The organism is Kineosporia sp. NBRC 101731 (assembly GCF_030269305.1).
GTDB lineage: Bacteria > Actinomycetota > Actinomycetes > Actinomycetales > Kineosporiaceae > Kineosporia.
This window is the reverse complement of the sequence record NZ_BSTC01000014.1, coordinates 57,272-114,942: the sequence shown is the minus strand read 5'-3', so window position 1 is coordinate 114,942 and position 57,671 is coordinate 57,272. Positions and strand designations below refer to the sequence as shown.

The 57,671-nt window shown below is 70.6% G+C and carries 44 protein-coding genes and 3 pseudogenes (2 of these 47 running past the window's edge); 29 read left to right on the top strand and 18 right to left on the bottom strand.

The genetic code is table 11. From position 1 onward, the window contains the following. From QSK05_RS29525 to QSK05_RS29495, 7 genes are all read left to right on the top strand, one after another. On the top strand, positions 1–980 hold the 3' portion of the coding sequence (locus QSK05_RS29525) for an aldehyde dehydrogenase (NADP(+)) (protein ID WP_285600649.1). It extends 400 nt beyond the left edge of the window; 980 of the gene's 1,380 nt are visible here — the last part of the coding sequence; its start codon lies off the left edge, out of view; its stop codon occupies positions 978–980. 53 nt (positions 981–1,033) lie between these two features. Beyond that, entirely contained in the window at positions 1,034–1,702 is a 669-nt protein-coding gene (locus QSK05_RS29520; RefSeq protein ID WP_285600648.1) for a GntR family transcriptional regulator, read from the top strand. 386 nt (positions 1,703–2,088) lie between these two features. Beyond that, the gene (locus tag QSK05_RS29515) at positions 2,089–3,771 is read left to right on the top strand and encodes an ABC transporter substrate-binding protein (RefSeq protein WP_285600647.1); all 1,683 of its coding nucleotides are present in this window, start codon (positions 2,089–2,091) and stop codon (positions 3,769–3,771) included. A gap of 1 nt (position 3,772) precedes the next feature. Continuing rightward, positions 3,773–4,720 (top strand): ABC transporter permease, encoded by a 948-nt coding sequence (locus tag QSK05_RS29510; RefSeq protein ID WP_285600646.1) that lies wholly within the window; start codon positions 3,773–3,775, stop codon positions 4,718–4,720. After that, a complete protein-coding gene (locus tag QSK05_RS29505) occupies positions 4,717–5,706 on the top strand; it encodes an ABC transporter permease (RefSeq protein WP_285600645.1) in 990 nt (329 codons plus the stop codon). The genes QSK05_RS29510 and QSK05_RS29505 overlap by 4 nt, the downstream gene beginning before the upstream one ends. Next, positions 5,703–6,515, top strand: a complete 813-nt coding sequence (locus QSK05_RS29500; protein WP_285600644.1) for an ABC transporter ATP-binding protein — start codon at positions 5,703–5,705, stop codon at positions 6,513–6,515. The genes QSK05_RS29505 and QSK05_RS29500 overlap by 4 nt, the downstream gene beginning before the upstream one ends. Beyond that, on the top strand, positions 6,512–7,354 hold the full coding sequence (locus QSK05_RS29495) for an ATP-binding cassette domain-containing protein (RefSeq protein WP_285600643.1): 843 nt from the start codon (positions 6,512–6,514) through the stop codon (positions 7,352–7,354). Before QSK05_RS29500 ends, QSK05_RS29495 begins: the two co-directional genes overlap by 4 nt. 13 nt (positions 7,355–7,367) lie before the next feature. Here the strand turns inward: QSK05_RS29495 and QSK05_RS29490 are convergent, their stop codons facing one another. Further along, positions 7,368–7,640 carry a hypothetical protein gene (locus tag QSK05_RS29490; protein WP_285600642.1) on the bottom strand — a complete coding sequence of 91 codons (273 nt, stop codon included), beginning with the start codon at positions 7,638–7,640 and terminating at the stop codon, positions 7,368–7,370. 136 nt (positions 7,641–7,776) lie between these two features. On the opposite strand from QSK05_RS29490, the gene QSK05_RS29485 reads away from it, so the two are divergent. Further along, complete coding sequence (locus QSK05_RS29485) at positions 7,777–9,165, top strand: aminopeptidase P family protein (protein WP_285600641.1); 1,389 nt, start codon at positions 7,777–7,779, stop codon at positions 9,163–9,165. Further along, complete coding sequence (locus QSK05_RS29480; protein ID WP_285600640.1) at positions 9,162–11,855, top strand: beta-L-arabinofuranosidase domain-containing protein; 2,694 nt, start codon at positions 9,162–9,164, stop codon at positions 11,853–11,855. The genes QSK05_RS29485 and QSK05_RS29480 overlap by 4 nt, the downstream gene beginning before the upstream one ends. On the opposite strand, the gene QSK05_RS29475 is transcribed toward QSK05_RS29480, so the two are convergent. After that, complete coding sequence (locus QSK05_RS29475; RefSeq protein WP_285600639.1) at positions 11,812–12,279, bottom strand: GGDEF domain-containing protein; 468 nt, start codon at positions 12,277–12,279, stop codon at positions 11,812–11,814. The two genes, QSK05_RS29480 and QSK05_RS29475, sit on opposite strands and share 44 nt — an antisense overlap. Before the next feature lie 547 nt (positions 12,280–12,826). Between QSK05_RS29475 and QSK05_RS29470 the strand changes: the two genes are divergently transcribed. Beyond that, positions 12,827–13,681 carry a helix-turn-helix domain-containing protein gene (locus QSK05_RS29470; protein ID WP_285600638.1) on the top strand — a complete coding sequence of 285 codons (855 nt, stop codon included), beginning with the start codon at positions 12,827–12,829 and terminating at the stop codon, positions 13,679–13,681. Between the two features lie 14 nt (positions 13,682–13,695). On the opposite strand, the gene QSK05_RS29465 is transcribed toward QSK05_RS29470, so the two are convergent. The 4 genes from QSK05_RS29465 to QSK05_RS29450 form a co-directional block, all read right to left on the bottom strand. Then, positions 13,696–13,971: a hypothetical protein gene (locus tag QSK05_RS29465; RefSeq protein ID WP_285600637.1), complete on the bottom strand. Its 276-nt coding sequence runs from the start codon at positions 13,969–13,971 to the stop codon at positions 13,696–13,698. 198 nt (positions 13,972–14,169) lie between these two features. Continuing rightward, entirely contained in the window at positions 14,170–16,284 is a 2,115-nt protein-coding gene (locus QSK05_RS29460) for an iron ABC transporter permease (protein WP_285600636.1), read from the bottom strand. A gap of 3 nt (positions 16,285–16,287) precedes the next feature. Further along, the gene (locus tag QSK05_RS29455) at positions 16,288–17,307 is read right to left on the bottom strand and encodes an ABC transporter substrate-binding protein (protein ID WP_285600635.1); all 1,020 of its coding nucleotides are present in this window, start codon (positions 17,305–17,307) and stop codon (positions 16,288–16,290) included. 27 nt (positions 17,308–17,334) lie between these two features. Further along, positions 17,335–18,150 (bottom strand): ABC transporter ATP-binding protein, encoded by an 816-nt coding sequence (locus QSK05_RS29450; protein ID WP_352303094.1) that lies wholly within the window; start codon positions 18,148–18,150, stop codon positions 17,335–17,337. A gap of 206 nt (positions 18,151–18,356) precedes the next feature. Between QSK05_RS29450 and QSK05_RS29445 the strand changes: the two genes are divergently transcribed. Together QSK05_RS29445 and QSK05_RS29440 are read left to right on the top strand one after the other, a co-directional pair. After that, entirely contained in the window at positions 18,357–18,998 is a 642-nt protein-coding gene (locus QSK05_RS29445) for a DUF6518 family protein (RefSeq protein WP_285600633.1), read from the top strand. A 10-nt stretch (positions 18,999–19,008) separates the two neighbouring features. Next, positions 19,009–19,449 (top strand): MEKHLA domain-containing protein, encoded by a 441-nt coding sequence (locus tag QSK05_RS29440; protein ID WP_285600632.1) that lies wholly within the window; start codon positions 19,009–19,011, stop codon positions 19,447–19,449. 6 nt (positions 19,450–19,455) lie between these two features. Here QSK05_RS29440 and QSK05_RS29435 read toward each other — a convergent pair whose 3' ends face one another. Together QSK05_RS29435 and QSK05_RS29430 are read right to left on the bottom strand one after the other, a co-directional pair. Next, on the bottom strand, positions 19,456–19,620 hold the full coding sequence (locus QSK05_RS29435; protein ID WP_285600631.1) for a hypothetical protein: 165 nt from the start codon (positions 19,618–19,620) through the stop codon (positions 19,456–19,458). A gap of 96 nt (positions 19,621–19,716) precedes the next feature. After that, a pseudogene (locus tag QSK05_RS29430) lies at positions 19,717–19,905 on the bottom strand (amidohydrolase); the annotation flags it as partial. Positions 19,906–20,044: 139 nt separating this feature from the next. Here QSK05_RS29430 and QSK05_RS29425 point away from each other — a divergent pair. From QSK05_RS29425 to QSK05_RS29380, 10 genes are all read left to right on the top strand, one after another. Then, a complete protein-coding gene (locus tag QSK05_RS29425) occupies positions 20,045–23,335 on the top strand; it encodes a DUF4132 domain-containing protein (RefSeq protein WP_285600629.1) in 3,291 nt (1,096 codons plus the stop codon). Positions 23,336–23,429: 94 nt separating this feature from the next. Continuing rightward, a complete protein-coding gene (locus tag QSK05_RS29420) occupies positions 23,430–26,420 on the top strand; it encodes a DUF4132 domain-containing protein (protein WP_285600628.1) in 2,991 nt (996 codons plus the stop codon). A gap of 138 nt (positions 26,421–26,558) precedes the next feature. Further along, the gene (locus QSK05_RS29415; RefSeq protein WP_285600627.1) at positions 26,559–29,900 is read left to right on the top strand and encodes a DUF4132 domain-containing protein; all 3,342 of its coding nucleotides are present in this window, start codon (positions 26,559–26,561) and stop codon (positions 29,898–29,900) included. Beyond that, positions 29,897–33,247, top strand: a complete 3,351-nt coding sequence (locus QSK05_RS29410) for a DUF4132 domain-containing protein (RefSeq protein ID WP_285600626.1) — start codon at positions 29,897–29,899, stop codon at positions 33,245–33,247. The genes QSK05_RS29415 and QSK05_RS29410 overlap by 4 nt, the downstream gene beginning before the upstream one ends. Positions 33,248–33,277: 30 nt before the next feature. After that, positions 33,278–34,387 (top strand): ATP-binding protein, encoded by a 1,110-nt coding sequence (locus QSK05_RS29405; RefSeq protein ID WP_285600625.1) that lies wholly within the window; start codon positions 33,278–33,280, stop codon positions 34,385–34,387. Between the two features lie 4 nt (positions 34,388–34,391). Beyond that, on the top strand, positions 34,392–36,905 hold the full coding sequence (locus tag QSK05_RS29400; RefSeq protein WP_285600624.1) for a DUF5682 family protein: 2,514 nt from the start codon (positions 34,392–34,394) through the stop codon (positions 36,903–36,905). Beyond that, entirely contained in the window at positions 36,902–38,032 is a 1,131-nt protein-coding gene (locus tag QSK05_RS29395) for a VWA domain-containing protein (RefSeq protein ID WP_285600623.1), read from the top strand. The genes QSK05_RS29400 and QSK05_RS29395 overlap by 4 nt, the downstream gene beginning before the upstream one ends. Then, positions 38,029–40,365 carry a YehQ family protein gene (locus tag QSK05_RS29390; protein WP_285600622.1) on the top strand — a complete coding sequence of 779 codons (2,337 nt, stop codon included), beginning with the start codon at positions 38,029–38,031 and terminating at the stop codon, positions 40,363–40,365. Before QSK05_RS29395 ends, QSK05_RS29390 begins: the two co-directional genes overlap by 4 nt. Positions 40,366–40,533: 168 nt before the next feature. Beyond that, a complete protein-coding gene (locus QSK05_RS29385; protein WP_285600621.1) occupies positions 40,534–42,756 on the top strand; it encodes an NADP-dependent isocitrate dehydrogenase in 2,223 nt (740 codons plus the stop codon). 64 nt (positions 42,757–42,820) lie between these two features. Further along, on the top strand, positions 42,821–43,321 hold the full coding sequence (locus QSK05_RS29380; protein ID WP_285600620.1) for a RidA family protein: 501 nt from the start codon (positions 42,821–42,823) through the stop codon (positions 43,319–43,321). Between the two features lie 4 nt (positions 43,322–43,325). Here QSK05_RS29380 and QSK05_RS29375 read toward each other — a convergent pair whose 3' ends face one another. Further along, positions 43,326–43,907, bottom strand: a complete 582-nt coding sequence (locus tag QSK05_RS29375; RefSeq protein WP_285600619.1) for a nucleosidase — start codon at positions 43,905–43,907, stop codon at positions 43,326–43,328. A gap of 442 nt (positions 43,908–44,349) precedes the next feature. Between QSK05_RS29375 and QSK05_RS29370 the strand changes: the two genes are divergently transcribed. After that, positions 44,350–44,607, top strand: coding sequence for a hypothetical protein (locus QSK05_RS29370; RefSeq protein WP_285600618.1), 258 nt, complete (start codon positions 44,350–44,352; stop codon positions 44,605–44,607). Positions 44,608–44,633: 26 nt separating this feature from the next. Here QSK05_RS29370 and QSK05_RS29365 read toward each other — a convergent pair whose 3' ends face one another. Next, positions 44,634–45,404, bottom strand: coding sequence for an HpcH/HpaI aldolase family protein (locus QSK05_RS29365; RefSeq protein ID WP_285600617.1), 771 nt, complete (start codon positions 45,402–45,404; stop codon positions 44,634–44,636). Between the two features lie 126 nt (positions 45,405–45,530). Between QSK05_RS29365 and QSK05_RS29360 the strand changes: the two genes are divergently transcribed. The 3 genes and pseudogenes from QSK05_RS29360 to QSK05_RS36700 all read left to right on the top strand — a co-directional run. Next, positions 45,531–45,995, top strand: coding sequence for a DoxX family protein (locus QSK05_RS29360; RefSeq protein WP_352303036.1), 465 nt, complete (start codon positions 45,531–45,533; stop codon positions 45,993–45,995). Positions 45,996–46,025: 30 nt separating this feature from the next. Further along, positions 46,026–47,699 (top strand): annotated as a pseudogene (locus tag QSK05_RS29355) (sensor domain-containing diguanylate cyclase); the annotation flags it as partial. Between the two features lie 74 nt (positions 47,700–47,773). Next, a pseudogene (locus tag QSK05_RS36700) lies at positions 47,774–47,947 on the top strand (hypothetical protein); the annotation flags it as partial. A gap of 62 nt (positions 47,948–48,009) precedes the next feature. Here QSK05_RS36700 and ligA read toward each other — a convergent pair. From ligA to QSK05_RS29340, 3 genes are all read right to left on the bottom strand, one after another. Then, positions 48,010–50,145 carry an NAD-dependent DNA ligase LigA gene (ligA, locus tag QSK05_RS29350; RefSeq protein ID WP_285600614.1) on the bottom strand — a complete coding sequence of 712 codons (2,136 nt, stop codon included), beginning with the start codon at positions 50,143–50,145 and terminating at the stop codon, positions 48,010–48,012. Between the two features lie 281 nt (positions 50,146–50,426). Continuing rightward, entirely contained in the window at positions 50,427–50,609 is a 183-nt protein-coding gene (locus tag QSK05_RS29345; RefSeq protein ID WP_285600613.1) for a hypothetical protein, read from the bottom strand. A 193-nt stretch (positions 50,610–50,802) separates the two neighbouring features. Next, on the bottom strand, positions 50,803–51,738 hold the full coding sequence (locus tag QSK05_RS29340; RefSeq protein ID WP_285600612.1) for a DUF6282 family protein: 936 nt from the start codon (positions 51,736–51,738) through the stop codon (positions 50,803–50,805). Between the two features lie 120 nt (positions 51,739–51,858). Between QSK05_RS29340 and QSK05_RS29335 the strand changes: the two genes are divergently transcribed. The 3 genes from QSK05_RS29335 to QSK05_RS29325 all read left to right on the top strand — a co-directional run bounded on the left by QSK05_RS29335 (position 51,859) and on the right by QSK05_RS29325 (position 54,654). Then, complete coding sequence (locus tag QSK05_RS29335; RefSeq protein WP_285600611.1) at positions 51,859–52,455, top strand: TetR/AcrR family transcriptional regulator; 597 nt, start codon at positions 51,859–51,861, stop codon at positions 52,453–52,455. 94 nt (positions 52,456–52,549) lie between these two features. Then, positions 52,550–53,998 (top strand): DHA2 family efflux MFS transporter permease subunit, encoded by a 1,449-nt coding sequence (locus QSK05_RS29330; protein WP_285600610.1) that lies wholly within the window; start codon positions 52,550–52,552, stop codon positions 53,996–53,998. Continuing rightward, positions 53,995–54,654: an SGNH/GDSL hydrolase family protein gene (locus tag QSK05_RS29325; RefSeq protein WP_285600609.1), complete on the top strand. Its 660-nt coding sequence runs from the start codon at positions 53,995–53,997 to the stop codon at positions 54,652–54,654. The genes QSK05_RS29330 and QSK05_RS29325 overlap by 4 nt, the downstream gene beginning before the upstream one ends. A gap of 71 nt (positions 54,655–54,725) precedes the next feature. On the opposite strand, the gene QSK05_RS29320 is transcribed toward QSK05_RS29325, so the two are convergent. The 5 genes in view from QSK05_RS29320 to QSK05_RS29300 are tightly spaced (at most 2 nt apart) and all read right to left on the bottom strand, a layout consistent with a single transcriptional unit that may run on beyond the window. Beyond that, entirely contained in the window at positions 54,726–55,550 is an 825-nt protein-coding gene (locus QSK05_RS29320; protein WP_285600608.1) for an SAM-dependent methyltransferase, read from the bottom strand. Between the two features lie 2 nt (positions 55,551–55,552). Then, positions 55,553–56,416 carry a class-II aminoacyl-tRNA synthetase family protein gene (locus QSK05_RS29315; protein WP_285600607.1) on the bottom strand — a complete coding sequence of 288 codons (864 nt, stop codon included), beginning with the start codon at positions 56,414–56,416 and terminating at the stop codon, positions 55,553–55,555. Next, entirely contained in the window at positions 56,406–56,654 is a 249-nt protein-coding gene (locus tag QSK05_RS29310) for an acyl carrier protein (protein WP_285600606.1), read from the bottom strand. The genes QSK05_RS29315 and QSK05_RS29310 overlap by 11 nt, the downstream gene beginning before the upstream one ends. Beyond that, positions 56,651–57,580 carry a diiron oxygenase gene (locus QSK05_RS29305; protein WP_285600605.1) on the bottom strand — a complete coding sequence of 310 codons (930 nt, stop codon included), beginning with the start codon at positions 57,578–57,580 and terminating at the stop codon, positions 56,651–56,653. The genes QSK05_RS29310 and QSK05_RS29305 overlap by 4 nt, the downstream gene beginning before the upstream one ends. Then, positions 57,577–57,671 carry the 3' portion of a hypothetical protein gene (locus QSK05_RS29300; RefSeq protein WP_285600604.1) on the bottom strand. The gene runs 880 nt beyond the window's last position, so 95 of the gene's 975 nt are visible here — the last part of the coding sequence; its start codon lies off the right edge, out of view; the stop codon is at positions 57,577–57,579. Before QSK05_RS29300 ends, QSK05_RS29305 begins: the two co-directional genes overlap by 4 nt.

The window sequence follows — 57,671 nt, the reverse complement described above, 5'->3', positions numbered from 1 at the left end:
TGTTCGGTGGTGACACCGTCTCCGCGCTGGCCGCCGGCTGCCCGGTGGTGGTGAAGGCCCACCCGGGCCACCCGGAACTGTCACGGCGCACGGCCGAACTCGTCGCGGCCCAGCTGCCGGAAGGGCTGTTCGCCCTGATCGAGGGGGTCGAGCCGTCGCTGACCGCGCTGCGCGACTCCCGGATCAAGGCCGTCGGGTTCACCGGCTCCACCAGTGGTGGGCGGGCGTTGTACGACATCGCCGTCGCGCGGGCCGAGCCGATCCCGTTCTACGGGGAACTGGGCAGTGTGAACCCGGTGGTGGTGACACCGCAGGGATGGGCGCAGCGGCCGGGCGAGATCGTCGGCGGCTGGCTGGACTCGCTGCTGCTGGGCTCGGGGCAGTTCTGTACCAACCCGGGCGTGGTGTTCGTGCCCGACGCGCAGGCGTTCCTGGCCACGGTCGAGCTGCCGCAGCCCGGCCGGATGCTGAACGACCGGCTGGAAGAGGGTTTCCAGAAGTCCACCGCGCTGGTGGCGCAGCTCCCGGGCGTGCGGGAGGTGGCCGGCGGCCCGGCGAACGAGCAGGGTGTCGCGGCCCGGATCTTCGCCACCACGCTGGAGCAGCTCGACCCGCAGGCGCTGGACACCGAGATGTTCGGCCCGGCCGGTCTGGTCGTCGAATACGGCGACACGGGTGCGCTGGTCGATGTGCTGCAGCAGATGCCGGGGCAGCTGACCGGTACGGTCCAGGGCACCGATCAGGGGGACGAGGTGGCCGCCGAGGTGGTCGCGGCGCTCAGCGCCCGGGTCGGCCGGGTGCTCTACAACCAGTGGCCCACCGGCGTCAGCGTGACCGCGGCGCAGCAGCACGGAGGGCCGTACCCGGCGTCGACCAACCCGCTGACGACCTCGGTCGGTCTGGCGGCGGTCGAGCGGTTCCAGCGGCCGGTGTCCTTCCAGGGTCTGCCCGCCGGTCTGCTCCCGGCAGAACTCCGGTAAAGTCGGCGGGCTCCGGAAAAGTGTTTTCCGCCGTCGTCAGTGGGGGAGGTCGAATGGCATCGCACATCGGTCCGGTCGCCGCGGGCTCGAGCCTGCGGATCACCGTGGAGGAGGCCCTGGCCTCTGCCATCGTGTCCGGTGAGCTGGCCCCCGGCACCCTGCTGACGGCGCCCACGCTGGGTGCCCGGTTCGGGGTGTCCGCCACGCCCGTGCGCGAGGCGATGCTGAACCTGCAGAAGCGGGGTTTCGTCGAGACGGTCCGGAACAAGGGTTTCCGGGTCACCGACGTCAGCGAGCAGGACCTGTGGGAGATCGTCCGGATCCGCCAGCTGCTCGAGGTGCCGGCGATGCGCGACATCGCCCGCATCCTGCAGCCGTACACGGCCACGGAGCTGCGGGCCAAGGCCGACCTGATCGTGGAGGCGGCGGCATCGGCCGACATCCCCACGTATCTGGCGGCCGACGTGGATTTTCATCTGACCCTGCTGCGACTCACCGGGAACGAGCGGCTGGTCGAGCTGGTGCGCGACCTGCGCCAGCAGACCCGGATGGTCGGGCTGACCAACTTGATCGGCAGCGACGAGCTGGCGCGCTCGGCGGCCGAGCACCATCAGCTGATGGACCTGCTCGAGCGCCGGGACGGCCGGGGGGCGCAGCAACTGCTGCACTCCCACATCGAGCACGTGCTCGGCTGGTGGAGTGGCCGCGTCGAGACCCAGTAAGGTTTTACTTTCTCTCACGAAGGGCCGGTCACCACACCAGGTGACCGGCCCTCGCGCTTTGTTCCCGGCCTGCGGAGAATTACTGGTGATCCGTGGCTTTCGGTGGAGCCGGCCCTCGCCGCCAGAAACATTAATCGTTTGTAACTAGTTCACCCCGGGGCTTCACCTGCGAGGTGTGACATATTACTGTTCCACCAGGTACCCGGGCCGAACCAGTAGCCGTCCCGCCGGCTGTTCCCCCGTGCCCGGCGTGCAGAACCGCACCGTGAGCAAAGCTTTCGCTGATGTCGACGAGCGTGGACCGCCCCGACGCGCAGCAGATGTGCATCCGGCGGGTATCCGCGTGATTCCGGAAGGCAGAACCTGTGAAGAGAAGTACACCCCGCGTGACCGTGGGCAGTCTGATGATGGCCTCGGTCCTGGCTGTGTCGGCCTGCTCCGGCAGCTCGTCCAGCGCTTCCGGCCCGGGCAGCAGCGGCTCCACGGACACTCCGGCCACGGGCGGCACCATGCAGGTGCTGCAGGCCGCCGACTTCTCCTACCTCGACCCCACCCGGGGCTGGGACGGCGGGGTGAACGCCTTCTACCGGCTGGTCTACCGCACGCTGGTGACGAAGGCGGCGAACAATGCCGAAGACCCGAACGCGATGGTGCCCGACCTGGCGCAGTCGCTGGGCAAGGTCTCGGACGACGGCCTGAGCTGGACCTACACGCTGAAGAAGGGCGTCAAGTTCGACACCGGTGCCGAGATTACCTCCAAGGACGTGAAGTTCGGCATCGAGCGGAGCTGGGACCCGCAGATCGGCATCGGCTCGCCCTATCTCAAGCAGCTGATCGACGCGCCCGACGACTACCAGGGTCCCTATCAGTCCGGCTCGCTCGACACGATCGAGACACCCGACGACGCCACCATCGTCTTCCACCTCAAGAAGGCCTACCCGGAGTTCGACGCGGCCCTGTCGATGCCCAGCGGCACCCCGTTCCCCGAGGGCACGGGCGAGGGGGACGAGTTCATCTCCGACATCGTTGCCTCCGGCCCGTACGACCTGGAGAAGTACACCCCGGGCAGCCTGATCGAGCTCAAGCGCAACCCGGAGTGGGACGCCTCGACCGACGACGTGCGCAAGGCCTACCCGGACGCCTGGAAGTTCAACATCGGCCTCGAGGGCGCCACGATCGACGAGCGCCTGATCGCCGGGCAAGGCAGCGATGCCAACGCGATCGCCGGCACCGTGCAGACGGCCACCATCGCCCGCCTGCAGACGCCCCAGCTGAAAGCCCGCACGATCAAGGCGGCTTCGACCTGCCTGACGTACATGGGCCTGAACACCACGAAGAAGCCGCTGACCGACGTGAAGGTGCGGCAGGCGATCAGCTACGCGGTGGACAAGAGTGCCGTGCTCAACGCCACCGGCGGCACCCAGTTCGCCACGGTCGCCAGCACGATCATTCCCTCCACGGTCTCCGGTCACACCGACTTCGACCTCTACCCGAGCCAGAACAACGCCGGTGACGTGGACAAGGCCCGGCAACTGCTGACCGAGGCCGGCTACGCCGACGGTTTCGAGATGACGCTCGACATCCGGCCGATCCCCGCGGTGCAGCGTCAGGCCGAGGCGATCCAGCAGTCGCTGAAGAAGGTCGGCATCGACCTGAAGCTCAACGTCATCGACACCTCCACGTACTACGAGACGATCGGTACGCCGAGCCAGCAGCACGACGCCGCGATCACCGGCTGGTGCCCGGACTGGAACTCCAGCGCCTCGACCTTCGTCCCGCCGCTGTTCGACGGGCGCAACATCACCGAGAAGGGCAACAACAACCTGGCCCAGCTGGACGACGACGCGGTCAACACGGCGATCGACAAGGCCAAGGCGATGACCGACATCGACGCGGCCAACCAGGCCTGGGGAGCGCTGGACGAGCAGATCATGAAGCTCGCCCCGATCGTGCCGCTGAACGTGGAGAACCGGATCTACCTGCCCGGCGAGAACGTGGCCGGGGTGATCACCCCCAGCGGTGACTACGACTACACGATCATCGGTCTCAAAGACCCGTCCAAGGGCTGACATGAGCATCCCCGTCACCGGACTGACGGTGCCGGCGGAATCCGATCAGGAGACCGCCGGCACCACCCCGGAACCACGCTCGAGCGTGATCCGCACCCTGCTGCGCGATCCGGTCGCCGCCGCCTGCCTGGCCTACATCGTGCTGGTCCTGCTGATGGCCGCCTTCGCCCCGCTGATCGTGAAGGTCAGCGGGTGGGACCCGTACGAGTTCGACCAGAGCGCCATCGACGCCAACATGGGTGGCATCCCCCTGGGCGGCTTCTCCGGCTCGCACTGGCTGGGTGTCGAGCCCGGCACCGGCCGCGACATCTTCGCCCGCATCGTCTACGGTGCCCGGGCCTCGATGCTCATCGCGATCAGCGCCACCGTGCTGACCACCGCGCTGGGGGTGGTGTTCGGTCTGCTGGCGGGGTATTTCGGTGGACGCACCGACATGGTGATCTCGCGGGTGATGGAGTTCCTGATGGCCTTCCCGGCGCTGATCTTCATGATCGCCGTGCTCTCGGCGCTGCCCGCCGACGACCGTCAGTACCTGCTGGTCGTGGTGATCTCGGTGTTCGGCTGGCCCTACCTGGCGCGCATCGTGCGCGGGCAGACCATGTCGCTCAAGCAACGCGAGTTCGTCGAGGCGGCCGTGGCCTCCGGCGCCTCGCGCCGCACCGTGGTGTTCACCGAGATCCTGCCCAACCTGCGATCGACCATCCTGGTGATGGTGACGCTCGCGGTGCCCGGCTACATCGGCACCGAGGCGGGGCTGAGCTTTCTGGGCGTCGGTGTGGTGCCGCCCACGCCGTCGTGGGGTCAGATGATCGCCAGTTCGGTGAACTGGTACTCGGTGGTGCCGTTGTACTTCGTGGTACCCGGCACCTTCCTGGCGCTGCTCGTGCTGTCGTTCATGGTGCTCGGTGACCGGGTGCGCTCCGTGGTCGACCCGAAAGGCCGCTCATGACCCGCTACGTCGTGAACCGGCTGGCCGGAATGGTTCTGGTGCTGTTTCTGGTCTGCTTGTTCACCTACATGGTGTTCTTCCTGCTCTCGCCCGACCCGGCGGTGCAGATCTGCGGCAAGAACTGCACCCCCGAGCGCATCGACCAGATCCGGGCCAACCTCGGCCTGACCGATCCGTTCGTCACCCAGTTCCTGAACTTCCTGCGCGGGTTGTTCGTCGGCCGTGAGTACGAGGGCGGCATCACCTGCCCGGCGCCCTGCCTGGGCTATTCGTTCCAGACCTCGCAGGTCGTCACCGACATGATCGTGCAGCGCCTGCCGGTCACCGCTGTCGTGGCGGTCGGCGCGGCCGTGCTGTGGCTGCTCATGGGCGTGGTCGGCGGGCTGATCAGCGCCGTGCAGGAAGGGAAGTTCGCCGACCGCTTCATCGCCGGTCTGACGCTCGGCGGCATGTCGGTGCCCAACTACGTGCTGGCGCTGGCTCTTCAGTACGTCTTCGTGGTCTGGCTGCAGTGGCTGCCCTTCCCGCAGGCCGTGCCGTTCGCCGACGACCCGGTGCAGTGGTTCCTCAATTTCATCCTGCCCTGGTCGGTGCTCGCGATCGGTTACGCCTCCTCCTACACCCGGCTCACCCGGGCCAACGTCATCGACACCCTGGGCGAGAACTTCGTGCGCACGGCCAAGGCCAAAGGCCTTCGTCCCGATCTGGTCTGGCGCCGGCACGCGCTGCGCCCGGCCCTGACGCCGATCGTCACGATCGCCGGGATGGACTTCGCCGGGCTGCTCGGTGGCGCCCTGATCACCGAGACGGTCTTCGGCATCAACGGGGTCGGCAAGCTCGCAGCCGACTCCATCACTAAGAACGACCAGCCGGTGATCATGGCGGTCACCCTGCTGGCCGCGTTCTTCGTGGTGGTCGGCAACATGGTGGTCGACCTGCTCTACTCGGCCATCGATCCGCGCGTGCGGGTGGGGGTTTCGGCATGAGTCTGACGGCGAGAGGCCTGACGGTCACCTTCGGCGCCACCAACGTGGTGGACGGCATCGACTTCGAGGTGCCCCCGGGCGGCACCCTCGGCATCGTCGGGGAGAGCGGCTCCGGAAAGTCCATGACCAGCCTGGCGATCATGGGCCTGCTGCCGGCCTCGGCCACGCGCGGCGGCAGCATCGACTTCGCCGGCACCGAGCTGACGAAGGTCACCGAACGGCAGATGCGCGCGATCCGGGGCGACCGCATCGCGATGATCTTCCAGGACCCGCTGTCGTCGCTGAACCCCTACTACACCGTGGGCACGCAGATCGCTGAGGCGTACCGCTCCCACCGGTCCGGGGTGAACCGTAAAGCCGCGCGGGCGGCGGCGATCGAGGCGATGGACCGGGTGCACATCAAGGACGCCGGCAAGCGGGTGGACGACTACCCGCACCAGTTCTCGGGCGGCATGCGCCAGCGCGTGATGATCGCCATGGCGCTGTCCACCGAGCCCGAGCTGATCATCGCCGACGAGCCCACCACGGCGCTCGACGTCACGGTGCAGGCCCAGATCCTCGATCTGCTCGCCGAGGTGCGCCGTGACACCGGAGCCGCACTGATCCTCATCACCCACGACCTGGCCGTCGTCAGCGAGGTCGCCGACCACCTGATCGTCATGCGGCACGGCCGGGTGGTCGAGAACGGCACCGCCGAGCAGATCTTCTCCGATCCGCAACACCCCTACACGCAGGCCCTGCTCGACGCGGTGCCGCGCATCGACGACAGCATCGGCGACCTGCGCCCGGTCTCGGGAGGTCCGGCATGACGCTTCTTCAGGCGAAGGACCTGGTGAAGGAGTTCGACGTCGCGGGCACGGCCGGGCTGGTGAAGCCCGCGCGGCGGTTCACGGCCGTCGACCACGTCTCCTTCGAGCTGCACCCGGGCCAGACCCTGGCCCTGGTGGGGGAGTCGGGCTCGGGCAAGTCGACCACCGCGCGCCTGGCCGCCCGGCTCGTCGACGTCACCTCCGGCACCGTGCACCTGGACGGCCAGGACATCACCGCGTTGCAGGGCGGTGACCTGCTCGAGGTCCGCCGGCAGGTGCAGATGGTGTTCCAGGACCCGTTCTCGTCGCTGAACCCCCGCCACACCGTCGAGAAGATCGTCACCGCACCCCTGCGCTACCAGAAACGCCCCGTCCCGGGCGGGGTCCGGGCGGTGGCGCGGTCGCTGATGGAGCGCGTCGGCCTGAACCCCGACCACATCGACCGGTACCCGGCCCAGTTCAGCGGCGGTCAGGCCCAGCGCATCGGGATCGCCCGGGCGCTGGCGGTCGGCCCCCGGGTGCTGGTCTGCGACGAGGCGGTCTCGGCCCTCGACGTGTCGGTGCAGGCCCAGATCATCAACCTGCTGCGCGGTCTGCAGGCCGAGGAGGGCTTCGGCTGCCTCTTCATCGCCCACGACCTGGCCGTGGTGCGGCAGATCGCCACGGATGTCGCGGTGATGACGGGTGGCACGGTGGTCGAGTCCGGCCCTCGCGATGCCGTGTTCGACGCCCCGCAGCACGAGTACACCCGCAAGCTCCTCGCGGCGGTGCCCCGCATCCGGCCGGAGTGGGAGGCGGACCGCCTCCGCAATGCGGGCCGCGTCCGAGAGTCCCCATGAGGGACGAGGAACCTCACCCGCCCCGGTGGTCCCGGCGGACAAGGCCCAGACTGAGATGAGCGATCCAGCCCGTCACGATCCAGGGGAGAAAAACCATGACATCCAACCCGAACAGCCCGAGCACATCGACAACATCCGGCCCCACGCCGGCCACCCGGACGGGCTCCACCAGCTCGTCCACCCCGATCGTCCCGCGTACCTCGCCCGTCCCCGTCCCGGCTGCCCCCACCATGTCGGCCGCCCCAACCGCCCCAACCGCCCCGACCACGTCGTCCACCTCGTCCACTCCCACCACTCCCGCGGTCGATAACAGGCCGTCGCCAACCGAATCCCCGGTATCGAGTGCATCTGTTGCGGATACAGCGCAAAGAACGCACACGATCACCGCTCCCGAGGCCGCCCGGCCCTGGCTCACCACCCCCGTGCCCCAGCCCGGCACCGGCCGCCCCGCCTGGTCCGGCACCCGCCCCCCGCGCCTGGTCAACCAGAGCGTCGGCTTCCAGAACTGGATCGCGCAGGGCTGGGGGGACCGGGACGTGCCCGCTCCCGTGGATCCCGCCGCGGCCCGGGCCGCCGCCGCCCACCGCGCCCGCCTGAGTGCCGCCCTGCCCGGCCGCACCATCGTCCTGAGTGCCGGCCTGCTGAAGGCCCGCAACGCCGACGCCGACTACGCCTTCCGGGCGGACAGCGACTTCGTCTGGGCCACCTCGTGCCAGGTCGACGGGGCCGTGCTGGTGATGACGCCCAGCGGCTCCGGCCACGATGCTGTGCTGTACCTGCCCCCGCCCGCCCGGCCCGGCGAGAAGGACTTCTACGCCAGCCCTGCGCACGGTGAGCTGTGGGTCGGGCCGTCCGCCGGGATCGAGGCCTGGCAGGCCGCGCTCGACCTGCCCGTGCGCGCGATCTCCGCCTACGTACCCCCGGAGGCCGCGCACGACCTGGACGCGATCGCGCAGATCGCCGAGGTGACCTCCGACCTGCGCATGATCAAGGACGACTGGGAGATCGCCCAGCTGCGCGAGGCGATCGACGCCACCGTGGGCGGATTCGCCGCGGTGGCGGGGGAGCTGCCGCGGGTGCTGTCCGAGAACCTCAGCGAGCGCTGGCTGCAGGGTACGTTCGACCGCCACGCCCGCACGTTCGGCAACGGCCCCGGCTACGCGACCATCGTGGGATCGGGCCCGCACGCGCCGATCCTGCACTGGGTGCGCTGCGACGGCCCGATCCTTCCCGGCGAGACGCTGCTGCTGGACATGGGTGTGGAGGCGAACTCGCTGTACACGGCCGACGTCACGCGCACCATCCCGGCGGGTGGCACGTTCACGCAGACGCAGCGTGCCGTGCACGATCTGGTCGAGGCCTCGCACCGGGCCGGGATGGACCAGGTGCGTCCGGGCGCGGAGTACTCCGACTTCCACTTCGCCTCGATGGAGGTCATCGCGCAGGGCCTGCACGACTGGGGTCTGCTGCCGGTCTCGGTCGACGAGGCCCTGGCGCCCGAGGGTCAGCAGCACCGGCGGTACCTGGCCTGTGGGGTCGGGCACCACCTCGGGCTCGACGTGCACGACTGCGGCAAGTCCGACTACGAGAAGTACCAGGGCGCCCCGCTGGCGCCCGGCATGGTGCTGACCGTGGAGCCGGGCCTGTACTTCCACGCCCACGACGAGACCCTTCCGCCCGAACTGCGGGGCATCGGCGTGCGGATCGAGGACGACCTGCTGGTCACGCAGACCGGCCACGAGGTGCTCTCCGGCGCGCTGCCGATCGACGCGGCCGGACTGGAGCAATGGACCCAGGAGAACATGCGGTGACTCTCGCCCGGCCCTTCCCCCTGCGTGACGTGTCGCTGGGGGAGGGCGTGCACGCGCGCGCCCAGCACCAGATGCTGCACCTGGCCCGGGTCTACCCGGTCGACCGGGTGCTGGCCGGGTTCCGGGCCAACGCCGGGCTGGACACGCACGGGGCCCGGCCGCCGGGCAACTGGGAAGACTTCGGGCATCCGGACGAGCAGGCCTGGTCGGGAGCCGACTACCCGGGTGCGGGGGTCGCGCCGACGGCGAGTCTGTTGCGCGGGCACTACGCCGGGCACTTCCTGTCGATGCTGTCCCTGGCCTACGCCTCGACCGGGGAGGAGGTGTTCCGGGAGAAGGTGGACGAGCTGGTCGCGGGGCTGGCGCAGGTCCAGGCCGCGCTGGCCGCCACGGGCCGGTTCACCCATCCGGGATTCCTGGCGGCGTACGGGGAATGGCAGTTCGACCGGCTGGAGGACCTGGCTCCCTACGGGGAGATCTGGGCGCCCTGGTACACCTGCCACAAGATCATGGCGGGGCTTGTGGACGCCCACCAGCACGCCGGTTGTGCGCAGGCTCTGGAGGTGGTCACCTCGATGGGGCACTGGGCGGCGCAGCGCATGCAGCGGCTGGAGCGCGATCAGGTGCAGCGCATGTGGTCGCTCTACATCGCCGGTGAGTACGGCGGGATGAACGAGACCCTGGTGGCGCTGTACCGGATCACCGGGGAGAAGGACTTTCTCCAGGCCGCTTCCGCGTTCGAGATGGACTCCCTGCTCGACGCCGCTACCGACGGGCCGAACGGGCGGGACATTCTCGACGGGATGCACGCCAACCAGCACCTGCCCATGCTGGTCGGGCACCTGGCGCAGTACGAGGCCACCGGGGAACGCCGCTACCTCGACGCCGTCCTGAATCTCTGGGACCAGCTCGTGCCCGGGCGCACCTTCGCACACGGTGGTACGGGCGAGGGCGAGCTCTGGGGTCCGGCCGGGGCCGTCGCGGGCTTCGTGGGCCGCCGCAACGCCGAGAGCTGCGCCACCTACAACCTGCTCAAGATTGCCCGGGGCCTGTTCGCACACACACTCGACGTCCGCTTCGCCGACTACGCCGAGCGCGCGTCGCTCAACCACATGGTCGGATCCCGGGCCGACGTCACCTCGGACACCGACCCCGAGGTCGTCTACATGTTCCCCGTCGACGCCGGGGCCGTGCGCGAGTACGGCAACGTCGGGACCTGCTGCGGCGGGACGGGTCTGGAAAGCCATGTGAAGCATCAGGAGTCGGTCTTCTTCGAGAGTTCCGAACGGCCCGGCGACCTGTTCGTGCTCCAGTACCTGCCCTCGACCCTGACCTGGGAACGGGCGGGTGGCACGGTCACGATCGACACCCGCTACCCCCGGGACGGCCGGATCACGGTGACCGTCGGCGTGTCCGGCCGGCGCACGCTGCACCTGCGGATCCCGCCCTGGGCGCGCGATCAGGTGACGATCGACGGCGAACCGGCCCCGGTCGGTTCGCGGTATCCCGGATTCCTCAGCGTGACCCGGGATTTCAGACCCGGTGACCACCTCGTCCTCAATCTGCCGTTGCCTCTGCGCCTGGTGCCCACCCCCGACGACCCGTCACTGGTCAGCCTGGAACGGGGCCCCACCGTGCTGCTGGCCCGCGACGACGCGACCATCACGCAGACCATTTCGCCGGCCGCGTCGAGGCTTCTCGACGGCAGTCTCGGCGACTTCACCACCGAGGGTGATCTGGTCACCGTGCTCGGCCGGACGTTCGAGCCGGCCTGGTCGGGTGGCGATCACCGCTATCACCTCTACCGGCGCCTGGCCGACGACCGGATTGCCTTCCGGGGCAGTGACTCCGGGGTGCCCAATCGGCACGACCAGCACGGCTGGTCGTTCCTGGGCGCCCTCTGGTCCGGCGGGGGCCATCCGGGCATCGAGGACTTCTTCGCGGCGGTGCACCGGCACGCGCTCACCGCGGCGCGTTCGGGTCTGCTGAGCCGGCCCGAGCTGGTCCAGGTGCTCGAGGCCGCGGTCGCCAGCACCCTCGACCACCCGACCGTACCGCGACGGGCGACCACCTCGTCCACCCTGGATGACGCAGTGGCCTTCGAGATCTGGCACCGCACCGAGGATGTCGTGGTCTGGGCCCTGCCCGACGACGCCGGGGCCGAGCACGCCGCCCCGGTGATCCGGATCGACGTCACCGGAGAACGGGCCTCCTCGGGCTGGTACACCAGCCCGCCCACGGTCAGCGTCACGGTGGTGTCGCCGGGCCCGGGCATTGCCGCCCTGGAGATCGACAGCGGGAACGGAACCTGGCTCTCCGCGATCAATTCCGGTGATCTGCGGCTGGACACCGACGGCCGGCACACGATCCGGGCCCGGGCGCTCGACCAGCTGGGCCGTACCGTGCACGGGGAGCGGGAGGTGGCCGTGGACACCACCGCACCGGTGCCGACCATCCGGGTGCGCCCGCTGGGCGGCAGCAGCGTCGAGGTGACGCTGGACGCGTCCGACACGGTCTCGGGGCTCGACCGCATCCAGTGGCGCACGGCCGAGACCTTCTGGGGCGTCTACCAGGAGCCGTTCACCCGGGCACTGCACGAGCAGCCGCAGACCCTGGAGTTCACGGCGACCGACCGGGCGGGCAATGTCACCGCGCGGCATTCGGTTCAGCTGCCGGCCCTGGGCGGCTGAGTTCGGGCAGATCGTGGCACACCCGGTTGCGGCCGGTGCGCTTGGCAGCGTAGAGGTTCTCGTCCGCGGTGGCGAGCAGGTCGCGCTGCGTGGTGCGGGGCCCCCGGCCGGAGGTGCCTGGGCACCAGGCCGCACCGGTGCTGAGCGTGACGTGCAGGCCGGGCGCGATCGTGTCCCAGGCGTGCCGGTCGACGCTGCGGCGGATCCGTTCCAGCAGGTGGGCCGCGTGCTCGGGCAGGATCTCGGGCAGCACCAGCAGGAACTCCTCCCCGCCCATCCGGGCCACGAACGCCCCGGGCAGGGCGGAGACCTCGTCCTCCTGCGAGCGCATCTCCACGTAGGCGTCGAAGAAGGCATCGGGGGCGGCGAAGGCCTCGGCGAAGTTCCCCCGGACGGCGTGGAGCTGCGCCCGTTCCTGGTGCACCTTGACCAGTACCTGGCCGAGGGAGCGTTCGGCGCACAGCCGGCGGGAGGTGTCCAGGACGGGCGATCAGTAGTTCGTCGCCCAGCTTCCTCGCGCGCAAGCCGAGATCGAGGGGCTGGACGAGCATGCGCTCGGCGTTCCACACCACCCGGTCGTCCAGCTGGTCCAGAGCCTCGGAGAGCTGCTCGGTATCCATGGCCTCACCGTGCACTCCGGGCTCCCTTCGCGTTCCCCCTCATCGACGGGTGGGAGCGCTACCTGAAGTGGTGGCGAAGTGGTGGCGAAGTGGTGGCGAAGTGGTGGCGAGGGCGCGGCCCGGCACCGGCCCGTTCCCCTCCGGCACGGACCGGTGCCGGGATGCCGGGGTTCAGCCAATCGCTGCGGCCGGTCCCTGCTCAAGAGGGGCGATCGGTCCCGGACAGTCCCGGACGCCACTTCGTCGACGATGAGACGTCATGCACCCTGGGCGTGTATGCCGCCCGTTCTGTCACACCCTGTGGCTAGGGTGATACACGTGCCCGATAGTCATCATTTGCCGGATATGCCGGTGCAGCCCGTCCGCGATCCTGCCGAAGCCACCACGTCGGACGAGTTCGTCCGGGCCCTGGCCTCGTTGCGGCTCGCGGCGGGAGAGAGTTACCGCACCCTGCAGAACCGCACGGGTATCCCGCTGAGCACGCTGAACGACACGCTCGCGGGCCGGCGTAAGCCGCGCAACCCGGTGATCCGGCAGATCGTGACCGCCTACGCGGCCGACGAGGCACAGGCCGCACGCTGGCTCGAGGTGTGGTCCGCCCTGATCGTCGGGGAGTCCGCTCCCGACGATCCGATGCCACCGGTTGCGGGCGGTGCGGCCCGGCAGGCCCTGGCCGACGACGCGCACGCCGCCGCGCTCGCGGCCCCGCCCGTGCCGCGGGCCTCGCGCACCTGGATCGTCGCCGCGGTGGCCACCCTGGTCGTGGTGCTCGTGGCCGGGCTGATCTGGCAGATCCGGCTGACCGGCGACGAGCCGGTGGCCGATGCCCTGACGAAGCAGGTGGCCGGTGGTGACGCGGTGGCATCCTTCGGCGACGGCACCGAGATCACCGTGTTCAACGTCGAGAAACCCTGTCAGGACCAGCACATTCGCGAGTGCTCGCTGTCGTTGTCGCGCAGTCCGTGGAACCCTCGCAGCGAGCAGAACGTGGTCGGGCGGGTCTTTCACGAAGACACCCTGCTGACCGATTGCGTGATCGCGGACGGGCGGCGCATCGAAGACGAGGCGGGCGTCTCGACGCATCGCTGGTATCACGTCAGGGTGCCGGACAGCGGCGTGATCGGCTGGCTGCCCGCCGTGCGCACGCGTACCGAGGCGGCGATCCCGCCGTGCCTCAGGCCGCAGCCCTCGCCCTCGGCTCCCTGAGCATCCGGTGAGGGTCAGGGGGCGTTCTCGATGCAGGCGGTGACCTGGGCCTCGTCGTTGGGGAACATGATCTGGCAGAGCGAGGCGGACTGCTCGGCCGAGTCGGCCCCGTGCATCCGGTCGCTGGGGCCGGCCAGACTCAGCGTGACCACCGAGGCCGCGATGACGACCGCGGCGAGCAGCAGCGACAGCACGAGCATCGTGCGGCGGTTGCGGTCGACGTAGGCGGAGGGGCGAAGGGGCCGGCGGCGTCGCCGCGGGCGCTGACGGTGCGCCGGACTGTCGGTCAAACCTGCCTCCCCGAAGCTCTGCGCGTGGACCAGGACAAAGAGCAACTTCCGTTCGGATTCCTTCCGATCCTGCCACGCGCCCGTCCGCCCGAGGGGCGTTTCCCCAACCCTCAACAACCCTCCTTGCTGGTGATCATGCAAAACCTCCCCGGAGTTCTAGAACTCCGGGGAGGTTTTGCATGATCACGGAAGGGGTTGTTACCGGGTTCGGGAACGGTGCAGCAGCCAGACGAAGTAGGGCGCCCCGATGATGGCCGTCACCAGGCCGGCGGCGATCTCGCTGGGGGCGATCACGTATCGCCCGAGCGTGTCGGCCAGGCAGACCAGCACCGCGCCGAGGGCGACGGCGACCGGCACGGAGCGGGAGTGACGTCCGCCGGCCAGGGCCCGGGCGGCGTGCGGGGCGACCAGGCCGACGAACCCCAGCGCCCCGACCGCGCAGGCCGCGGCCGCGGTGAGTACCGCGGCCAGGGCACAGAACGCCAGGCGGGCGGCGTTCAGGCGCACACCGAGCACGCGGGGCATGTCCTCGTCGAGCACGATCAGGTCGAGGGTGCGACTGCCGAACAGGGTCAGCGGCAGCCCGATCGCCAGAGCGACGAGCACCGGGATCGACTGGTCGGTGCCCCGGCCGTAGGTGGAGCCGGACAGCCAGGTCAGAGCCAGGTTGGTGTCCCACGGCGAGACCACCACGACGATCAGGGTGGTGATCGCGGCAGCCCCGGAACTCACGCCGATACCGATGAGCACGAGCCGTTCCGAGGACAGACCGCGCCCGGTGGCCCGGGTGCCGGCGGCCAGCCAGAGCACCAGGGCGAACGTGAGCAGGGCGCTCAGCGTGGCCAGGCCCATCATCGGCCAGATCCCGAGGCCGGGCAGCAGCACCACGACGGCCACCGCGCCGACCGAGGCGCCGGGCGTGACGCCGAGCAGGCCGGGCTCGGCCAGCGGGTTGCGGCACACGGCCTGCACGATCGCGCCGGCCAGGGCCAGGGCCGCACCACCGGCCAGGGCCGCCAGCACGCGGGGCCAGCGCTGGCTGAGAGCGAAGTTGACCTGGGTGCCGGCGGCGTCGCGAACCCAGTTGACCACGTCGCCCAGCAACACCACACGCTGACCGAGCAGCAGGCCGGCCACCAGCGAACCGACCAGGGCGAGCACGAGCACCACCCACAACCCGGCCACCCACCGACCCGAACGCACCGTGCCGTGCGCACCCCGCGTCCCCTGGCCGACAGCACCGCCCCGCAACTGCCGCGCCAGCCAGACCAGCACCACCGCCCCCGACAGGGTCGTCACCACGCCCGTGGGAATGGCGATGGAGACGTCCGCGGGCAGGAAGAGCCGCAGCAGCACGTCCGCCGAGGTGACCACCAGCGCGCCGAAGATCCCGGCCAGCGGCAGCAGGAGCACGTGCCGGCCGAGGCCGGGTAGCCGGCGCGCGGCCGAGCGGGCGGCGACCCCGGCCGACAGGCCGACGAAACCGATGGGGCCGGTGACGGTCACGGCGGTGGCGGCCAGCAGCACCGCGAGCAGCACGGCGAACATCCGGCTGCGGCGCACGTCGATGCCCAGCACCCGCGCGGAGTCGTCGCCCAGCGCCATCACGTCCAGGCGGTGGGCCAGCAGCAGGAGCCCGATCACGCCCAGGGCGATCAACGGGATCGCGAGTTTCACCTGCTGCGAGCCCGACTGCACGGTGGTGCCGCTCTGCCAGGCGAACAGGCCCTGGGTCTGGACCTGGAAGAGCATGAGCAGCACGTAGCTGAGCGAGCTGAGGGCCAGCGCGATCGCGGAACCGGCCAGCACCAGACGGGTCGGGCCGCCGTCCCCGCCGCGGGAGATCAGCAGCACCAGGCCGGCCGCGGCCAGACCACCGGCGAAGGCGGTCAGCCCGTCCAGGTAGAAGGGCAGGCTGATGCCGAACGAGGCGACCGCCACGACGGTCAGATAGGCGCCGGAGTTGACCGCGAGGGTGTCGGGCGAGGCCAGCGGGTTGCGAGCCACGGACTGCAGGGTCGCGCCGGCCACGCCCAGGGCCAGGCCGATCAGCACGGCCGCGCCCAGGCGGGGCAGCCGGCTGGCGATCAGGATCGCCGTGGCGTCCGAGTCGTCGCCACCGGCCACGGATCTCAGCAGTTCGCCGACCCCCAGGTCGGCGGTGCCCTGGGTCAGGTGCACCGCGCCGAGGGCTGCCAGGGCGATCAGGCTCACCGCGAAAACCGCGGTGACGGATAACTTCTTACCAGAGGACGCGGGTTGCCCCGGGGACGCGGCGGGCGTCCCCGGGGCAGCGGTGCGGGTTGCGGTCACCGATCAGCTGTTAGCGGCGCCGGTGATGTTCTCCACCACCGTGTCGATGTACGCCTGCGCCGCCTTCGGGCCACCGAACATCCAGATGCCACTGTCGATCGGCTTGGCCCGGTCGGCCTCGACGAACGGCAGCTTCTTCCAGATCGCGTTGTCCTTCAGCGAGGTGACCCAGTGGTCCTTGACGTCGCCGTCCAGGACATAGAGGAAGGTGGTGTCGGCGTCGCTGATCTTCGTCAGGCCCTCGACGTCGATGGTGGCCAGGCCGTAGTCGGCGTCACCACCGGTCGGGTACTGGTTCTCCAGGCCCAGTTCCGCCGCCACGGCACCGAAGTACGAGGTCGGCGTGTACATCCGGATCGACACCGTGCCGGACTGCACCCAGCCGTCGGACATGGTGAACGGCGCACCGGACTTGCCGGCGGCCTCCAGAGCAGCCTTGCCCTCCTTGATCGCCGTGTCGAAGTCGGCCAGCAGCGTGGTGGCCTGGGCCTGCTTGCCCGTGGCCTCGGCCAGCGTGTTCACCGTCGTGCGCATGTAGCCGATCGCGTCCTTGCCGTCCGAGCCCTTGAGCACGACGACCGGGGCGATCTTCTCGAGCGAGGCGTACACCTTGTCGTCGAGACCGGTGACGGAGACGATCAGGTCGGGCTCCAGGGCGGAGATCGCGTCGGTGTTCGGGGTGCCGCGCTCGCCGACGTCGGGGGTGTCCGCGTCGAGGGGGACCACGGTGTCGTAGATGTTGTAGTTCTTGACGTCGGCCGCGCCGACCGGGGTGACGCCCAGCGAGAGCAGGTTCTCGGTGAGGCCCCACTCCAGGGAGACGACCTTGGTGGCCGGGGCGTCGAGCTTGACCTGCGTGCCGCGGGCGTCGGTGACGGTCACCGGGCCGCCGGCCGTGGCCGACGGGGTGCTCTCGGACGAGCCGGCGGAGGACTCGGTGGTGCCACAGGCGGACAGCAGCAGGGCGAGGGCCGCGGCGGAGGTCGCGGCGACCGTCAGCGCACGACGGGGGCGGGAGAACATGCGGTTCCTTCTGGGGATGGGGTGGAATTACCGGCTGAGCTGGCGTGCTCGCCGGTTCGTGTGCCGTCCGACCGGGCTGGTGCGGACGGTGCCGTGCTCGTCGACCTCGACGTCGATCCGTAGCCCGTACACCTCACTGATCAGGTCGGCCGTGAACACCTGCGCCGGGGTGCCGGTGGCCCGGACGACTCCCGCATGCAGCAGGACCACCTCGTCGGCCACGGCGGCGGCCTGGTTCAGGTCGTGCAGCACCACACCGATCGCAACGTTGTGCTCGTCGGCGAGATCCCGCACGATGTCGAGGATCTCGACCTGGTAGCGGAGGTCGAGGAAGGTGGTCGGTTCGTCCAGCAGCACCACGTGCGTGTCCTGGGCCAGGCAGGTGGCCAGCCAGACCCGCTGCAGTTCGCCGCCGGACAGCTCGTCCACCGGGCGTTCCGCCATCGTGGCCACGCCGGTCTGCTCCAGGGCCCGCTGCACCACGGCCGCCCCGTTCTCGTCCCCACTGCCGAAACGTCCTCGGTACGGGTGGCGCCCGTACGCGACGACGTCCTTGACCCGCACCCCGCCGGGGGTGGGGCGGGACTGGGTGAGCAGGGTGACGCGGCGGGCGAAGTCCTTGGGGTGCAGGGTGCGGGCCTCGAGCCCGTCGCCGAGCGTGACCCGTCCGGCCTGCGGGGTGTGCAACCGCGCCAGGGAACGCAGCAGGGTGGACTTGCCCGAGCCGTTCGGGCCGATCAGAGCCGTGACCCGTCCGGCCCGCAGGGCGATCCGGGCGTCCCGGACGACGGTCTTGCCGTCATATCCGAGGGTCAGATCGGTACCGGAGAGCGCGGGGTTCATCTCCGCACTGGGTAAGGGCAGGCTCACGAAGGTGAGGCTAACCTACCCACCCGCCCGATGTGTTCCCGGGTATCGGGGAGCAGGCCTCGTTCATGGCTGATCCACAGCTACGTCTCCACCTCAGGTAGGACGGGATCGTTCCGGGGGACAGCAGATCGCGACCGTGGTCTGACGCGCGGCACAGCCTTCCGGACGAGGATGGGGGCATGTTCTCCACCACCGACGAGCGCGGCGTCCCCGTCGTGCGCGACACCAGCGGCCGGGCGGGCGCGGTGTCCGGGGTCGTGGCGTCCAGCTTCGTGCTCGGCGCCGTGACCTCCTACGCCCAGGGCTTCCTTCCCGGCGTGATCAGCTCGCTGGCCAACTCGGCCAGTGGCTGGACGATCATCACGGTGCTGCTGCTCCTGGGGTTCCGGTCCGCGCCGCTACCCTCGGCACTCCTGGGGGCTGCGAGCTTCGTACTTCTCACCCTCGGCTACACCCTGGCTTCGGCCCTGCGCGGCTACACCTACGACCCGACCCTGTTCTGCCTCGTCGGTGTCGTCGTGGGCCCCTTCGTCGGGCTGGCCGCGGCCTGGCTGCGTGAGCGTGACCTGCGTGCCGCCCTGGCCACCGCCGCCCTGGCCGGGATCGCCGTCGGGGAGGCGGTCTACGGCCTGACCGTCGTCGCCGACAGCACCAGCCCGTTCTACTGGACGCTGAGCGGCCTGACCGGGCTGGGCCTGGCGGCCTGGATGGCCGTCCGCCGCCTGCAGACGTCGCTGGACATCACCCTGGCCCTCGGGCTGACGGCCGTGGTGGCGGCCGGGTTCCTGATCAGTTACCAGAACCTCGGCACGGCTCTCTAAACTCGGCGGGATGAGCACGCGCGACGCACCGTTCGCCGAACTGCTGGCCTCCAGTTATGCCACCTCGGTGGGAGAACCCCTCGTGCCGGAGGGGGTGGACGCGGCCGGGTGGCTCTACGAGGCGTCGTTCGGCCTGCTGGCCCACGACACCTCGCCCGATCCCCTCTTCGTCTACGCGAATCTCACGGCGCAGAGGCTGTTCGAGTACTCCTGGGACGAGTTCAGCGGCCTGCCCTCCCGGCTGTCGGCGGGGCAGGACGACCGCCGCACCCGCGAGGAACTGCTGGAGGGCGTGCAGGACCGGGGCTACGCGAGCGGGTACCGCGGCCCCCGCGTGGCGAAGTCGGGCCGGCGGTTCTGGATCGACGATGCCACGGTCTGGAACCTGGTCCAGGACGACGGCACCCGGGTGGGCCAGGCGGCGATCATTCCGCGCTGGTACGAGGCCTGAGCCGCGTCACCACTGCCAGATGAGCAACCCGGTGCATGCGGCCACCACCAGCAGCGTCACCAGGCTGCCGATCCACAGGGCCCGGCGCATGGCCTCGGCCCGGGCCACGGCCAGACGCCTTTCGGTCACCTTCTGCTGGCGTGCCTCACGTGTCGCGCGTCCGCTGGCCATCCTGATCTCCGTCTGAAAGTCACCTGTGAACGGCGGTTTCCGGTCAGGTCCGGCCGGTAACCGCCGTCCATGATACGCCTGCAGGCTGTGCGGATCCTAGGAAAGTGCGGCGATGTCCAGCGCGGTCCAGGCCAGGGCGGTAGCGGCGTCGAGCAGGGCCTTCTCGGCGTCGGCGCCGACGCAGGCGGCGGCGAACTCCGGCTGGTGGTTCAGCGCCGGGAACGAGTCGATCCCGATGTAGGGATGGATCGCCGGCACCACCTGCGACACGTTGCCCATATCGGTTCAGCCTCACCGACGACCGGACCGGGCGGCTGCTGGAGGCAATCGGCAGCTCATAGGTATTTTTCCCGATTCTTTCGTACCTCGTGGCTAATGTGCGGGCCGCAAGGATGCAGCCACGACAGATGAGGAATCCCGGTCCATGCGCGACTTCGAGTTCACCTCGGCCTGGCAGCGCGAGCTGTACCCCCGGCGCGGCAGCCTGGGGGTGGAGGCCCTCGTGCCGGCGCCGCAGGCGCGCGCCCGGATCGAGGCGTACACGGCTGAGGTCCGTGAGCATCTCGACCGGGTGGTACAGGCCAGTGGGAGCGAGATCCGTGAGGCTGCGCAGGCCTGGCTGGCGGGGGATCCCGACACGCCGCCGCTCGGGGCGGCGGCGATCGCCCGGGCGCTGATGCGGCACCGGACCGACCTCTACGAGGCACCTTTCGCTGATGCCTGGATCGCGGAGCGGGGGTTGCGGTTCGCCGCGGAGGCGGCCGTCGAGTTGCTGGGTCTGACCGTGCCCCACGAGGACATCCGGTTCCTGGGGCCCGGGCGGGGCGCCGGCTGGTACTTCTGGCGATTCCTGCAGGTGCAGTGGCGGGTGCGCGCGGCGCTGGCCGGCGCTCCCGAGGCCGAGTACGCCGCGATCGTCGAGGTTCTGGCGGGCCTGCGATCGCGGTCCGAATACCACCGGATGGCCACGTCGCTGCTCGTGCCGACCGAGACCGCCTGGGTGCAGGAGTCTCTCGATCTCCTCATCGCCGAGCACGACCCGCAGGGTGCTGTCAGCCTGATCCTGTCGCTGTCCACGCGGCAGCAGCTGGAACGGGTAGACGGTGCGTTCGGCACGGTCCGGGGCGTCCTGGCCTCGAGCGCCTGGTTCCTCGCCGGCGTGGTGGACTTCCTCGGCCGGGACGCGGTCGAGGTGCTGATGCGCTGGTTCGACGGTGAGACGGCTCCGGAGTCCCGGCAGCGCCTGCTCGAGGCGCTGGCCCAGATCCCCGACGAGAGGGTTCTGCGCGTTCTCGCCGATCGCGCCACCGTGGGCGGGGTGGAGCCGGTCCTGCTGGAGGCGGCCGGGCGGCTGCCCGGTCCGGCGCTGGGGGTGCTCGCGGTGGGCGGTGATCGCCGCAAGCTCGATGAACTGCTGCGGCTGCACGTGCGCCGGCACCGGGAGCTGGCCGCCGGGCAGGTGGCGACGCTGCCGGCCGAGGCGGCGGGAAGGGTGCGGGCCCTGCTCGACGAGTTCGACGCGATCACCGAGGCCCCTACGCGGACATTGCCGCCGCTGCTGGTCTCGCCACCGTGGCTGCACCGGGTGAAGGCACCCAGGCCGGTCGTTCTCGAAGGTCTGTCCGCCACCGACGAGCCCGTCGTGACCTGGCGGGAAGGGGAGCAGGAGACGTTCGGTCGGCGCTCGCCCGACGTCTGGTCGCCCTACTCCGCCGGTGACAGCCGCCAGCAGTGGGAGCAGCGGGCCGGTGAGCTACGGGAAAACCTCTCCCGCTGGGAGGCGCCGAGCTTCCTGATCGAGGCCCCGTTCGATCTCGCGGCGCCCCTGGTGGCCGGCTGGGTTCCGGGTGATTACTCCGACCGGTCCGAGTTGCGTCCGATCGCAGCTCGTTTCGGCATCGCGGCGCTACCCGCCCTGATGTGCCGGGCCCCGGGCTCCCCGGTCGAGGTGGCGGCGGTACTCGGCCCGTTCTTCTCACCCGCGGTCGCGGTGCGCATGGCCGACTGGCTGACCCGGCTGAAGAGTGTGCGGGGGATGGCCTCCGCGTGGCTGCTGCGGCGCCCGCTCCCGGCGGCCCGGGCCCTGGTGCCCCCGGCGCTGGGGAAGGCCGGTGCGCCCCGGCGTCAGGCCGAGAACGCCCTCCTGCTGATGGCTTCCCACGGTCACGCCGATGCGGTGCGCTCGGCCGGACGGGACTACGGCGACGAGGCCGCGGCGGCGATCGAGGTGCTGCTCGCCCGGGATCCCCTGATGGATCTACCGGCCCGGATCCCCGCCCTTGCGTCCTGGGCCCGCACGGAGCGGCTGCCCCAGCCCCGGCTGCGAGACGGTTCGGGGGTGTTGCCCGCGTCCGCCGTCGAGCACCTGATCACCGTCTTCGCGCTGAGCCGCATCGAGCAGCCCTACGCCGGGCTGGAGATCGTGCGCCAGAGCCTGGCCGCGCCCGACCTCCCGGCCTTCGCCTGGGCCCTGTTCGGGCGCTGGCTGGCGGAGGGCGCGGTGGCGAAGGAGAACTGGGTGCTCGACGGTCTGGCGCTGGCCGGCGACGACGAGGTGGTGCGCAAGCTGACCCCGCTGATCCTGGCCTGGCCCGGTGAGGGTGGTCACGCCCGTGCGGTCGCCGGGGTCAACGTGCTGGCCGCCATCGGTTCCGACGTGTCCCTGATGCACCTGCACACCATTGCCCAGCGGGCGAAGTTCAAGGGCCTGAAGAACGCGGCCCAGGAGAAGATGGGTTCCGTAGCGGCCGATCTCGGGCTCACCGCCGACCAGCTGGCCGACCGTGTGGTGCCGGGTCTGGGGCTGGCGGCCGACGGCACCACCGTCCTGGACTACGGGCCGCGGCAGTTCGTGGTCGGGTTCGACGAGCAACTGCGCCCGTTCGTGACCTATGCGGCGGGCAAGCGGCTGAAGAACCTGCCCAAGCCGGGTGCGAAGGATGACCCGGATCTGGCTCCGGCCGCGTACCAGCAGTTCTCGGCCCTGAAGAAAGACGTGCGCAAGATCGGGGCCGACGCGATCCTGCGCCTGGAACAGGCGATGGTGAGGGGACGCCGCTGGAGCGGGGCCGAGTTCCGGCAACTGTTCGTCGGGCACCCGCTGCTGGGGCACGTCGTGCGGCGGCTGGTCTGGGGGCTCTACGACGCCGACGGCCACCTCACCGGTGCGCTGCGGGTGGCCGAGGACCGCACCTTCGCCGACGTCCTGGACGACGAGGTGCTGCTGGCCGACGACGCGGTGATCGGTGTGGCACATCCCCTGCCGCTGGGGTCCCAGGTTGCGCCGTGGGCGGAGCTCTTCGCCGACTACGAACTGCTGCAGCCATTCCCCCAGCTCGCCCGGCCGGTGCACACACTCACCGGGCCCGAACTGGAGACCGGGATCCTGAAGCGGTTCGAGGGCAGCAAGATCCCGGCCGCGAAGGTGCTGGGCCTGGAACGCCGGGGCTGGCGGCGGGAGGCGCCGATGGACGCCGGGATCCAGGGCTCCATCGACATCTCCTTCCCCTCCGGGGTGACCGGCACGATCGCCCTCGATCCCGGATTCGTCATCGGGATGCCCACCGAGTGGGAGGAGCAGACGCTCGACCTGGTGCGCGTGCACGCGAGCGGCACCCATCCCTTCTCCCGTGAGGATCATCCCCTCCAGCTCGGGCCCGTCGACCGGCTGGCGGTCTCCGAGATCCTGAACGATCTCACCGGGTTGACGGAATGAGGGTCCAGGGCGGTATTCCGGTTTTGTCGTAGGTCGTGGCTAGTCTGCGGGCCGCAAGCAAGCAGCGACGACACGATGAGGGATTTCCGGTTCGATGCGCGACTTCGAGCTCACCGCTGCCTGGCAGCACCAGGTGTACCCCCGCCGGGGCACGCTCGGGGTCAGTCCCGTCACGGCGGTGCCCACGGCCCGGGGCACCGTCGACGAGTACCTCGAGCAGTCCGGTAACTACCTCGACCGGCTGCTGCTGTTCGCCGGGCCCGGGAACGAGCCGTTGCTACGGGCGGCCCACGCCTGGCGCGACGGTGCGGCCGACGCCTCACCCCTGGGCGCCGCGGTGGTGGCCGCAGCCCTGATGAATCGCGACCGGGATTGCTACACCGCTCCTTTCGCCGATGTCTGGATCGCCGAGCGAGGGCTCGCCTTCGCCGCCGCGGCGGCGGTCGAGCTGCTCGCGCTGACCTTCTCCGAGAGCGGCCACGACCTGCGGTTCCTGCGGGCGGGCGAGATCGTGCAGCGCCGCTGGTGGGCCACTCCCGAGCTGCTGCCGGCCTGGCGGGTGCGTACGGCGCTGGCCGCCGCTCCGGAGGCTGAGTACGCCCGGGTGGTCGAGATTCTCGCCGGGTACCGGTCACGGCACGAGTACCACCGGTTCGGCACGTCACTGCTCGTGCCCACGCAGGCCGGCTGGGTGGCCGCCGACCTCGACGCCGCGCTCCAGCAGCACGACGTCTACCGCGGTATCGCCCTGACCCAGTGCCTGACCGAGCCGGACCAGCTGGCGCTGCTCGACCGTACGTTCTCCTCCGGCTACACGTTCCAGGGCGCGGTGAAGGCCTCCCCGCACTACATCGCCACGTTGCTCGACGCCCTGGGCACCCAGGCACTGGAGATGTTCCTGCGCTGGCTGGACGGCGACCGCTCGGCGGGCGACGACGGGCAGCGTCTGCTGGAGGCGATCGCCCAGATGCCGTCGGAGGCCGCCGTGCGCGCGCTCGCCGACCGGGCCGGGCGGCCGTCCGCCGAGGCCGCGCTCCTGGAGTCCGCGGGCCGGTTCCCCGGCCTCGCGCTCGGGGTGCTCGCCGAGCGGGGAGGTCGCGGGCAGCTCGCTGACCTGTTGCGGGCGCACGTGCGCGGTCATCGTGACCTGGCGGCTGCCTGGGTGGTGGGCCGGCCGCCGGGCGCGCAGCGGGTGCAGGCGATTCTCGACGAGATCGCGGCGATCGGCCAGGCCCCGGCGGGGGCCGTGCCCGCGGTGCTGATGTCCCCGCCGTGGTTGCACCGGGCCGCAGCGGCCCGGCCCATCGTCCTGACTGGTCTGAGCTGTACCGACGAGCCGTCAGCGGGTGAGTCGCAGGACCCGGTGCTGCAGGCCGAAGGGCTGACCCGGCGCAAGAGCGTCCGGGCCGGTGCCTCGGCCTGGCTGCTGCGGCACGCCGACGTGGCCGCCCGGGCACTGGTGCCACCGGCCCTGGGCCGGGTCGGCGCGGCCCGGCGCCAGGCCGAGAACGCCCTTCTGCACCTGGCTTCCCACGGTCACGGCGATGCGGTGCGTTCGGCCGGGCGGGTCTACGGTGACGAGGCCGCCGCGGCGGTCGAGGCCCTGCTGTCCCGCGACCCGCTCACGCAGTTGCCCGCCCGGATCCCGGCCGTCCCGTCGTGGGCCGCCCCGGCCCTGCTCCCGTCGGTGCGGCTGGCCGGTGGTGCGGGGGCGCTGCCGGTCGCGGCGGTGGAGCACCTGGTCACGATGTTCGCCCTGAGCCACGTCGAACAGCCCTACGCCGGGCTGGACCTCGTGCGGGCGGCCGTCGTGCCCGAAGACCTGCCGGTCTTCGCCTGGGGCTTGTTCCAGCGCTGGTTCGTGGCGGGGGCGGACCCGAAGGAGAACTGGGTGCTCGACGCGCTGGCCCTGACCGGTGACGATGAGGTGGTGCGGCAGCTGACCCCGCTGATTCTGTCCTGGCCCGGCGAGGGTGGGCACGCCCGGGCCGTCGCGGGGGTGAACGTGCTGGCGGCCATCGGGTCGGACGTGGCGCTGATGCACCTGAACTCCATTGCACAGCGGGCGAAGTTCAAGGGCCTGAAGAGCGCGGCCCAGGAGCGGATGGCTTCGCTGGCGGCCGATCTCGGGCTCACCGCCGACCAGCTGGCCGACCGGCTGGTGCCCGGCCTGGGTCTGGACGACGACGGCAGCCTGCTGCTCGATTACGGGCCGCGTCAGTTCGTGGTCGGGTTCGACGAGGAACTGCGGCCGTACGTCACCGACACCGCGGGCCAACGGCTGAAGAACCTGCCCCGGCCCGGGACGAAGGACGACCCGGATCTGGCTCCGGCTGCCTACCAGCAGTTCTCGGGGCTGAAGAAGGATGTGCGCAAGATCGCGGCCGACCTCGTGCAGCGGCTGGAGCAATCGATGGTGAGCGGCCGGCGCTGGTCGGGGTCGGAGTTCCGGCAGTTCCTGGTCGGGCATCCTCTGGTGTGCCACGTCGTCCGCCGTCTGGTCTGGGGTGTGTACGACGACGGCCGTCTCGTGGGTGCCCTCCGGGTCGCGGAAGACCGGTCCTTCGCCGATCTCGCCGACCTGGAGACGAAACTGCCCGATGATGCGGTCGTCGGGGTGGCACACCCGCTGCACCTGGGCCCGGCGGTGGAACCGTGGGCGGGGGTTTTCGCCGACTACGAGATCCTGCAGCCGTTCCCGCAGCTGGACCGTCCCGTTCACACGCTCACGCCTTCCGAGGCCGAACACGGCGTGCTGGAGCGGTTCGAGGGCCTGGAGGCACCGAACGGGACGGTGCTGGGCCTGGAACGGCGGGGATGGCGCCGGGAGGAACCGGACGACGTGATGCAGATGTCGGTCGCCGTCTCGTTCTCCTCCGGGCTGAAGTGCTCGGTGCGTCTCGACCCGGGCTTCGTCATCGGGTTCCCGACCGATGCGGACGTCCAGACGCTGGTGACGGTGCGCCTGCACCACGGTAGTCCGGAACCGTTCGCAGACCGGGCGACCCTGCCCCTCCTGGGGGACTGCGACCCGGTGGCCGTCTCGGAGATCCTGGGCGACCTCACCGGGATCACCGGCGGCTGAACCGGTGAGATCTGCGGGCGGACGGGTGAATCGGGTTGATCGCGCAGGTGGGGGCTCTGGTAGCCATTTTGTCGGACCCCGTGGCTAATGTGCGGACCGCAACGATGAGGTGTCTTCAGACGGAAGGTTCCCGGTTCCATGCGTGACTTCGAGTTCAGTGCCGGCTGGCAGCGTCAGCTGTTCCCCCGCCGCGGCAGTCTGGGGGCGGGTCCGTTCAGCCCGTTGAAGGGTGCGCGCCCGGCGGTCGAGGGTGAACTACGCGACGATCTGGTGGAATTGCGGCAGTCGCTGGCGACCGCGGGCGAACCGGCCCTGGGGGAGGCCGGCCTGGCGTGGCTCGACGGCGATCGAGGGGCGACGCCGCTCGGTGCAGCGGTGGTGGCGGCCGTGGTGCTGAACCGGTACAACCAGGAATGGCGTAAGGCGCCGTTCGCCGATCTGTGGATCGCCGAGCACGGCGTGGCTTTCGCCGCCGAGGCGGCCGTCGAGTTGATGGCGCTGACGCTCGACCGGAGCGTGCCCGGCTGGGTTCACCGGATGTCGCCGACGGGGCAGCACAGTAACTGGTGGAACGCCCCGCACCTGTACTCATTGTTGCGGGTGCGGGCTGCCTTGGCCGTCGTACCCGAGGCCGAGTACGCCTCGGTGGTGGCGGTTCTCGGTAGCTACCGATCCGGGCACGCCTACCACCGCCTGGCCACGTCGATCCTCGCGCCGGGCCAGGCCGGCTGGGTGGACGCCGACGTGGCCGACACCGTCGCGGCGGAAGACTTCTACCGGGCCTTCGCGCTCACCCAGGCGCTGACCGGGCTGCGGCAGCTGGAAGATCTCGACACGGCCTTCGCCGTGCGGTGGTCGTTCCGCTGGGCGGTCACGCACTCGCACGCGCACGTCGCCACGATGGTCGACGGGGTGGGGGCCGCGATCCTGCCCACGTTGCTGTCCTGGCTCGACACCGACTCGTTCGACAGCGACCGGAATCGCCGGTTGCCGGCCCTGGTGGCCCAGTTCCCCTCCGACGAGGCGATGTCGGCCCTGATCGACAGGATCGGGCGGAAGTACGTGCCCCCGGCGCTGCAGGAGGCGGTCGAGCGTTTCCCCGAGCGGGCCGTGCGACTGCTGGCCGGAGCCGGTTCGCAAGGACTCCTGGCCGAGATGTTGCGGGCGCACGTGCTCCACCGTCGCGACCTGGCCACGGGGGTCGTGCCGCAGCTCACCGGCGCTGCCGCCTCCCGGGTCCAGACACTGCTCGACGCGGCCGACACGCTCACCGAGGCCCCCGTCGAAGCCCTGCCCGCACTGCTGGTGTCGCCGCCGTGGCAGAACCGGGTCAAGGCGCCCCGGCCCGTCGTGGTCCCGGGACTGGCGTGCTCGGCGGAGGCCTGCGTGACCTGGCGGGAGGGGGAGCAGGAGACCTTCGCCCGTCTGCCCCGTAACTACGACGTGTACCGCACCGATCCCGCCACGGCCGGCAGCTGGGAAGACCGGGCCGCGAAGGTCGGTGCCGGTAACGGCTACTGGTACGACGACCTGTCGTTCTTCCTCGAAGCGCCCGACGCTGTCGCCCGCCGGGTCCTGAGCACCTGGTCCCCGAGCCCCTACGCTGACCGGCGCGAGCTCTCCCCGCTGGTAGCCCGTTTCGGTACTGACGCGTTACCGGCCCTGATCCGGCGCACCGAGTCGAGCGCCGCCGAGGCCTACCCGGTGCTCGCCCCGTTGTTCTCGCCCGAGCTGGCCGTCCGCACGGCTGACTGGCTGGCCCGGTTGAAGAGCGCCCGGGCCACGGCCACGGCCTGGTTGCTGCGGCATGCCGCCCCGGCATCCCTGGCGCTGGTTCCGGCGGCCCTGGGAAAGGCCGGCGTGGCCCGGCGGCAGGCGGAGAATGCCCTGGTGCTCATCGGTTCCCGCGGGCAGGAGGAAGCGGTGCGGGCCGCGGCCGAGAGCTACGGTCCGCAGGCCGCGGCCGCGATCGGCGAGCTGCTGGCCCGTGATCCGCTGACGGTGCTGCCCGCGAAGATTCCGGCCAACCCGTCCTGGGCCGCGGCCGGGCTGCTGCCGCCGGTGCGGCTGCGCGACGGCTGCGGGGTGCTGCCCCTGTCCGCCGTGGAGCACCTGGTCACGGTCTTCGCGCTGAGCCGTCTCGATCAGCCGTACGCCGGGCTCGACATCGTCCGGGAAATACTGGTTCCGGAAGATCTTTCCCGTTTCGCCGGATCCCTGTTCGACCGCTGGTTCTCCGCGGGAGCCGAGGCGAAGGAGAACTGGGCGCTCGATGGCCTGGGGCTGGTCGGTGACGACGAGGTGGTGCGGCGGCTGACCCCGCTGATCCTGGCCTGGCCAGGAGAAGGCGGGCACGCCCGGGCCGTGGTGGGTGTGAACGTGCTGGCGGCCATCGGCTCGGACGTGGCGTTGATGCACCTGCACACCATTGCCCAGCGGGCGAAGTTCAGGGGCCTGAAGAGCGCGGCGCAGGAGAAGATGGCGGCGGTGGCCGCCGATCTGGGGCTGACGTCGGATCAGCTGGCCGACCGGCTGGTGCCCGGTCTGGGCCTGGGTGACGACGGCAGCATGCTGCTCGACTACGGGCCGCGTCAGTTCGTGGTCGGGTTCGACGAGCAGCTGCGGCCCTACGTCACCGATCGTGCGGGCAAGCGGCTGAAGGCATTGCCGAAGCCCGGGGCCAAAGACGATCCGGAGCTGGCACCGGCCGCCCACCGGCAGTTCTCGGCGTTGAAGAAGGATGTGCGCCGGGTCGCCGCCGACGTCATCCTGGGGTGGGAGACCGCCATGGTGACGGGACGTCGCTGGAGCGGCCGGGAGTTCCGCGAACTGTTCGTCGGGCATCCGTTGCTGTGGCACATCGTCCGCCGTGTGGTCTGGGGCCTCTACGACACCGACGGCGCCCTGATCGGCACCATCCGGGTGGCCGAAGACCGCACCCTCGCCGACGTCACCGACGAGGAGGTGAAGCTGAGCGACGACGCGATCGTCGGGGTGGCGCACCCCTGGGACCTGGCTTCCTCCGGATCCTCGGGTGCGGAGTGGGCCGGTGTCTTCGCCGATTACGAGATCCTGCAACCCTTCCCGCAGCTGAGCCGGCCGGTCCACACCCTCACGGCCGAGGAGCTGAAGACCGGCGTGCTGACGCGGTTCGAGGGCCGGAAGGTACCGAGCGGGAAGGTACTGGGTCTGGAGCGGCGGGGCTGGCACCGGGCACCCGCGATGGACGGGGGCATGCAGGGCACGATCGAGGTGTCGTTCGCGTCCGGCCTGTCGTGCTCGATCGCGCTCGACCCCGGCTTCATCGTCGGGCTCCCGGCCGAGTTCGACGAACAGACACTGTCGATGGTGAGACTGCACGCCGGCAGCGCCCATCCCTTCGCTGCGGCATCGGCCGGGGACCCGGTGGAGATCTCCGACCTGGTGGCGGCCTCGGAAATCCTGCGCGACCTGACCGACATCACCGAGGTGGCATCATGACGGCCCTTCCCCGGCGGGATTTCGAGCTCAGCGCGTCCTGGCAACGCCAGCTGTTCCCGCGACGGGGCAGTCTGGGGGCAGGCCCGCTCAGTCCGGCACCGGGCGCCAGGGCGGCGGTCGACTCCCAGATCCAGCTGGCCGGTGACTATCTCACGAGTCTCATCGCTGCCAGTGCCGAAGATCTGCGGGAGGCCGCCACCGTCTGGATGGGCGATCCCGGCAGCGGCTCGCCCCTCGGTGCCGCGGTAGTCGCCGTGACGGTGCTCACGAAGTGGGATCTCGACGTCCGCAAGGCTCCGTTCGCGGACGCCTGGATCACCTCCCGGGGGCTGGGGTTCGCGGCAGAGGCAGCGGTCGAGCTCCTGGGCCTGACCCTCTCGTCGAACGCCGCCCAGATCGTGCCGCTCCGGCCGGGTCAGTCGTTCGGGCACTGGTGGATGGCCCCGCAGTTGCAGACTGTGCTGCGGGTGCGGTCGGCGCTGGCCGTGGCGCCGGAGCAGGAGTACATCGAGATCGTCGGGCGGCTGGCCGCTCATCGGTCCCGGCACGCCTACCACCGTCTGGCCACGTCGTTGCTGGCGCCGACCGAGACCGCGTGGGTCGAGGAAGACGTCACCGACACCGTGGCCGCCAAGGACGACTACCGGGCGTTCGCCCTCACCCAGTCTCTGTCGACGGTGCGCCAGCTGGAGCGACTCGACGCCGGGAGCGCCTCTTCCTGGTCCTTCCGGTGGGCACCCGTCTCGTCACACGCGTACCTGGCGACGATGGTCGACGCCCTCGGCTCCGACGTCCTGGGCGTCATCCTGAGGTGGCTGGGGGAGGAGGAATTCGACGCCGACTCCCGTCGCCGGGTGCTGGCCGCCGTCGCGCAGATGCCGACCGAGGCAGCCATGACGGCTCTGGCCGACCGGATCGACCAGAAGTTCGTCTCCTCCGCCTTGCTGGAGGCGGCGGACCGGTTCCCCGGTCTCGCGCTGGACGTTCTCGCGGCCCGGGGCGCACGCGGACGGCTGGCCGAGGTGCTGCGGTCCCACGTGCGCGGGCACCGGGAACTGACCGCCGAACGTCTGGATGCTCTGCCGCCCGAGGCGGCCGGGCGGGTGAGGGCACTGCTCGACGAGGCCCGTGCGATCGTCGAGGCGCCGCAGGCCGCTCTTCCGCCCCTGCTGGTGTCCCCGCCGTGGCTGAACCGGGGCAAGGCGGTCAAGCCGGTGGTCCTGACCGGCCTGGTGTGCGCGGACGAGCCCACGCTGACCTGGCGCGAGGGAGAGCTGGCAGCCTTCGCCGTCCCGGAGAACGGCTATGTCCACGACTTTCACGACCACGCCAGCTGGAAACAACGGGCGGGCAAGGTCACCGGCGGGCAGGCCATGTGGTGGGAGGAAATGGCCTTCTTCGGGCAAGCGCCCGAGGAACTGGCCCGGCCCCTTCTGGCGGGCTGGTCGCCGCACGACTTCATCGACCGCGACGACCTGAGCCCGATCGTGGCCCGGTTCGGGCTGGACGCGTTGCCGCCGGTGATACGCAGGGCCCGGCAGAGCGCTGCCCTGATGGCTCCACTGCTCCTGCCGTTCAGCTCCCCGGAGTTGGCCGTGATGATGGCCGACTGGCTGGCCCGGCTGAAGAGTGTGCGCGCCACGGCCTCGGCCTGGCTGCTGCGGCATCCGGAACCGGCGGCCCGGGCCCTGGTGCCGGTGGCCCTCGACCGGGCCGGTGCCGCGCGTCGTCAGGCCGAGAACGCGTTGCTGCACCTCGGCACTCGCGGACAGGGCGAGGCAGTGCTGGCGGCTGCCCGGACGTACGGCACCGAGGCGGCCGTGGCGATCGAGCACCTGCTGGGCCGCGATCCGCTCACGGTCTTGCCGGCCAAGGTGCCGGCACTCCCGGCCTGGGGCCAGACCGGGCTGCTGCCGCCGGTCCGGCTGCGGGACGGCTCGGGCGCGCTGCCCGGGCCGGCCATGGAACACCTGGTGACGATCTTCGCGCTCAGCCGCCTGGACCAGCCCTACCCGGGCCTGGATGTTGTTCGTGACGTGGTGCAGCCCGAGGATCTTTCGGCCTTCGCCTGGGACCTGTTCCAGCGCTGGTACGCCTCGGGAGCGGTGGCGAAGGACAACTGGGTGCTCGACGGGCTGGCCCTGGCCGGTGACGACGAGGTCGTACGGCGGCTGAGCCCGCTGATCCTGGCCTGGCCGGGAGAAGGTGGGCACGCCCGCGCGGTGACGGGCGTCAACGTGCTGGCGGCCATCGGGTCCGACGTGGCGCTCATGCATCTGCACAACATCGCCCAGCGGGCGAAGTTCAAAGGGCTGAAGACGACGGCGCAGCAGAAGATGGCCACCGTCGCCGACAGCCTGGGGTTCACCTCCGAGCAACTGGCCGACCGGCTGGTCCCCGGCCTGGGACTGCAGGCCGACGGCAGCATGGTTCTCGACTACGGGCCGCGGCAGTTCGTCGTCGGTTTCGACGAGCACCTGCGCCCGTACGGGGCCGATGCCACCGGTCAGCGGCTGAAGAATTTGCCGAAGCCGGGGGCCAAGGACGATCCCGAGCTGGCTCCCGCGGCCTACCAGCAGTTCTCGGCTCTCAAGAAAGACGTGCGAAAGATCGGTGCCGACGTCGTACGGCGCCTCGAGCAGGCGATGGTCAACGGCCGGCGCTGGAGCGGCGCCGAGTTCCGGCAGTTGTTCGTCGATCATCCGCTGCAGTGGCACGTCGTCCGCCGGCTGGTCTGGGGGCTCCACGACAGCGAGGGAAACCTCATCGGTTCCCTGCGGGTGGCTGAAGACCGCACGTTCGCCGACGTTTCCGACGACGAGACCGCGGTCGCCGACGATGCGGTCGTCGGGGTGGTGCACCCGCTGCATCTGGGAGATGCGGTCGCGGCCTGGTCGGAGGTGTTCGCCGACTACGAGATCCTCCAGCCTTTCGCGCAATTGGCCCGGACGGTGTACACGCTCAGTCCGCAGGAGGCTGAGACCGGCAGCCTGGAACGGTTCGAGGGGGTCAAGATACCCACGACGAAGGTGCTCGGACTGGAGCGGCGCGGCTGGAGGCGCGACGACCCGATGGACGCGGGGATCCAGGGGTCCATCGAGGTCTCGTTCACCTCCGGCGTCGGGTGCGGCATCAGCCTTGACCCGGGAATCATCGTCGGTGATCCGAATGACTGGGAAGAGCAGACACTCGCTCACGTGTGGCTGAGCAACAGCAGCGCCTGGGCCTGCGGGCAGACCCGCGCCACCGGCTCGCGGCTGCCGCTGCGCCCGTCCGACCTGGTGGCGGTCTCCGAGATCCTGCGCGACCTGACCGATATCACCGATATCACCGAGCAGGCATCATGAGCTGCCTCATCGTGGAACTGGAGACTGCTGATGGATGCCGTTGAGGTGACCGCCCCGGCCGGGCAGGTGCAGCGGCCGCGGGCCGAGGTGCGGTACACGGACGAACTGGCCCGGCTGGGCGCGGCCGACGAGGCGGCCCGGCCCCCGGGCTGGGCGCTGAGTGTGCAGGCCGCCCGCCGCTTCATCGTGGGTGACGAGAAGCTCGGCGTGAGCCGCAAGTTCGTCGGTGACCCCTCGCTCATCGACCGGGCGCTGATCACACTGGCCACCAGCCGCGGGCTGATGCTCGTCGGAGAACCCGGCACGGCCAAGTCGCTGCTGTCAGAACTGCTGGCGGCGGCCGTGTCCGGTGATTCGACGCTGACCATCCAGGGTGGCGCGGCCACCACGGAAGACCAGATTCGTTACTCGTGGAACTACGCCCTGCTGGTCTCCGAAGGGCCTTCGACGCGATCGCTGGTGCCGGCGCCGCTGCTGCGGGGCATGGCCGAGGGCCGTACGGTGCGGTTCGAGGAGATCACCCGCTGCCCGCTGGAGGTGCAGGACTGCCTGCTGTCGCCGCTGTCCGACCGGGTGCTGGCGATCCCGGAACTGACCGGCCCGGAATCGATGGTGTTCGCGCGGGACGGCTTCAACATCATCGCCACGGCCAACACCCGCGACCGCGGCGTCAATGACATGAGCTCAGCCCTCAAACGCCGGTTCAACTTCGAGACTGTCTTCCCGATCGCCGATCTCGCCACCGAGATGGCTCTGGTCGAGGAAGAGGCCACCCAGCTCCTGCGGCGCTCCGGGGTGACCGCGGTGCCCACCCGCGGCCTCACCGAGGTCCTGGTGACGGCGTTCCGGGAACTGCGGGCGGGGGAGACCTCTCGCGGTGACTCGATGGACCGGCTCTCCGCCGTCATGAGCACCGCCGAGGCGGTCTCGGTGGCGCACGCGGTCGGACTGCGGGGCTGGTTCCTGCGGGGCGAGCCCGGCACGGCCGAAGACCTGGTGGCCTGCCTGGCCGGCACCGCGGCCAAGGACAGCCCCGAAGACCTGGCCAAGTTGCGGCGCTACCTGTCGCAGCAGATCACCTGGCGTTCCGGGCCGCACTGGACGGCGCTGCACAACGCCCGTCACCACCTGCCGGGCTGAGCCGGTGCCGGTCACGTTCATCGGGGTACGCCACCACAGCCCGGCGTGCGCCCGCCTGGTCGCCTCGGTGATCGAGGAGCTCAGTCCCGCCTACGTGCTCGTCGAGGGTCCCGCCGACCTGAACGGGCGCATCGACGAACTGCTGCTGGGCCACGAGCTGCCGATCGCCGTGTTCAGCAGCTATCGCGACGAGGAACGGCGCCATGCCTCCTGGGCGCCGTTCTGCGAGTACTCACCCGAGTGGGTCGCGCTCACCCGGGGCCGGGCGGTCGGCGCGCAGCTGCGGTTCATCGACCTGCCGTCCTGGCACCCGGCGTTCGACGGCGTCGGGAACCGTTACGCCGACGCCGAACTACGTTATGCCCAGGTGCTGGAGCGGCTGTGCCGCAGCTTCGGTCTGGACAACGTCGACGTGCTCTGGGACCACCTCGTCGAGATCGCCCCGCCCGACGACCTGAAGGTCCGGCTGGAGACGTACTTCGACCTGGTGCGGGGCGAGACCTCGGCGGACGAGGGCGACAGCGCCCGCGAGGCCTACATGGCGCAGTGGGTGGCCGCGGCGGCCCAGGCAGCGGGGGAGCGGCCGGTGGTCGTGGTGACGGGCGGGTTCCACCGGCCCGCCTTGGTAGCGGCGCAGGAACCACGGCCCGGCGCCATGGACGGCGTGGACGGAGGGGACGGCACTGTCCCATTGACGTTGGGAACCGGGGATGCCGGGGGAGAGGGCAGTTCTGCTGGTGCGGGGCCGATGGACGTGTGCGCCGAAGGCCCTCCTGCCGGTGCAGAGGCCGGGAAGGCTCCGGAGGCCAACGGTCCGGGCGGCACGGTGCCTGGTTCTGGCGGCACGGCGCCTGGATTCGCTCATCCGCAGTACCCCTCCTGGCCAGTGATTCCCGCTCTTCCCGACGGCGCCCACGGCGGCAGTTTCCTGGTGCCGTACTCGTTCCGGCGCCTCGACGCGTTCGACGGGTACCAGTCGGGCATGCCGTCTCCCGGCTACTACCAGGCGCTCTGGGAGCTCGGGCCGCAGGGCGCGGCCCGACACCTGACCGGGTCCGTGGCGGACCGGCTGCGTCAGCGCAAGCAACCGGTCTCCACGGCCGACCTGATCGCCGCCCGCGCCACGGCCGACGCGCTGGCGCTGGTACGGGGCCATGCGTATCCCGCGCGCACCGACGTCCTCGACGGACTGGCGTCCGCACTCGTGAACGATGCGCTCGACGTGCCCCTGCCCTGGACGGCCCGGGGCACGCTCAGCGGCGGGAGCCATCCCGTGGTCGTGGAGATGATCGCCGCCCTGAGCGGGTCACACGTGGGGAGGCTGCATCCCGCCACGCCCGCGCCACCGCTGGTGCACGACCTCGAGGCCGAGCTGGAGCGGGAAGGGCTGTCCCGAGCAGGCGGTCACGACCTCGATCTGACCACGGCACCCGAGGCCCGGCGCAGCCGGTTGCTGCACCGGGTGCGGTTGCTGGGCATCCCGGGGTTCCTCCGGATACGGGGGCCCAGCACCGGTCTGGATCCGGTGCTGCGCGAGCAGTGGACGATCGAGCTGCACCCCGACCGTCTGGCTGCCGTCATCGAGGCAGGCGCCTACGGCGCGACGCTGACCGACGCCGCCGCGGCCGCGCTCACCGAACGTGCGGTCCGGGCGGGCACCGACGTGGACGCGCTGGCGGCGGTGCTCTTCGATGCTGCCCTCGCCGGGCTGGCCACGGTGCTGGACGACGCCCTGAGCACAGTCGACCGGGCGGTGGGGCAGGTGCCGGAGCTTGCGCCGCTGGGCCGGCTGCTCGCCGTGGTGCTCACGATGTGGCGTCACGACGAGGTCTTCGGCACGACTCGCAATGCTGCCCTGGGAGCCGTGATCGCGGCGTCGGTGCGGCGGATCCTCTGGCTGGTCGAAGGGCTGCACGGTGGCCCGGAACCCGCCGACCGGGAGCGGATCGCGGCGCTCGCGGCCTGTCGCGACGGGCTGCGCCACGCGGGCCCGGCCCTGGGGCTCGACGTCGTGGAGGCCCGGGCCGTCGTGACCCGGGTCGCCGCCGACGTCCTGGCACCTCCTGACCTGAGGGGTGCGTCCTTCGGTTTCCAGTGGTCGCTCTCCGAGAACGACGACGACCGGCCCGACCCGCTGCGCGTGCTGCGGGGCGCCTTCCAGCCACGGACCGCGGGCGACTGGCTCGCCGGGCTGTTTGCGCTGGCCCGCGACGAGGTGCTGCACGACGAGGCGGTGCTGACGCTGCTCGACGACCTGATGTCGGGTCTGAGCGCCGAGGACTTCTTGATCGGCCTGCCCGCGCTGCGGCAGGCGTTCGGGTTCTTCCCGCCCCGGGAGCGGGCGGTGCTGGCCGAAGGTTTGCTGGCCCGTCGCGGACTGCCCGGTAGTGGAAGGGCTTTCGTGCGTGCGGTGAATGATCCGCAGACGGTGGCGGTGGGAATGGCATTGGACGAACGGGTAGACGCGATGGTGAGACGTGAGGGGCTGATCGTGGCCGGTGAGGGGGCGCAGCCGTGATCGATCCGGGCCTGGAACGCTGGAGGCTGGTCCTGGGCGCCCCCGCGTCCGCTCTCGGTTCGCTGGGGGAGAAGGGGCAGGGCCGTGACGAGGCGCTGGACTGGCTCTACGGACGTGACGCGGAGAACGACGGCCGGGGGGTGCGCCGGGCGCGGCACCAGGACCGTCGGGGGACCGACGGCGAATCCGTGGTCAGCACGGTCGACTGGCTGAACGACATCACGGAGCTCTTCCCGAAGGAGACCGTCGAGCGGCTGCAGCGGGATGCGGTGGAACGGTACGAGATCCACGACGTGGTCACCGATCCGGCCGTGCTGGAGACCATCGAGCCGAACCCGGCGCTGCTGCGGGCCGTGCTGCAGACCAAGCACCTGATGAACCCCGAGGTGCTGCGCCTGGCCCGGCGCATCGTCGAGGCGGTCGTGCGTGACCTGATGGAGAAGATGCGCACCGAGGTCCGGGTTGCCTTCACCGGCACCCGCACCCGTCGTCCCAGCCGGTGGAAGCAAGCCCGCGACTTCGACATGACCCGTACGATCCGCGCGAATCTGGGGCACTACCGTCCCGACGAGCAGCGGTTGTACATCGAGACGCCCCACTTCTTCTCGCGCCACCGCAAACACCTGGAGCAGTGGCAGGTGATCCTGCTCGTCGACCAGTCCGGCTCGATGATCGACTCGGTCATCCACTCGGCGGTGACCGCGGCCTGTCTGTGGGGGCTGCCGGGTGTGAAGACACACCTGGTCGCCTTCGACACCAGCGTCGTCGACCTGACCAGCGACGTCGACGACCCGGTCGAGCTGCTGATGAAGGTGCAGCTGGGCGGCGGGACCGACATCCATCAGGCGGTGCACTACGGCGCAGGCCTCGTGGAGCAGCCCCGGCGGGCCATCGTCGTGCTCATCAGCGACTTCTACGAGGGTGGCTCGCCGGAAGGTCTGATCCGCAGCGTCCGTGAACTCGTGGAGCAGGGCTCGAAGGTACTCTGCCTGGCCGCCCTCGACGAGGAGGCCAATCCGGCCTACGACCGCGAGACCGCGCAGCGCCTGGCCGATGTCGGCGCCGGCGTCGGGGCCATGACCCCGGGGCAGCTCGCCCGGTTCGTGGCCGAGCAGGTGGGCCGGTGAGGAGGGAGCTGCTCGCGTTGACCCCGGAGTCCCTGGCCGCACTGACGAACCGGGGCCTGGTCAAACGGGCCACCCGGGACCTGGAACGGTCCGCCCCGACGATGGAGGAGAACGGCCAGGGCACGCTGACCGCCACCTACGCGGACGGAGTCACCACGACGCTTCCGGCCGGGGGACTCGAGGCCGGCCGTTGCTCCTGCGGTGCGACCGGTGTGTGCCGGCATGTGGTGATGCTGGTGCTGGCGTATGCGGCGTCGGTCGATCCGGGAAGTAGGGACGCGGGGACGGGGGACGCGGGAGCACGGGCTGCTGCAGCGGAGGCCGCGGGCAGGAAAACCGATGGAATCGTTCATCGTGGAGACGGTCTCGCGGGTACCAAGGGTTCCGGGCCGGGAGTGGGCGGAGACAGCGAGCTCTCGGCCGGGTCCGACGGGCAGATGCCCGGCCCGGGTTCGTCCGTGGCTGAGGACGGTGGGCTCTCCTCCGTCGCGCCGGCTGACCTTCGCCGGGAACCCGGAAGCGGAGGTGAGACCAGAGCGGGGAATGACTCCGCCTCCGCAACCGAGACCGTGGCCGCGTCGGGACCGAGCGAGGCCGAGCATCGAGCTGAGACCGGAGCTGCGTCTGACTCTGTGCCGGGAAGTCCGTCCGACGCACCCGTCGGAGGCTTGGTCCACCCACCGCGCCACCCATCCTGGACCCCGGCCGTCTTCACCGACGCCGAGCTGGAAGCCCACATCGGCAAGCGCGCCATGAACACGGCCCGCCGCGCCCTGGCCAAGGGTTACGTGGCGCGCGTGCGCCGGGCGAGCGCCGCTGATCCGGTGCCGGGCGTGGATCTGCCCGCGGCCACGGTGAGGTTCCATGTGCCGGGCGATCTCGGTTTCGCGCGCAGTGATGCCGTCGCCGGCACCCGGGACGACGTGGTCGCACTGGCGGTCTGGGCCTTCCGGGCGGCGGACGAGCAGGCCCCGGACCAGCCGGAGCCACACGTCCAGGTGGGTGGGGCCGCGGCCGGCGACGGTGGCAGCGCTCTCGAGCAGGCCGTGGAACTGGCTACCACGGTGCTCCAGGAAGGCGCGGTGCATCTTGAGACCGGCCTGGTCACCCGCACGAGTACGGTGCGCGCGGCCCTCGACGGCGCGAAACTGCGCTGGCCGCTCCTGGCCCTGGAAGACCTGGACGCGCAGTTGCAGGCCTACCGCGACCGGTCGGCGCGCTACCGGCCCGACGCCCTGGCTGACCACATCGCCGAACTGTTCGCCCGGTACCGCGCGGTGACCAACGGTGGGTCAGGTTTGCGCTCGCGGGTGCTCGGTACCGACGAGGCCTCGCAGACGCATCTGCGCCGGGCCCGGCTGGAAGGGCTCGGTGCGCGGGTCACGGCGGCCGGTGACGAGCGCACGGTCGAGGTGTTCCTGGCGCATGCCGACAGTGCGTCCGTCCTGGTGATGCGCAGGACGTACACCACCAACGACACCGGGAGCCAGCTCGGGGCCCGGCGCGTGGCCGGCGCGACGATCCAGCGCCTGGCCTCCGGCGCCGTGATCACCGACGCCGCCCGGCGCAGCGCCAATCGCACCGTCACGATCGGCGCGGGTGGTCTCAGCCGCACCCAGGCCATGACGGTGAGCCGTCCCTGGCAGCATCTGCCCGCGGCCATCGCGCCCCCGAGTCTGACGGTGCTGGCCGGAGAGCTCGACGAGCTCCCGCCCCGCCTGGTGCGGGCCCGGGTGAAGGCCGAGCTGGTGCGGGTGATCCCGGTCACCGAGGTGGAGTGGGTCGCCTACTCACCGGGCGACCAGCGCCTGGACGCCGTGGTCACCGATGCCGACGGCACCCGGGCGATGATCTCGGCGACGCACGACAGCTGGGCCCCGGGCCGTCTCGACGCCATGGCCGCGGCGTTGGGCGACGGCCTGCGGCAGGTGTCCGGCACCGTCCGTCGCAGTGGGGGCGGCATCGTCATCGACCCGATCGGCTTTGCTCTCGACGACGAGGTGATCGTGCCCGACCTCACCCCCGCCACCCACACACAGAACCCCGACCCGGGAGCGCCGGGCGGCCGCGACGTCCTTCATCAGGTCCTCGACGACGCCTCGGCCCTGCTCACGCAGATGGCCCACCGTGGGATCCACCACCTGCCGAACACCGTGCCGGCCCGTCTGACCACGGCCGCCGCAGCCCTGCGCCGGGTTGGCCTGCACCTCGTCGCCGACGACGTGGAGCAGCTGGGCGCGGGTCTGGGACCCGAGCCGGGACCGGCCGTGATCGAGAGCTGGGTGAACGCCTATCTGCGGGTCAGCCTGGCCCGCGACCTGCATCAGGGGTAGCGGACTGATCCCGCGGGCACCACATTGCGACCCACGGCACGTGAGCCTCGGTGACCATGTGCAGGCTGCAAGTCGTAGGCTCATGGTCGCCCAGGGATGTTGTACCTGCGCGCGCCGTTGCGCGGGTGCGCTCTCGAATGACCGCATCCGAAGGACGGAGAGCCAGCGTTGGCCGACGCTTCCACCATCATCTACACCCACACGGACGAGGCACCTGCCCTCGCCACGTACTCATTACTGCCGATCGTGCAGGCGTACGCGGGCACGGCTGGTGTGGCGATCGAGACCCGGGACATCTCCCTGTCCGGCCGCATCATCGCCTCGTTCGCCGACCGGCTGAGCGAGGGGCAGCAGCTCGACGACGCCCTGGCCGAGCTCGGTGAGCTGGCCACGCGTCCCGAGGCGAACATCATCAAGCTGCCGAACATCTCCGCGTCGATCCCGCAGCTCAAGGCGGCGATCGCGGAGTTGCGGGAGCAGGGCTTCGACCTGCCCGACTACCCGGACAACCCGACGACCGACGCCGAGCGTGACCACCGCGCCCGGTACGACAAGGTCAAGGGCAGCGCCGTGAACCCGGTGCTGCGTGAGGGTAACTCCGACCGCCGGGCACCCGCCTCGGTGAAGAACTACGCCCGCAAGCACCCGCACCGGATGGGCGCGTGGAGCTCCGACTCCCGGACCAACGTCTCCACGATGAGTGCGGGCGACTTCCGCACCAGCGAGAAGTCCGTGGTCCTGGCGAAGGACGACACGCTGCGCATCGAGCTGGTCGCCCCCGACGGCACGGTCACCGTGCTGCGCGAGTCGGTGCCCGTGCTGGCCGGTGAGGTCGTCGACGCCACCCGCCTCGATGTCGCCGCGCTGCACCAGTTCCTCGCCGCCCAGGTCGCCCGGGCCAAGGCCGAGGGCGTGCTGTTCAGCGTGCACCTCAAGGCCACGATGATGAAGGTCTCCGACCCGATCATCTTCGGCCACACCGTGCGGGCCTTCTTCCCGAAGACCTTCGAGCGGTACGGCGAGGTCATCAAGGCCGCGGGCCTGACACCCAACGACGGTCTCGGGGCCATCCTCAACGGCCTGGCCGCGCTGCCCGAGGGTGACGCGATCAAGGCGAGCTTCGACGAGGAGCTCGCGAGCGGCCCGGCCCTGGCCATGGTCGACTCCGACCGCGGCATCACCAACCTGCACGTGCCCAGCGACATCATCGTGGACGCGTCGATGCCCGCGATGATCCGCACCTCGGGTCACATGTGGGGCCCGGACGGCCAGGAGGCCGACACCCTCGCGGTGCTGCCCGACAGCAGCTACGCCGGTGTGTACCAGGTCGTCCTCGACGACTGCCGCGCCAACGGGGCCCTCGACCCGTCCACCATGGGCTCGGTGCCGAACGTCGGTCTGATGGCTCAGAAGGCCGAGGAGTACGGCAGCCACGACAAGACCTTCGAGATCCCCACCGCCGGCACCGTGCGCGTCGTCGACGGCTCGGGCACCGCGCTGCTCGAGCACGAGGTCTCCGAGGGCGACATCTGGCGGGCCTGCCAGACCAAGGACGTGCCGATCCGCGACTGGGTGAAGCTGGCCGTGCGCCGGGCCCGGGCCACGGGCGACCCGGCCGTGTTCTGGCTGGACGAGGCCCGGGCCCACGACGCCAACCTGATCGCGAAGATCAACGAGTACCTGCCCGAGCACGACACCGACGGACTGACGATCAAGATCATGTCCCCGGTCGAGGCGACGGCGTACTCGCTGGAACGCATCCGGCAGGGCCAGGACACCATCTCGGTCACCGGCAACGTGCTGCGCGACTACCTGACCGACCTGTTCCCCATCCTCGAGCTGGGCACCAGCGCGAAGATGCTGTCGGTGGTGCCGCTGATCAACGGGGGCGGCCTGTTCGAGACCGGCGCCGGTGGCTCCGCACCCAAGCACGTGCAGCAGCTGGTGAAGGAGAACCACCTCCGCTGGGACAGTCTCGGTGAGTTCCTGGCCCTGGCTGTCTCTTTCGAGCACCTGGCGCAGACCACGCAGAACGCCCGCGCCCAGGTGCTGGCCGACACGCTCGACCGGGCCACCGGCACGTTCCTCGACGAGAACAAGTCGCCGAGCCGCAAGTCCGGTGAGCTCGACAACCGTGGCAGCCACTTCTACCTGGGCCTGTACTGGGCCCAGGAGCTGGCCTCGCAGACCGACGACACCGAACTGGGCTCGCTCTTCGCGGCCCTGGCCAAGAGCCTGGCCGAGCAGGAGGAGACCATCGTCGCCGAACTGCTCGCGGTGCAGGGCGACGCGGTCGACATCGGTGGCTACTACCGGCCCGACCCGGCCAAGGTCGAGGCGGTCATGCGCCCGTCCGCGACGCTGAACCAGGCGCTCGCAACCCTGGCCTGACAGTGCTGAGAGGTTGTGTCCCCCGGTCATTCCCGGGGGGCACAGCCTGAAGTACTCTCGGCCCATGGTGACCACAGGCCCCGACGCGCGGGCGGACCGACTCGAGCACCGCATCCCCGATTACGCGAACCCGCCCTACGGCAGCCGTTACGGCAAGACCCTCAAACCGTTCCACCGCACGGGTTCCCTGCTGGTCCTCAGTGGCATGACCCCGGAAGACCGCGACGGGACGGTCTTTCACCCCGGTCGCCTGGGTGATGGTCTGAGCGTGGAGCAGGGCTACGCCGCCGCCCGGAAGACCGCGATCAATGCGCTGGGCATGATCCGGCTGGCCGTCGGCTCGCTCGATCACGTGCTGGCACCCGTCCAGGCCGTCGGGTACGTCACGTCCACGGCCGATTTCGACCGGCACAACGAGGTCGGCGAGGGCGTGAGCGACGTGCTGGCCGAGGTGTTCGGAGCGGCCGGGGCGAGCACCCGGGCCAACCTCGGGGTGACGAGCCTGGCCCGGGGCAACTGTTTCGAGCTGCTGCTCACCGTCGAACTGCGCCCCGACGCCCCCTGAAACCTCAGAGCTCGCGCGCCACCCAGTCGGCCAGCGCCCGGGCGCACTCGGCCACGGTGACGGGCCAGCTCTTCGCGGCGCCCTCGTCGGCGTCGTCGCTGACGATCTTGACCAGCCGCGCCGGGAGGCCCAGCCGCTGCGCCGTCGCGGCTACCGCGTATCCCTCCATGTCCACCAGATGGGCGCGTAGGGCCAGAGAGTCTTTGAGGACGCCGTCCGCGACGAACGAGTCCCCGCTCGCCAGGGTCACACCACCGGTGTGGGGGAGTTCGACCGGCGCACCGTAGGTCTCGCCCGTCAGCGTCCGCAGCAGAGCGGTGTCCAGGTCGTGCTGTATCACCGTGCTCACCTCGTGCACCCCGCTCAGACCCGGGCGCAGGGCGCCGGCGGTGCCGAGGTTCACCAGGGACGACGGGTGGACGCCGGCGGCCAGGGCCGTCATCAGGGTGAGAGTCGTGTGCACCTTGCCGATGCCGGTGATCAGGACCGGCAGGTCGCCGGGAAGGAACTGTGCCTCCTCCTTCACCGCGACCACCAGGAGGGGCTGGTCGGCGCTGATTGATCCGATGAGGTGTTCAGTGGTCACGGGTGTCCCATCCGAGGCGGCCTTCTACTGTGATGACAAATCTAAGCAGCTGAGGTTCAGCGTCCGGTAGGAGTGGCCTTGATCACTATCGGGCCGGATCCGGCGAGTCGCGCTGCTGTGTCGATGGATACGCGAAAAGTCTTGTCAGGTAGATTCTTTGATGGTCGGGGGAAGGTCCCTTCGGGGCATGGCGCCATCGGCACATGACGTCACGGAATCGGAATTCCCGTGCTGAAGGTGGCCGATCCGGCCGGGCGCATGTAGCTTCCTCAGTGGCGGTCGTCAGGGGGATGTACCGCTCCTGGCTTCTCTGTCTCCGCGGCGTCGACGCCGCGAACAGGAAGCATTCCCACTCTGCGTGCATCCCCGTTCTGCCCTCCCCAAAAACTCTGCCGCCATCGGTGGCCCTTCCAGTATCCCCATTCCTGAAGGAGATTCATCCATGCACTGTCTCGACTGCGCCCTGATCTCAGACACGAAGAACCCGGCTGTCGCGTACTGCCGCTCCTGTGGCGGCGCCGTCTGCCTCGAGCATGCCGCCGTTCTGCAGTCCGCCCCGGTCCCGGTCGGCCTGCTGCCGGCCGAGCCGAAGCGACGCGTGATCAGCTGCCTGAACTGCAGCACCGGGACCGATCGCCCGGCCCGTCCGGCGCAGGACGCGCGACGCCCGCGCTGGACGCTGGTCTCGGTTCCCGAGTAAGTCATGAAAAGCGCTGTCAGGCAGGTCTAGTCACCGATCATCCGGGCGACGGCGAGATGGTCGCGGGCGGCGGTCTCCAGGTGCACCAGGTCGCAGGCCACAGTGAGCACCGTCCAGCCCTCGGCGATACGCCGGGCCGCGACGTCGCCCGCCCCGGTGTGCAGCCCCGCTGCCAGACCGTTCGCCTCGCAGGCTTTCCGGATCCGGGTCAGGGCGTTCTCGAACTCGCCGGCCACCCTCGGATCGGTCGACGTGGCGCCCCCGATCGACAGGGTGAGGTCGGAGGGCCCGACGTAGAGTCCGTCCAGACCGGGCGTCGCCGCGATCTCCTCGACGTTCTCCAGGCCCTGTGGCGTCTCGATCATCGCGAGCACGGCCACGGACTCGTTCGCCCGGGCCGGTTCCGGGCCGATCCGCAGCAGCGAGCGCATCGGCCCGTACGAGCGGATGCCGTGGGGAGGGTACCGCGCGGCCGCGACCGCGCCGGCGGCGTCCTGGGCGGTGTTGACGAGCGGCACGATCACCGCCCGGGCCCCGGCGTCCAGGGCCCGGCCGATCTCGGCGGGGCCGTTCTGGCCTACCCGCACGACCCCTGCCGACCTACCGCCGGCGTCGATGGCGGTGAGCCCGTTGAGCAGGCCGCGGTAGTCGAACAGGCCGTGCTGGGCGTCCATCGCGACGTAGTCGTACCCCAGGGCGGCGATGCGCTCGGTCGCCGGTGGCGCGTCGAGCAGGATCCAGTACCCGACCACGGTCTCCCGGCGGCGGACGCGGGTGGCGAAGTCGGTGACGGTCATGGGATCTCCGTTCATCGAGGACAGAACCTGCTCAGGACCATCACATCGAGAACGGCCCGCGCGCCAGGGGTCGGTCGGGCCCGAGCGCCGAGTGACCCCACCGTGCCGATTCCGGTAGCGGGTTCTATGGTAGACAGAACGTTCTATTCCGAGGATTCTGGAGGATCGGTGAAGATTTCCGGTAGGGCTCTGGCCCAGGCGGCTCTCGGCGGGTTCCTGACCTATGCGGGTGTCTCGCACCTGACCGTGGCCCGGCAGGAGTTCCAGGCGCAGGTGCCGTCGTGGTTCCCGGTCGATCCGGACGCCGTGGTGCTGGCTTCCGGCGCGGTGGAGATCGGGCTGGGTGCGGCCCTGCTGACGGCCTGGCACCAGCCGAACCGGGCCCGGGTGGGACTGCTGGCCGCGGCGTTCTTCGTGGCCGTCTTCCCCGGCAACATCGCCCAGTTCACCGAGCACCGAGACGGCTTCGGCCTGGACACCGACACCAAACGCGCCGTGCGGCTGGTCTTCCAGCCGGTCCTGGTGGGCTGGGCGCTGGGCGCGACCCGGGCGAGCCGGGCGAGCCGGCGCCGGGCCGAGCCAAAGCCCTGACCGGCCTTTGCCCCGGGGCCGATCGTGCCGATGATGGGCTGCAGGGGCGGCACGGCGACGATCTTGGGGGAGGCGACACGCGTGATCCCGGCCGACGCCGCAGGGGAGCCGCTGGCCCGGCAGCACGACTTCGCCCTGCGTGAGGCCTACGAGATCGTCGAGGCCGCGCAGGACCATGACGTCACCGAGGACGTGGCCCGGCTCGACGCCCGGGCACGCACGCACGGCTGGGACGACGTCGTGTTCCTGCTGCACTTCGCCCGTTCGCTGGCGGCGCGGGACGCCGGTGAGGACGACTCGCAACACGTCGAGACGATGCTCGAGGCGGCCCGCCGCCTGGGTGATCCGGCGCTGCTGGCCCTGGCCCTGGCCACCACCGCGCAGCGTGCTGCCGACAGCCGATCGGCGCTGCCCGAGCCTGCGCCCGGCGCCGAACCGCTGGTGCGGGCCGTCGTGCTGCTGGACGACACCGACAGCCTGGTCGTGCACCGGGTCGCCGCCCACCTGGAGGTCGCGGGCGCCTTCCACGCCCTCGGGCTCTGGGCCATGGCGTACGAGCAGTTCGCCCTGCTCGAAGATCTGTTCGCCGGCGAGCACGACCCGGTCTGGGCCGACGTGCTGCGACGTCAGCGTCGGGTCGTGCACGCCAACGGGATGGACATGTCCCTCGACGACGCCTGCGCCCAGGCCGAGATCGGCGACTGGGACGGTGCCCGGAGAGCGGCCGCGCGCCGGCTGCCGGAGGTCCTGCGGCCCCTGACGCCGGACTGGCCGCCGACCTGGCAGGCGATGATCCACGCGTTCGCGGACCTGTTCGCCGCCCTGGCGGGGATGTCCTCACCGGCCGACCGCGCCCTGGTCGTGCTCCAGGCCCGCAAACCGGCCGCCGACGCCAACATCGCCATGCTCTCGGTCGCCGACGCGATCCGCGCTCACAAGGCGGGCGACCAGGCCCGGGCATCGCGGCTGGCCGAGGCCTGCGCGGGTGTCATCGGTCCCAACGTTCCCGTGCACCTGCGGCTGCTCGCCCTGAACCTCGCGGCCCACAGCCCGCAGACTCCGCCGGCCGCCCTGACCTACGCCCAGGAACTCATCACCCTGCGCTGGAACTCACGCCTCAGCCGGCTCACGTCGATGCGCGCGGCCATCGACGCCGAGCGGCGCCGGGTGGAGCACGAGTTCCTGCGCGACCAGGTGCTCGTCGATGACCTGACCGGCCTGGGCAACCGCCGCGCGTACACCGCCTACCTGGACCGGATCCGGCGTTCGCTGGCCGTCACCGCCGCGCGGCCCGGCCAGGACCGCCGGATCCGGCGCCGGGCCCGGCGCCCGCCCGATCTGGTGATCATGATGATCGACATCGACCACTTCAAAGCCGTCAACGACTCGTTCGGCCACGACATGGGCGACGAGGTGCTGCGCCGCCTCGGCTCGGTGCTGTCCGCCCAGGTGCGCTCGGGCGATCTGGCCGCCCGCCTCGGCGGTGACGAGTTCGTGGTGGTCATGGCGCAGGACGGCCAGAACGTCGCGGAGAGCCGTGCGCAGTCGATCGTGAAGGCCGTGCGTGACTACCCCTGGGACGAGGTGGCTCCCGGCATGACCATCTCGGTCAGCCTGGGCCTGCACCAGGGCCCCGCCAGCGACCTGGCCCTGCTGCCGGCCGAGGCCGACCGGCAGCTGTACGTGGCCAAGCGCGAGGGCCGAGGCCGGGTGGCCGGGACCAGTGCCGGGACCAGTGCCGGGACCAGTGCCGGGACCAGTGCCGGGACCAGTGCCGGGACCAGCGCCGGGACCAGCGCCGGGACCAGCGCCGGGACCAGTGCCGGGACCAGTGCCGGGACCAGTGCCGGGACCAGTGCCGGGACCAGTGCCGGGACCAGTGCCGGGACCAGCGCCGAGCCAGCGCCGGGACCCGCGCCGAGCCAGCCCTGACGAGCCCTGACGAGCCCTGACGAGCCCTGACGAGCCCCTGGCGGGCTCTCGACCGACCCCGATCAGCCCTCGACCGACCCCGTTACAGGAACCCCTCCAGCCGTTCGGCGAACTGGTCGGGGCTCTCGATCGGGATGCCGAGAGCCTGCGCCTTCGTGTACTTGCTGGAGCCCTCCTCGGCCGCGACCAGCAGGCCGGTGTTCTTCGAGACCGAGCCGCTGGACTTGCCCCCGGCCCGCTCGATCAGCTCGTTCATCTCGTTGCGGGACAGCTCGGCCAGGGGCCCACTCATCTTGCCGGTCACCACGACGCTCATCGGCTTGCCGTTCTCGGCGGTCAGAGGCAGCGAAGGCCCGGCCTCCCCGGCCTCCCCGGCTTCACCGGCCTCGTCCTCCTCGGCCACGACCCGCCCGGTGGCACCCGGCTCGGTCATCGAGACCCCGGCCTCCCGCAGCTTCGCGATCACCGGGGCGAGCTCGATCAGTTCCTCCACGATGACCGGTGCCCTCTCCGGCCCGATCCCGTCGACCTCCTCGAAGGCCGCGGCGTCGGCGGCCTGGATCGCATCCATCGTGGCGAAGTACCGCGCGATACGGCGGCTCATCGAGCGGCCGGTACCCCGCACCCCGAGCGCGGTCAGGGTGCGGGCCAGCGGCTGGGCCTTGGCCTTCTCGACCTCGGCGAGCACTTTCGCGGCGCTGGTTCTCCCCATCCGCTCGAGGGTGAGCAGCTGTTCCTCGGTGAGGGTGAACACGTCGGCGACGTCGGTGACCAGGCCGTTGTCGACGAGTTGGCGCACGAGCTTCTCGCCGACCGATTCGATGTCCCAGCAGTCACGGGCCACCGCGTAGCGGATGGACTGCGGCAGAGCGCACTGGCGGCCCCGGGTGCACCGCCACCGTTCCTGCGAACGGTCGATCTCGCTGCCGCAGTTCGGGCACATCTGCGGTGCCTCGATCGGGATCTCGGCCCCGGTACGGGCCGAGACGACGGCCCCCTCGATGCGCGGGATGACCTCACCGGCCCGCAGCACCATCACCGTGTCGCCGATCATCAGACCCTGCCGGGCCAGGTCGTTCGGGTTGTGCAGCGTCGCGTAGGTGACCGTGGTGCCGCCCACGAAAACGGGTTTCACCCGGGCCCGGGGCGTGATCACCCCGGTGCGGCCGAGCTGCCAGATGACCTCTTCCAGCGTGGTCAGCCGGGAGTCGGCCGGGAACTTGAACGCGATGCCCCACCGCGGTGCCCGCGACGAGGACCCGGCCTGCTCCCGGTCGGCGGGCGAGTCGGCCTTGATCACCGCCCCGTCGATGCCGAAGCCGAGGTCGGCGCGCCGGGCCAGCAGCGAGTCGATGTACTCCTGCGCGGCCTCGATCGTGTCGACCACCGCGATCTGCGCGGGCGAGGTCGCGGCGGTGGAGACGCCGAGCTCACCGAGCAGGGCGATCGCCGCCGAATAGTCGCTGTCCGCATCCGGTCCCGTGCCCGCAGGGGCACCCGGCAGCGCCAGCACCTGATAGGCGAAGAACGTCATGGGGATGACGTAGGTGCGGTCTTTCGAGCCCCGCAGTGCGCCGGCCACCCCGTTGCGCGGGTTCACGAACGGCTTGTCGCCGTTGGCCAGGCGCAACTCGTTGGCCGCGGTGAACTGCGCGTCGGTGAGCATCACCTCACCACGCACCTCCAGGGTCAGTGGCTGCGCGAGCTGCTGGGGCAGCCCGGCGATGGCCGCGGCCGCGAAGGTGACGTCTTCCCCGTGCACGCCGTCGCCCCGGGTGATCAGCTGCTCCAGCGAGCCCTGCCGGTAGCGGGCGGCCAGGGCCAGGCCGTCGAGCTTGGGCTCCACCACGTAGCGCGGGGCCCGGCCCAGTCGTTTGCCCAGGCTCGCGTGCCACTCGGCCAGCTCGTCGGCCGAGAACACGTTGTCGAGGCTGAGCATGGGCGCGGAGTGCTCCACGTCGCCGGCGTCACCGCCCACCACCTGAGTCGGCGAGGCCTCCACCCGCCAGTCGGGGTGCTCGGCCTCGGTGACCGCGATGTCGCGCACCAGCTGGTCGTAGGTGGCGTCGTCGAGCACCGTCACCTCGGCGGCCTCGTCGAGCGCGGCGTCGGCCGCCTCGCCGGTGCCGTAGTAGAGGCTCGAGGCGGCGCGGGCGGTCCCGATCGCCTGCTCGTACTCCTCGCGTGACAGCACCCTGCCCGCCGTCATCTGGCTCATCGGGACTCCCCGGGCCGGTGGGACGGGGAAGACGGGAGGAGGGCAGCTGTATGGCCGGCGCGCAGGCAGCGGGGGTCCTGATTCACATCCCAGAACGTAGCGCCGCCCACCGACAATCTTGATCAGGACCCTCGAGAGCCCCGGGAGCGCAGGAGAGGAGGCCGGTGAGAAGGCCACCGGACGTGTACCAGGTGTGCCATGTGTACACCTGAGCGGTGACCTCCTGACCGCCGTCACCGGAGCCGGCCCGGGCCCATCCCCGAGCCCTTGACCGGCTGCCCTCACGCCCCTTCGAGCGCTTGTACGACCAAGGATTCCGGCACCCGCGACGCGAACGCGGGCGGCGACTCGATCAGGCCGCTCTCCTGGTGGAACGCAGCAGCCTTGTCGTAGCCGGTGACCCGGGGTGCAGGGTCCGGGGGCACCTCTGCCTGCCACAGCGGGACGAGCCCGGTGACCGTCATCGGGGCGAGCGAGTCCAGGTCGTCCCCGAGCAGGACGGTGACCTCGGCCGGATCACCGTCGATCGTCCTCTCGCCCCGGGCGATCGCCGCAGGAAGGCCTGCGCCGCCGGCCCCTTCCGGTCGATCGTGGCCTGGGTGGTGAACACGATGCCGTGGGTCCGGCCCCGTGTGGACGCACCGGTTCCCGGGTCGCTCATGCGGGGCCCTTCGCGAGAGCGGTCCGGCGGGTGTTCTCCACAGCCATCACCCGCACCTCGTCCTCATGGAAACCGTTACGCAGCAACTGGTCGGCCATCAGGGCGAGACCGTCCTCGACGGGCGGGTTGAACGGCTGCCCGAGGTCGCTCGACAGGATCGAGTGCTCCGGCCCGACCTCCCGGATGTGCTCGTACAGCAGGTCCCAGGTGATCTTCCCGCTGTGCGGCGTGGTGAAGCAGCGCTCCATCAGGGCTCCGTAGGCGGTGAGCTCGCGCTGGGCCGCGACGGACAGTTGCTGGGAGGTGAACTCCGGGTGCGTCACCACGATCCGCCGCACCCCGGCCTCGTGCGCGGCCCGCACCGTGGTCAGGATCTCCGCCCCGGACAGGTGCCCGGTGGCCAGCACCATGTCGTGTTTCGCGATCAGCGTGAGCACCTGGCGCAGCGCCGTCACCGGCTCGCCGTCGGGGTCCACGACGTCGACGGGCGGCGCCATGATGCCCTGCTCGGCAAGCTCGGCCTGCACCTGCGCCCACATCGGGGGAGTGGCGCCCTGCGGAGCCCGGGTCTGGCTCTCGCGCTGGTTGCGGCTGTCCACCGTCGGCATCCAGACGATGCGGGCACCGCTGCGCCCGGCCAGCTCGACCGCCACCGGATTCAGCCCTCCCACCGAGGCGTTCAGCGTCAGGGCGCCCAGCACGTCGACACCGGGAACGACCGCCCGCACCACCTGGGCCCGCTCGGCCGTGGGCAGGTAGTGCGACTTGAGCACGAAACCGGCCAGCCCGGCGTCGCGGAAGCGCAGGGCCAGGGAGATGTCGTCGATCCGCCGCGCCATGACGTCGGGCGCGACGTGGACATGGGTGTCGTAGGCGCCGGTGACGAGTTCACGGGCCCGTGAGCCGGGTGGCGGATGATGAGTTCCAGGCATGAAGCCTCCAGAGATCGTCGACAACATTGTCAACAATTTGATCGTGGACCATGTCGGCATCTGGCGCAATTGGCCTGACCTTCGCCTCTGGGCGAACGATCGGTCGCTAAGATGGTTGCCATGTCCCGTAGTTCAGTGGCCGGAGCCGAGCAGACCCGCCGTGCGATCCTCGCCGAGACCGTGCAGCAGATGTCCGTGCACGGTGCCGGTGGTATCTCCCTGGGGGGTATCGCCACCACCCTGAACATGAGCAAGGCGGGCGTCGTCGGGCCCTTCCGCACCCGCGAGGCCCTGCTGCTGGCCGCGTTCGACCTCGGGGTGGCCGCGCTGCGCGAGCGGGTCGTCGACCCGGCCCTGGCCCTGCACCTGGGCCCGGGGGAGCGGCGGCTGCGGGTGATCGTCGAGGGTTGGACCGACTACCTGGTCAACAGTCCGTTCCGTGGCGGATGTCTGCTCACCAGCGCATCTTTCGAGCTGGACGGGCAGTCCGGGCCCTTGCGTGACCACATGGTCGAGGCGGCCCGGCAGTGGCGTCACTTCCTGCGGGCCCAGTTGGCCGAGGCGGTGGCGGCGGGCCACCGGCTGCCCCGCGACGTGCCCGACACGGCCGCCCTGCTGATCGCCCTGGGCCTGTCCCTGAACCAGGCCGTGCAGCTCGGCGACGCCGACACCCGCGACCGCACGGTCCGGCTGCTGCGCGAGACTGCGGGTCTGTGAGCGGTTTCGCCCGATTCGTTGACGCGCGGGTGGTGCGCGGATAAGTTCGGGTTGGCAAACGATCGTTCGCTATTTCCGGGGGAAGGTGCGATTCGTGTCCACAGCAGGTTTCCGAACGGCGGGCTCCCGAACAACAGGCTCCCGCACCACGGGCGTTCTCGCCGCCGGTGCCACCTTCCTGGCCATGCTCGACTCGACGGTCGCCAACCTCGCCGTCCCCTCGCTCGCCGGTGACTTTCCCGGCGACACCCCCGCCGGCACCCTGAGCGGCATTTCCTGGGTGATCACGCTGTACGCCATCGTGTTCGCCGCCCTGCTCGCACCGGCCGGCCGCTTCTCCGACGTGATCGGTCGGCGGGCCTTGTTCTGTTCCGGTGTAGCGGTATTCACCGTGATGTCGCTGTTGTGCGCCCTCGCGCCGAACCTCGACGTGCTGGTCGTGGGCCGGGGCCTACAGGCCATCGGCGCGGCCGCGATGGTGCCGGCCTCACTCGCCGTGGTGCTCACCGACACCCCTTCCTCCCAGCGCACGAAGACCATCGGCCTGTGGAGCGCCGCCGGCGCCCTGGCCGCGGCCATCGGCCCGGGTCTGGGCGGCGTCCTGGTCGAATGGGTGGGCTGGCGCTCGCTCTTCCTCATCAACGTGCCGATCGGCATCGTCCTGTTCGTCGCCGGCCGGCGCCTGATCGGCACCGGCCTGCGCGGCGGGCGGGTGCCCGACCCGATCGGCACGGTGATCCTGGTGTTCGGGGTGGGCCTGACCGTGCTGGGCGCCACCAAGGGCGAGGAATGGGGCTGGAGCAACCTCTCCACCCTCCTGGCGCTGGGGTTCGGCCCGGTCCTGGTTGCCTTCGTGCTGCTGCGCTCCACCCGGCACGCCGTCCCTGTGGTCGAGACCACGCTGTGGCGCAACCGCACCTTCCTGCGCGCCAACCTCGCCGCGATGGTCTACGGCGCGGCCCTGTTCACCTGGCTGCTGGTCGGTGTGCTGGTCCTGACCGAGCAGTGGCACTACTCCACGCTGAAGGCCGGTCTGGCGATGAGCCCAGGGGCTCTGGTGGCGTCGGTGACCGCGATCATCGCCTCGCGGGTCGGGGAACGGGTCGGACCCCGCGTCATCTCGGTCGTCGGCTCGCTGACGATCTTCGCGGTCGGGGTGTTCTGCTGGATCTTCCTGCCCGAGAACCCGCACTTCACGGCCTTCTGGCTGCCGTTGAGCTTCGTCATCGGCTTCGGTATCGGCCTGATGTCGTGGAGCCTCTCGGTCGCCGCGGTGATGTCGGCCAGCCCGGTCAAGTTCGCCAGCGCCACCGGCATGAACATCGCCTGCCGCCAGGTCGGCGGTGCCCTCGGCATCGCCGCCATGACGGCCATCATCGCCGCCCGGCCGGGCCTGTCCGGCTACCAGCTCGTCTACCTGGTCTGCGGCCTGTGCGCGCTCGCGGCGGCCGCGGCCAGCGCCGGATTCCACTTCCCGAAGTACGTGCCCGCACCGGCGCCTCGCAGCGAGGCGACGCCAGCCACCGAAGGGACCGTCCGTTGAGCGACAACATCGCACAGGACCTCTACACCCAGGACCTGACCCGCGCCGGCGACCTGCTCGCCAAGGCTCCCTGGAAGCGTCTGGCGGTGCTCGGTGACAGCCACGCCGCGGGTATCCGGGAAGTGGTCCAGGGGTACCCGGACAAGTCGTGGTTCGACTGGCTGAGCGAGAGTCTGCTGTTGTCGCAGCCCGGGCTACGGGCCAAGAACTTCGGCCAGAAGGGACTTCTCGCCCGGGAGGTGCGAGCCCGGCAGGTGAAGCCGGCGCTGGAGTTCGAGCCCGATCTGGCCGTGGTGCTGTGTGGCGGGAACGACTTGCTACGCGGTTCGTTCGACGGGGTCGCCGCCGAGCTCGACCAGATCGTGCGGCCGCTGCGTGAGAGCGGCGCGACCGTGGTCACCATGGGCCTGTTCGACATCACCCGCTCCGGGCTACTGCCCGACGAGTTCAAGCCGCCGCTGAAGGCCCAGCTCGACGAGCTGTACGCGATCGTGGGCGGCGTCGCCGAACGCAACGGCACGCTTCACATCGACTTCGGAACCCACCCGGCCGCGGCTCAGGACGACGTGTACGCCAGCGACTTCCAGCACCTCACCACCCGGGGCCACGCGGTCGTCGCGTCCGCGACGGTGGTTCGGCTGAGCGAGCAGAACTGAAAGAAGCGAGCAGAACTGAGCTGAAACACCTGCGCGGTCCGGCCGGAGCGCCGGACCGCGCAGGCACCGTTTCAGGGCTTGACCGCGACCCCCGCGTAACAGTTCACCGGGGCACCCCGGGCACCCAGCCGGCTGCTCAGCGGTGAGGGCTCCGGCCGCCAGTCGGGCAACAGCACGATCCCGGGCTCCAGCAGCCCGAAATCGCCGAACAGCAGGGCCAGCTGGTCTTTCGTGCGGTAGTCCAGATGGCCGTAGGCGCCGGCGTAGACCTCCCCGATCGCCTGCCCCCGACCGTCCAGCTCGCCGGTACCGTGGCTGATGGCCAGGTGACTGCCGGGGGCCAGCGCATCCCGGTAGACCTCCAGCGCGGCGGCCACCTCGTCCCGGTCGAGGAAGTGCAGCACGTTGAAGAAGAACAGCGCCACCGGTTGCGAGAGATCCAGCCGGGAGATCACGTCCGGGTGCTGGAGAATCTCCTGCGGTTTGGTCAGGTCGCCCTGGAACGAGCCGCAGTGCGGCAGGTCTGCGAGCAGCTCGCGGCCCCGGGCCGCCGCCACCGGGTCGATGTCGACGTAGACCACCTTCACGTCCGGGTTGATGGCGTGGGCCACCTCGTGCACGGACGCCCGGGCCGGGATGCCGGAGCCGATGTCGAGGATCTGCGTTACCCCGCCCGCGACCAACTCGCGCACCACTCGTTTGATGAGTTTGCGGTTCTCCCAGATGGTCAGCCGGATCATCGGGGCGGCGTTGCGGGCGGCGTGCGCCACGTCGCGGTCTTCCTCGACGTGGCGGTCACCGCCCATCAGGTAGTCGTACATCCGCGCGATGCTGGGACGGGACAGGTCCGCACCCTCCACCACCCAGCCCGGTTCCGGTTGTGTCGAAGACGTCATGCTTACGCTCCAGAAGTCGTGAGTAGCTGGTCGACGGAGGCGAGGGCGGGATACTGCCGGCCCAGGGCACTGATCCAGCGCTCCAGGCCGAAGGCCACACAACCGGTGAAAGCCGGCGAGCCGTCGGGCAGCCGGATCCGGTACCGGTCGCCGAAGAAGTTACGGTGGAAGTTCACCGATGCGATGGCCAGTGTGCCGTCGTACAGGAACTCCTCCTTGGTCGGGAAGAGCTTCTGCATCTTGCTCTTGGCGCCGTTCGGGTCGAAGAACGGGTCGGTGGCCACGTCGACGTGGTGCGGCAGGCCCAGCTGTTCCAGGAATGCCGCGATCCGCGCCTTGAACGTGCCCAGGTGCTCCAGCACGGTGTCGCGGTCACCGACGAGGATGACCTCCCGCATGGTGAAGCCGAACAGCCGTCGCAGGCCCTCGTAATGGTCCTCCCGACGGAAACACGTTGCCACCGTGGTGATCACGCGATTTCCACCCTCGACCGGGGAGCCTGCCAGGTCGAAGTAGGCGCCGTAGCAGGCGGCCGAGGGGAGCACGTACTCGGCATCGACCAGCGCCGACGCCACCACCGCGCCGTCCGCGACCGTGCCCTCGGCGAGCCCCGCGTCACTCATCAGCGTGCGGTTCAGTGCGGAGACGGGTGAGGCCAGGTGCGGGAAGTTGTCGAAGTAGTCCATCTTCGCCAGGTCCCCGACGGTGAGCAGAGGTGGGAATCGGTACTCCTGCGCGCCCGCCTCCAGGCCCCACCCGGCGAAGGTCCGGTCCAGGCGGCCCAGCAGCCCGATCGCGGCGGGACCCAGGGTGGCCCGGCCGTCACCGGTGACGTCGGTGCCCGTCAGCACGGTCTCAGACGTCATCGAAGAACCTCTTCCTGATCGACTCGACGGTCCGGAAGTCCTCCCTGCTCACCGAGTCGATCGAGATCTCCCGGCCCGAGTGCTCCTCGAGCAGCAGGATGAACTCGACAAACCCGAGCGAGTCGAGCACCCGGTTCTCGATCAGGTCGTAACCCGGCGGGATCTGCTCGCCGCTGCCCTGCACCTTCTGGTAGCGCGTGCGCAGGTTCTGCGCGACGACGTCGAAACCGTTGCTCACGAGGCCGCCCCGGCCCGGCGCGGTTCCTCGAACAGCGGCGAGGTGAACACGCCGGTGCTGGTCATGAACGAGATGCTGCGTTTGAGGATCCGTTCCACGTAGGCCGGGTGGGACGGGTCGGCCAGCACCTGACGGCGCACCTCGTAGGGGTCGGGTATTCCCGCGTCCTTGTAGATCAGGGGGTCGACCAGGCTGTCGATCGAGGCGATCATGTACCGCTTGATGTACGCCTCCAGCACGGCCTGCTGGGTCTGGTCGATGCGGTCGCGCAGGTCCGACCAGAGCATGGCGACGATCTGCCGGCCGAACGCGATGTGTCGCGACTCGTCCCGGTGGTGCACCTCGTTGACCTTGCGGATCGTCGGGTCGAGGCGCTCGTCCTGGCCCATCCGCTGGTTGAACACGTCCACCAGCTCCTCGAAGATCAGCAGCCGGGAGAAGACCAGGAAGTGGTCGGCCTCGGCCACGCCCGGCCCGGCCAGGCTCATGGCGCGGGAGGGGTAGATCTTGCCGCCGTACCGCAGGCAGAACTCGGCGAAGAACCACATGTGCTCGTTCTCCTCGCCGATGATGTGGTGGAAGTACGCCGAGGGCACCACGAAATCGGCCGTGTGGATCCGCGCGATGATCTCGTGCAGCAGTTCGCGGATACCGTGCACGTTGAGGCTGTAGAAATTGATGCTCTCCCAGCGCGAGATCACCTGCAGCTGCTGCTCGCTCAGGGTGGCGCCGATCGCTGTGCCGTGCTCGACCATCATCTCCGGCGTCATCCACCAGCGCTGCTCCGGCAGGCTGTCGGGCCACCGGAACTCGCGGTACGGGTTGTAGTAGTCCCGCTCCGACAGGTCCACCAGGCGCTTGAGCACGTCGCGGAACCCGGGGTCCTGATCGAGCCGTTCCCGGACGCTGGCGTAGGTGGTGGTCATCTGGCTCCTACCCTTCTGATCACGGTGCGGGTGGTCGCCGGGCGCGCGCCGCCGGCTGTGTGGTGCAGTGACTCGGGAGCCCCGGCACCGA

What these genes read in the sequence shown, in the direction of transcription:
- QSK05_RS29520 (WP_285600648.1), top strand. Translation starts at nt 1,034, where the DNA reads ATGGCATCGCACATCGGTCCGGTCGCCGCGGGCTCGAGCCTGCGGATC.
- QSK05_RS29510 (WP_285600646.1), top strand. Translation starts at nt 3,773, where the DNA reads ATGAGCATCCCCGTCACCGGACTGACGGTGCCGGCGGAATCCGATCAG.
- QSK05_RS29505 (WP_285600645.1), top strand. Translation starts at nt 4,717, where the DNA reads ATGACCCGCTACGTCGTGAACCGGCTGGCCGGAATGGTTCTGGTGCTG.
- QSK05_RS29500 (WP_285600644.1), top strand. Translation starts at nt 5,703, where the DNA reads ATGAGTCTGACGGCGAGAGGCCTGACGGTCACCTTCGGCGCCACCAAC.
- QSK05_RS29495 (WP_285600643.1), top strand. Translation starts at nt 6,512, where the DNA reads ATGACGCTTCTTCAGGCGAAGGACCTGGTGAAGGAGTTCGACGTCGCG.
- QSK05_RS29455 (WP_285600635.1), bottom strand. Translation starts at nt 17,307, where the DNA reads ATGTTCTCCCGCCCCCGTCGTGCGCTGACGGTCGCCGCGACCTCCGCC.
- QSK05_RS29450 (WP_352303094.1), bottom strand. Translation starts at nt 18,150, where the DNA reads ATGAACCCCGCGCTCTCCGGTACCGATCTGACCCTCGGATATGACGGC.
- QSK05_RS29445 (WP_285600633.1), top strand. Translation starts at nt 18,357, where the DNA reads ATGTTCTCCACCACCGACGAGCGCGGCGTCCCCGTCGTGCGCGACACC.
- QSK05_RS29440 (WP_285600632.1), top strand. Translation starts at nt 19,009, where the DNA reads ATGAGCACGCGCGACGCACCGTTCGCCGAACTGCTGGCCTCCAGTTAT.
- QSK05_RS29435 (WP_285600631.1), bottom strand. Translation starts at nt 19,620, where the DNA reads ATGGCCAGCGGACGCGCGACACGTGAGGCACGCCAGCAGAAGGTGACC.
- QSK05_RS29425 (WP_285600629.1), top strand. Translation starts at nt 20,045, where the DNA reads ATGCGCGACTTCGAGTTCACCTCGGCCTGGCAGCGCGAGCTGTACCCC.
- QSK05_RS29420 (WP_285600628.1), top strand. Translation starts at nt 23,430, where the DNA reads ATGCGCGACTTCGAGCTCACCGCTGCCTGGCAGCACCAGGTGTACCCC.
- QSK05_RS29415 (WP_285600627.1), top strand. Translation starts at nt 26,559, where the DNA reads ATGCGTGACTTCGAGTTCAGTGCCGGCTGGCAGCGTCAGCTGTTCCCC.
- QSK05_RS29410 (WP_285600626.1), top strand. Translation starts at nt 29,897, where the DNA reads ATGACGGCCCTTCCCCGGCGGGATTTCGAGCTCAGCGCGTCCTGGCAA.
- QSK05_RS29405 (WP_285600625.1), top strand. Translation starts at nt 33,278, where the DNA reads ATGGATGCCGTTGAGGTGACCGCCCCGGCCGGGCAGGTGCAGCGGCCG.
- QSK05_RS29380 (WP_285600620.1), top strand. Translation starts at nt 42,821, where the DNA reads ATGGTGACCACAGGCCCCGACGCGCGGGCGGACCGACTCGAGCACCGC.
- QSK05_RS29370 (WP_285600618.1), top strand. Translation starts at nt 44,350, where the DNA reads ATGCACTGTCTCGACTGCGCCCTGATCTCAGACACGAAGAACCCGGCT.
- QSK05_RS29365 (WP_285600617.1), bottom strand. Translation starts at nt 45,404, where the DNA reads ATGACCGTCACCGACTTCGCCACCCGCGTCCGCCGCCGGGAGACCGTG.
- QSK05_RS29360 (WP_352303036.1), top strand. Translation starts at nt 45,531, where the DNA reads ATGGTAGACAGAACGTTCTATTCCGAGGATTCTGGAGGATCGGTGAAG.
- ligA (WP_285600614.1), bottom strand. Translation starts at nt 50,145, where the DNA reads ATGAGCCAGATGACGGCGGGCAGGGTGCTGTCACGCGAGGAGTACGAG.
- QSK05_RS29345 (WP_285600613.1), bottom strand. Translation starts at nt 50,609, where the DNA reads ATGACGGTCACCGGGCTCGTCCCGCTGTGGCAGGCAGAGGTGCCCCCG.
- QSK05_RS29340 (WP_285600612.1), bottom strand. Translation starts at nt 51,738, where the DNA reads ATGCCTGGAACTCATCATCCGCCACCCGGCTCACGGGCCCGTGAACTC.
- QSK05_RS29335 (WP_285600611.1), top strand. Translation starts at nt 51,859, where the DNA reads ATGTCCCGTAGTTCAGTGGCCGGAGCCGAGCAGACCCGCCGTGCGATC.
- QSK05_RS29320 (WP_285600608.1), bottom strand. Translation starts at nt 55,550, where the DNA reads ATGACGTCTTCGACACAACCGGAACCGGGCTGGGTGGTGGAGGGTGCG.
- QSK05_RS29315 (WP_285600607.1), bottom strand. Translation starts at nt 56,416, where the DNA reads ATGACGTCTGAGACCGTGCTGACGGGCACCGACGTCACCGGTGACGGC.
- QSK05_RS29305 (WP_285600605.1), bottom strand. Translation starts at nt 57,580, where the DNA reads ATGACCACCACCTACGCCAGCGTCCGGGAACGGCTCGATCAGGACCCC.